Source organism: Pseudomonas sp. GW456-12-10-14-LB2 (genome assembly GCF_002884345.1).
Lineage (GTDB): Bacteria > Pseudomonadota > Gammaproteobacteria > Pseudomonadales > Pseudomonadaceae > Aquipseudomonas > Aquipseudomonas paraglycinae.
Window position 1 is genome coordinate 1 of the sequence record NZ_POHV01000013.1, and the last position, 57,671, is coordinate 57,671.

49 protein-coding genes (1 of these 49 running past the window's edge) are annotated in these 57,671 nt (G+C 61.6%); 24 read left to right on the forward strand and 25 right to left on the reverse strand.

Translation table 11 applies throughout. The features are described 5' to 3' along the window. The first annotated feature begins 45 nt into the window (after window positions 1–45). Window positions 46–939, forward strand: coding sequence for a LysR family transcriptional regulator (locus C1X29_RS10895; RefSeq protein ID WP_039772530.1), 894 nt, complete (start codon window positions 46–48; stop codon window positions 937–939). A gap of 4 nt (window positions 940–943) precedes the next feature. Continuing rightward, entirely contained in the window at window positions 944–1,537 is a 594-nt protein-coding gene (locus tag C1X29_RS10900; RefSeq protein WP_102717442.1) for a tRNA-uridine aminocarboxypropyltransferase, read from the forward strand. Between the two features lie 72 nt (window positions 1,538–1,609). On the opposite strand, the gene C1X29_RS10905 is transcribed toward C1X29_RS10900, so the two are convergent. The 3 genes from C1X29_RS10905 to C1X29_RS10915 form a co-directional block, all read right to left on the reverse strand. Further along, window positions 1,610–2,971: an HlyD family type I secretion periplasmic adaptor subunit gene (locus C1X29_RS10905; protein WP_102717443.1), complete on the reverse strand. Its 1,362-nt coding sequence runs from the start codon at window positions 2,969–2,971 to the stop codon at window positions 1,610–1,612. Between the two features lie 10 nt (window positions 2,972–2,981). After that, on the reverse strand, window positions 2,982–5,141 hold the full coding sequence (locus C1X29_RS10910) for a type I secretion system permease/ATPase (protein ID WP_102717444.1): 2,160 nt from the start codon (window positions 5,139–5,141) through the stop codon (window positions 2,982–2,984). Between the two features lie 165 nt (window positions 5,142–5,306). After that, the gene (locus C1X29_RS10915; RefSeq protein WP_064383226.1) at window positions 5,307–6,665 is read right to left on the reverse strand and encodes a TolC family outer membrane protein; all 1,359 of its coding nucleotides are present in this window, start codon (window positions 6,663–6,665) and stop codon (window positions 5,307–5,309) included. A 531-nt stretch (window positions 6,666–7,196) separates the two neighbouring features. Here C1X29_RS10915 and C1X29_RS10920 point away from each other — a divergent pair. Beyond that, window positions 7,197–15,851 carry a retention module-containing protein gene (locus C1X29_RS10920; protein ID WP_102717445.1) on the forward strand — a complete coding sequence of 2,885 codons (8,655 nt, stop codon included), beginning with the start codon at window positions 7,197–7,199 and terminating at the stop codon, window positions 15,849–15,851. A 107-nt stretch (window positions 15,852–15,958) separates the two neighbouring features. Here the strand turns inward: C1X29_RS10920 and C1X29_RS10925 are convergent, their stop codons facing one another. The 4 genes from C1X29_RS10925 to C1X29_RS10940 form a co-directional block, all read right to left on the reverse strand. After that, window positions 15,959–16,336 carry a DUF6124 family protein gene (locus C1X29_RS10925; RefSeq protein WP_102717446.1) on the reverse strand — a complete coding sequence of 126 codons (378 nt, stop codon included), beginning with the start codon at window positions 16,334–16,336 and terminating at the stop codon, window positions 15,959–15,961. A 446-nt stretch (window positions 16,337–16,782) separates the two neighbouring features. Continuing rightward, a complete protein-coding gene (locus C1X29_RS10930; protein ID WP_102717447.1) occupies window positions 16,783–19,776 on the reverse strand; it encodes a hypothetical protein in 2,994 nt (997 codons plus the stop codon). Between the two features lie 148 nt (window positions 19,777–19,924). After that, window positions 19,925–20,320 (reverse strand): YbaN family protein, encoded by a 396-nt coding sequence (locus C1X29_RS10935; protein WP_085747160.1) that lies wholly within the window; start codon window positions 20,318–20,320, stop codon window positions 19,925–19,927. Window positions 20,321–20,330: 10 nt separating this feature from the next. Then, the gene (locus C1X29_RS10940) at window positions 20,331–20,918 is read right to left on the reverse strand and encodes a YecA family protein (protein WP_007958400.1); all 588 of its coding nucleotides are present in this window, start codon (window positions 20,916–20,918) and stop codon (window positions 20,331–20,333) included. A gap of 276 nt (window positions 20,919–21,194) precedes the next feature. On the opposite strand from C1X29_RS10940, the gene recQ reads away from it, so the two are divergent. From recQ to C1X29_RS10955, 3 genes are all read left to right on the forward strand, one after another. After that, a complete protein-coding gene (gene recQ / locus C1X29_RS10945; RefSeq protein ID WP_007958398.1) occupies window positions 21,195–23,324 on the forward strand; it encodes a DNA helicase RecQ in 2,130 nt (709 codons plus the stop codon). 302 nt (window positions 23,325–23,626) lie between these two features. Next, window positions 23,627–24,061, forward strand: coding sequence for a MarR family transcriptional regulator (locus C1X29_RS10950; RefSeq protein WP_007958397.1), 435 nt, complete (start codon window positions 23,627–23,629; stop codon window positions 24,059–24,061). Between the two features lie 127 nt (window positions 24,062–24,188). Continuing rightward, window positions 24,189–25,976 (forward strand): FimV/HubP family polar landmark protein, encoded by a 1,788-nt coding sequence (locus C1X29_RS10955; protein ID WP_102717448.1) that lies wholly within the window; start codon window positions 24,189–24,191, stop codon window positions 25,974–25,976. Between the two features lie 6 nt (window positions 25,977–25,982). Here the strand turns inward: C1X29_RS10955 and C1X29_RS10960 are convergent, their stop codons facing one another. Next, window positions 25,983–28,172: a patatin-like phospholipase family protein gene (locus tag C1X29_RS10960; RefSeq protein WP_085747157.1), complete on the reverse strand. Its 2,190-nt coding sequence runs from the start codon at window positions 28,170–28,172 to the stop codon at window positions 25,983–25,985. Between the two features lie 71 nt (window positions 28,173–28,243). Between C1X29_RS10960 and C1X29_RS10965 the strand changes: the two genes are divergently transcribed. Continuing rightward, window positions 28,244–28,531 (forward strand): SelT/SelW/SelH family protein, encoded by a 288-nt coding sequence (locus tag C1X29_RS10965; RefSeq protein ID WP_085747156.1) that lies wholly within the window; start codon window positions 28,244–28,246, stop codon window positions 28,529–28,531. Here C1X29_RS10965 and C1X29_RS10970 read toward each other — a convergent pair. Next, window positions 28,525–29,418, reverse strand: a complete 894-nt coding sequence (locus C1X29_RS10970) for a DMT family transporter (protein ID WP_085747155.1) — start codon at window positions 29,416–29,418, stop codon at window positions 28,525–28,527. The two genes, C1X29_RS10965 and C1X29_RS10970, sit on opposite strands and share 7 nt — an antisense overlap. A 72-nt stretch (window positions 29,419–29,490) precedes the next feature. After that, window positions 29,491–30,255 carry an AraC family transcriptional regulator gene (locus tag C1X29_RS10975; protein ID WP_085747154.1) on the reverse strand — a complete coding sequence of 255 codons (765 nt, stop codon included), beginning with the start codon at window positions 30,253–30,255 and terminating at the stop codon, window positions 29,491–29,493. Window positions 30,256–30,387: 132 nt separating this feature from the next. On the opposite strand from C1X29_RS10975, the gene C1X29_RS10980 reads away from it, so the two are divergent. Then, a complete protein-coding gene (locus tag C1X29_RS10980; protein WP_007958385.1) occupies window positions 30,388–31,203 on the forward strand; it encodes a UDP-2,3-diacylglucosamine diphosphatase in 816 nt (271 codons plus the stop codon). A 14-nt stretch (window positions 31,204–31,217) separates the two neighbouring features. Here the strand turns inward: C1X29_RS10980 and C1X29_RS10985 are convergent, their stop codons facing one another. Beyond that, window positions 31,218–31,808, reverse strand: coding sequence for an HD domain-containing protein (locus C1X29_RS10985; protein WP_085605701.1), 591 nt, complete (start codon window positions 31,806–31,808; stop codon window positions 31,218–31,220). A gap of 23 nt (window positions 31,809–31,831) precedes the next feature. Beyond that, complete coding sequence (locus C1X29_RS10990; RefSeq protein WP_085747153.1) at window positions 31,832–32,143, reverse strand: DUF962 domain-containing protein; 312 nt, start codon at window positions 32,141–32,143, stop codon at window positions 31,832–31,834. A gap of 167 nt (window positions 32,144–32,310) precedes the next feature. Here C1X29_RS10990 and C1X29_RS10995 point away from each other — a divergent pair, with 167 nt between their 5' ends. Continuing rightward, window positions 32,311–33,372 carry an AraC family transcriptional regulator gene (locus tag C1X29_RS10995; RefSeq protein ID WP_207252641.1) on the forward strand — a complete coding sequence of 354 codons (1,062 nt, stop codon included), beginning with the start codon at window positions 32,311–32,313 and terminating at the stop codon, window positions 33,370–33,372. Here C1X29_RS10995 and C1X29_RS11000 read toward each other — a convergent pair. Continuing rightward, a complete protein-coding gene (locus C1X29_RS11000; protein ID WP_085699555.1) occupies window positions 33,329–34,783 on the reverse strand; it encodes a TrkH family potassium uptake protein in 1,455 nt (484 codons plus the stop codon). The genes C1X29_RS10995 and C1X29_RS11000 overlap by 44 nt on opposite strands. 121 nt (window positions 34,784–34,904) lie before the next feature. Here C1X29_RS11000 and C1X29_RS11005 point away from each other — a divergent pair, with 121 nt between their 5' ends. After that, window positions 34,905–35,471, forward strand: coding sequence for a nitroreductase family protein (locus C1X29_RS11005; protein WP_102717449.1), 567 nt, complete (start codon window positions 34,905–34,907; stop codon window positions 35,469–35,471). Between the two features lie 298 nt (window positions 35,472–35,769). Here the strand turns inward: C1X29_RS11005 and C1X29_RS11010 are convergent, their stop codons facing one another. The 6 genes from C1X29_RS11010 to C1X29_RS11035 form a co-directional block, all read right to left on the reverse strand. Further along, window positions 35,770–37,110, reverse strand: a complete 1,341-nt coding sequence (locus C1X29_RS11010; protein WP_102717450.1) for a HAMP domain-containing sensor histidine kinase — start codon at window positions 37,108–37,110, stop codon at window positions 35,770–35,772. Between the two features lie 67 nt (window positions 37,111–37,177). Further along, window positions 37,178–37,627, reverse strand: coding sequence for a Spy/CpxP family protein refolding chaperone (locus C1X29_RS11015; RefSeq protein ID WP_007958371.1), 450 nt, complete (start codon window positions 37,625–37,627; stop codon window positions 37,178–37,180). Between the two features lie 136 nt (window positions 37,628–37,763). Beyond that, window positions 37,764–38,441 (reverse strand): response regulator transcription factor, encoded by a 678-nt coding sequence (locus C1X29_RS11020; protein ID WP_007958370.1) that lies wholly within the window; start codon window positions 38,439–38,441, stop codon window positions 37,764–37,766. A 7-nt stretch (window positions 38,442–38,448) separates the two neighbouring features. Beyond that, window positions 38,449–38,859 carry a translation initiation factor 2 gene (locus tag C1X29_RS11025; RefSeq protein ID WP_085747147.1) on the reverse strand — a complete coding sequence of 137 codons (411 nt, stop codon included), beginning with the start codon at window positions 38,857–38,859 and terminating at the stop codon, window positions 38,449–38,451. A gap of 120 nt (window positions 38,860–38,979) precedes the next feature. Beyond that, window positions 38,980–39,279 carry a YciI family protein gene (locus tag C1X29_RS11030; RefSeq protein ID WP_011333002.1) on the reverse strand — a complete coding sequence of 100 codons (300 nt, stop codon included), beginning with the start codon at window positions 39,277–39,279 and terminating at the stop codon, window positions 38,980–38,982. A gap of 1 nt (window position 39,280) precedes the next feature. Next, window positions 39,281–39,877 carry a septation protein A gene (locus tag C1X29_RS11035; protein ID WP_007958367.1) on the reverse strand — a complete coding sequence of 199 codons (597 nt, stop codon included), beginning with the start codon at window positions 39,875–39,877 and terminating at the stop codon, window positions 39,281–39,283. 87 nt (window positions 39,878–39,964) lie between these two features. Here C1X29_RS11035 and C1X29_RS11040 point away from each other — a divergent pair, with 87 nt between their 5' ends. From C1X29_RS11040 to arfB, 9 genes are all read left to right on the forward strand, one after another. Beyond that, window positions 39,965–40,828, forward strand: coding sequence for a PHP domain-containing protein (locus tag C1X29_RS11040; protein WP_085747145.1), 864 nt, complete (start codon window positions 39,965–39,967; stop codon window positions 40,826–40,828). Window positions 40,829–40,841: 13 nt separating this feature from the next. Continuing rightward, window positions 40,842–41,471, forward strand: coding sequence for an L-threonylcarbamoyladenylate synthase (locus C1X29_RS11045; protein ID WP_102686021.1), 630 nt, complete (start codon window positions 40,842–40,844; stop codon window positions 41,469–41,471). A gap of 120 nt (window positions 41,472–41,591) precedes the next feature. Continuing rightward, window positions 41,592–42,290, forward strand: coding sequence for a ScpA family protein (locus tag C1X29_RS11050; RefSeq protein ID WP_170844946.1), 699 nt, complete (start codon window positions 41,592–41,594; stop codon window positions 42,288–42,290). 11 nt (window positions 42,291–42,301) lie between these two features. Continuing rightward, window positions 42,302–43,309 carry an SMC-Scp complex subunit ScpB gene (scpB, locus tag C1X29_RS11055; RefSeq protein ID WP_102717451.1) on the forward strand — a complete coding sequence of 336 codons (1,008 nt, stop codon included), beginning with the start codon at window positions 42,302–42,304 and terminating at the stop codon, window positions 43,307–43,309. Between the two features lie 2 nt (window positions 43,310–43,311). After that, a complete protein-coding gene (locus tag C1X29_RS11060; protein WP_007958358.1) occupies window positions 43,312–43,503 on the forward strand; it encodes a DUF1289 domain-containing protein in 192 nt (63 codons plus the stop codon). Between the two features lie 153 nt (window positions 43,504–43,656). Further along, a complete protein-coding gene (rluB, locus tag C1X29_RS11065; RefSeq protein ID WP_085747142.1) occupies window positions 43,657–44,874 on the forward strand; it encodes a 23S rRNA pseudouridine(2605) synthase RluB in 1,218 nt (405 codons plus the stop codon). A gap of 848 nt (window positions 44,875–45,722) precedes the next feature. Next, window positions 45,723–47,138, forward strand: coding sequence for an amino acid permease (locus C1X29_RS11070; RefSeq protein WP_085747141.1), 1,416 nt, complete (start codon window positions 45,723–45,725; stop codon window positions 47,136–47,138). A 108-nt stretch (window positions 47,139–47,246) separates the two neighbouring features. Continuing rightward, window positions 47,247–47,942: a pentapeptide repeat-containing protein gene (locus tag C1X29_RS11075; RefSeq protein WP_102717452.1), complete on the forward strand. Its 696-nt coding sequence runs from the start codon at window positions 47,247–47,249 to the stop codon at window positions 47,940–47,942. Window positions 47,943–47,963: 21 nt separating this feature from the next. Continuing rightward, window positions 47,964–48,377, forward strand: a complete 414-nt coding sequence (gene arfB, locus C1X29_RS11080) for an alternative ribosome rescue aminoacyl-tRNA hydrolase ArfB (RefSeq protein ID WP_011333010.1) — start codon at window positions 47,964–47,966, stop codon at window positions 48,375–48,377. Here arfB and C1X29_RS11085 read toward each other — a convergent pair. From C1X29_RS11085 to phhA, 6 genes are all read right to left on the reverse strand, one after another. Continuing rightward, window positions 48,374–49,561 carry an MFS transporter gene (locus tag C1X29_RS11085; RefSeq protein ID WP_173892722.1) on the reverse strand — a complete coding sequence of 396 codons (1,188 nt, stop codon included), beginning with the start codon at window positions 49,559–49,561 and terminating at the stop codon, window positions 48,374–48,376. The two genes, arfB and C1X29_RS11085, sit on opposite strands and share 4 nt — an antisense overlap. A 95-nt stretch (window positions 49,562–49,656) precedes the next feature. Next, complete coding sequence (locus tag C1X29_RS11090; RefSeq protein ID WP_007958348.1) at window positions 49,657–49,836, reverse strand: hypothetical protein; 180 nt, start codon at window positions 49,834–49,836, stop codon at window positions 49,657–49,659. 73 nt (window positions 49,837–49,909) lie between these two features. Continuing rightward, window positions 49,910–50,041 carry a hypothetical protein gene (locus tag C1X29_RS29675; protein ID WP_256584349.1) on the reverse strand — a complete coding sequence of 44 codons (132 nt, stop codon included), beginning with the start codon at window positions 50,039–50,041 and terminating at the stop codon, window positions 49,910–49,912. 240 nt (window positions 50,042–50,281) lie between these two features. Continuing rightward, on the reverse strand, window positions 50,282–51,475 hold the full coding sequence (locus tag C1X29_RS11095; protein WP_085683027.1) for an amino acid aminotransferase: 1,194 nt from the start codon (window positions 51,473–51,475) through the stop codon (window positions 50,282–50,284). Beyond that, the gene (locus C1X29_RS11100; RefSeq protein ID WP_003222798.1) at window positions 51,475–51,831 is read right to left on the reverse strand and encodes a 4a-hydroxytetrahydrobiopterin dehydratase; all 357 of its coding nucleotides are present in this window, start codon (window positions 51,829–51,831) and stop codon (window positions 51,475–51,477) included. The genes C1X29_RS11095 and C1X29_RS11100 overlap by 1 nt, the downstream gene beginning before the upstream one ends. Before the next feature lie 110 nt (window positions 51,832–51,941). Further along, window positions 51,942–52,733 (reverse strand): phenylalanine 4-monooxygenase, encoded by a 792-nt coding sequence (gene phhA, locus C1X29_RS11105; RefSeq protein WP_011333014.1) that lies wholly within the window; start codon window positions 52,731–52,733, stop codon window positions 51,942–51,944. 280 nt (window positions 52,734–53,013) lie between these two features. Between phhA and C1X29_RS11110 the strand changes: the two genes are divergently transcribed. The 5 genes from C1X29_RS11110 to C1X29_RS11130 all read left to right on the forward strand — a co-directional run. Continuing rightward, the gene (locus C1X29_RS11110; protein ID WP_011333015.1) at window positions 53,014–54,576 is read left to right on the forward strand and encodes a sigma-54-dependent phenylalanine hydroxylase transcriptional regulator PhhR; all 1,563 of its coding nucleotides are present in this window, start codon (window positions 53,014–53,016) and stop codon (window positions 54,574–54,576) included. 204 nt (window positions 54,577–54,780) lie between these two features. Next, window positions 54,781–55,521, forward strand: a complete 741-nt coding sequence (locus tag C1X29_RS11115; RefSeq protein WP_007958343.1) for a flagellar basal body rod protein FlgF — start codon at window positions 54,781–54,783, stop codon at window positions 55,519–55,521. A gap of 45 nt (window positions 55,522–55,566) precedes the next feature. Then, window positions 55,567–56,352 carry a flagellar basal-body rod protein FlgG gene (flgG, locus tag C1X29_RS11120; protein WP_007958342.1) on the forward strand — a complete coding sequence of 262 codons (786 nt, stop codon included), beginning with the start codon at window positions 55,567–55,569 and terminating at the stop codon, window positions 56,350–56,352. A 53-nt stretch (window positions 56,353–56,405) separates the two neighbouring features. Beyond that, window positions 56,406–57,101, forward strand: coding sequence for a flagellar basal body L-ring protein FlgH (flgH, locus tag C1X29_RS11125; RefSeq protein ID WP_085605729.1), 696 nt, complete (start codon window positions 56,406–56,408; stop codon window positions 57,099–57,101). Between the two features lie 27 nt (window positions 57,102–57,128). Further along, window positions 57,129–57,671, forward strand: partial view of a flagellar basal body P-ring protein FlgI gene (locus C1X29_RS11130; RefSeq protein WP_039765528.1) — the beginning only. 546 nt of this gene lie beyond the right edge of the window; 543 of the gene's 1,089 nt are visible here — the first part of the coding sequence; the start codon lies at window positions 57,129–57,131; its stop codon lies off the right edge, out of view.

Sequence of the window (57,671 nt, forward strand, 5' to 3'; positions counted from 1 at the left end):
GGGGTGGATTTACCAGACAACACAGTTCCAAAGCCCGGAGTAGACATGGCCAACGCTTTACCCGACCTGAAACTGTTGCGCATCTTCGTCAGCGTCGTGCGTCATCAGGGGTTTGCCAACGCGCAGCAGGAACTCAACCTGTCGACCTCGGCGATCAGCACCTACATGAGTCAGCTCGAAGCCGCGCTCGGTCTGGTGCTATGCCATCGCGGGCGCGGTGGTTTCAGCCTGACCAGCAAGGGCGAACTGTTCCACCAGGAAACCCTGCGTCTGCTGGCCGAACTCGAAGGTTTCGAGCAATACGCAGCAGCGCTCAAGGGCGAATTGCGCGGCACGCTCAACCTCGGGGTGATCGACTCGACGGTCAGCGACAAGGCCCTGCCGTTCGCCGAAGCCATCGGTGCCTACAGCCAGGAACACCCGGCGGTGCATTTGCACTTGTCGGTGATGAGCCCGTATGAACTGCAACTCGGCGTGCAGGACAACCGCCTCGATCTGGCCATCGGTGCATTCTCCACGCGCATGAGCGGTCTGGTGTACATGCCGCTGTACCGCGAGCAGCACTGGTTGTACTGCAGCAACCGTCACCCGCTGTTCAACGAACGGCGGATTCCCGAGCAGGTCATTACCCAGCAACGCATGGTCGGGCGTGGTTACTGGAGCCAGGCCGAACTGGCGCGCCACGGCTTCAAACACAGCGCCGCGACCGTGGAAAGTATGGAAGCGCAGCTGATTCTGGTGCTGTCCGGCGCCTACATCGGTTACCTGCCGGAGCACTACGCCCAGGCCTGGGCCGACAAGGGCGACCTGCGGGTTTTGCTGCCGGCGACCTTCGGTTATCAGGCACCGTTTTCCATGATCATGCGCCGTGGCCGCAGCCGCGAGCCGCTGATCCAGACTTTCCGCGACCTGCTCAAAGCGCAGCTCAATCAGGCCTGAGAACATGTCCAGACCCCAATGCCCGCGCTGCCTGCGCCCACAAACCCATTGCCTTTGCCCGCTGATCCCCAGCCTCGACAGCCGCACCCGGGTGTTGCTGTTGCAGCACCCGAGCGAGGTCAATCACGCGCTCAACACGGCTCGGCTGGCGGCGCTCGGTTTGAACAATGCCGAGCTGATTGTTGGCGAAGTGTTCGAGGATCTGCCCGCGCTGCTGAACCGGCCGGGGTATCGGGCGCGGTTGTTGTTTCCGGCGGACGATGCGCAACCGATGCAGGCTTACGCCGCGTCCGATGAACCGCTGTTGCTGGTGGTGCCGGATGGCACGTGGCGCAAGGCGCGCAAGATGCTGCACCTCAATCCGCTGCTGGCGGCGTTGCCACGGGTGACTTTGGCGGAGGGTGGGGTGTCGCGGTATCGGCTGCGCAAGGCACCGGGGCCGGGGGCGTTGTCGACGATCGAAGCGATTGTTCAGGCGTTGCAGACGCTGGAAGCGCCGGTCTCTTTCGATCCGTTGCTCAAGCCGTTCGAGGCGTTGATCGAGGGGCAGATTGCGGCGATGGGGGAGGAGACTTTCCAGAAGAATCACGGAGGCTGATCGGACGGGTACTGATCGCCTGATCGTTCCTACGCAGAGCGTGGGAACGATCAATGTGAGAGCGATCAATCACTAGCGTTCGCGCATCGCCTCGGTCCGGGCCTTCAGCACCGGTTTGAGCAGGTAATCCAGCACGCTTTTTTCTCCGGTGATGATGTCCACCGTCGCCACCATCCCCGGAATGATCAGCAGCGGTTTCACATCCCCGCCCAAATGGTTTTTGTCGGTTCGCACCTGGATCAGGTAGAAGCTGTTGCCCTTGTCGTCAGTGATGGTGTCGGCGCCGATCAGCTCAAGTTTGGCGCTGAGCCCGCCGTAGATCGTGTAGTCGTAGGCGCTGAACTTGACCATGGCTTTCTGGCCCGGATGCAGAAACGCCACGTCCTGCGGCCGGACCTTGGCTTCGATCAACAGGTTGTCTTCCAGCGGCACGATTTCCACCATGTCGCTGCCCGGCTGCACCACGCCGCCGATGGTGTTGACCTTCATCTGCTTGATAACCCCGCGTACCGGCGAAGTCACGGTGGTGCGGCTGACGCGGTCGTCGATGGCGATGCTCGACGCGGTGATTTTCGACAGGTCGGTGCGTTTCTCGTTGAGCTCCTTGGCCGCCTCGGAGCGGAAGGTCTGTTCCGATTCGTCGATCTTGCTCTTGATCTCGTTGATCGCCGATTCGGCCCGGGGAATGGCGAGCGTCGTGGCATTCAACGAACCGCGAATTTCCACTGCGCTACGACGCAGGCGGAGAATCTCCACGGGCGAAACCGCGCCGGTTTTCACCAGCGGTTCCGACATGTTCATTTCCTGTTGCAGCAGCGCCAGGCTCGAACTGTATTGCCCCTGTTTCGACCGAAATTCCGCCAGCTCCTGCGCCTTCTGCCGCAGTTGTTCGCTGAGGGTGCGTTGCTCACTGGCCAGCCGCCGTTGCCGTTGCTCGTAAAGCGAGCGCTCGTCCTCGGCGACTTGCGGGGCCTTGGAAATCACCTCGTCCGAGAGCTTGAACGGCCGGCCCTCGGCCTCGGCGGACAAGCGTTCGACCTGCGCGGTCAGGGCATAACGATCGGCCTCGCTCTCACCCTTGTTCGACAGAAACCGCGTGTCATCCAGACGCAGCAAGGTGTCGCCCTTGCTGACCATTTGCCCTTCACGGACGAAGATCTCGGTGACGATCCCGCCCTCGAGGTTCTGGATCACCTGGACCTTGCTCGACGGAATCGCCTTGCCTTCGCCCATGGTCACTTCCTGGAGCACGGCGAACTTGGCCCAGACCAGCGCACTGATCAGCAGTGCCGCCGCCAGCCACACGGTGATCCGCGACCAGCGCGGCGAATCCTGCAACGAGGCGCCGGCGGTTTCCGGCATGAATTCGGCTTCGGCGCTTTTACCGAAACTGTCGAAGTAGCCGCGCGGTTTTGAAGAGGAAGAAGCAGACATGGGGCAACTCCTAGACCGCTGCCGAGCCGACCCGGCCCTTGCGCAGTGCATCGATGACCGCTTCTTTCGGACCGTCGGCGACGATCCGGCCGTTGTCCAGCACCAGCAACCGGTCCACCAGGCTCAGCATCGAGGTGCGGTGGGTGACCAGCAACAAGGTTTTGCCCTGCACCCAGCCGTGCAGCTTCTGGCGCAGGACGTCTTCGCTGCTGTTGTCCATGGCGCTGGTGGGTTCGTCGAGCAGCATGATCGGCGGGTCTAGCAGCAGCGCCCGCGCCAGTAACACCGCCTGGCGCTGGCCGCCGGAGAGCAATTGCCCGCGCTCGCCAACCGGCCGGTCGAAGCCTTGCGGGTGCTGCCGTGCAAGCTCGGTAACGCCGGTCAGTTCGGCCACTTCAAGCATCCGCGAATCGCTGATGTAGCGCGCGCCGAGGGTCAGGTTGTCGCGCAGACTGCCGGCCAGCAGCGGCAGGTCATGGGCGACGTAACCGATCTGCTGGCGCAGGTCGGCGACATCCAGCTGCCGCAGGTCGAGGCCGTCGAGCAGCAGCTGGCCTTCTTCCGGTTCGTAGAAGCCCATCACCAGCCGCGCCAGGGTGCTTTTGCCCGAGCCGCTGCGGCCGATGATACCGATCCGCTCGCCGGGTTTGACGCTGAAGCTGACGTTGCTCAGGGCCGGCGCGTTCTGGCCGTTGTAGTGGAAGGTCACCGCGTTGGCGTCCAGCGCGCCTTGCAGTTGCGTGCGCTCCAGTGGCCGTTGTTTGCCGTCGCGCTCCTGAGGCAGGGACATCAGCGCGTCGGTGCTTTTCATGGTCAGTTGCGCTTGCTGGTAGCGGGTGATCAGCCCGGCGATCTGGCCCAGCGGCGCGAGCACGCGGCTGCCGAGCATGTAAGTGGCCACCAGTGCGCCGACGCTGAGGTTGCCGGCGATGATGCTGTAGACCCCGGCCACAATCGTCGCCATCCCCGAAAACTGCTGGATGAACAGTGTGCCATTGGTGGCCAGCGCCGAGAGATTACGGGCGTGGCTGTCGAGGCGGGTGAGGGCGCCGTGGGTGCTTTCCCATTTGTGCTGGCGCTCGCTTTCGGCGCTGCACGCCTTGAGGGTTTCCAGGCCGCCGAGGGTTTCGATCAGCAACGCCTGACGCTCGGCGCCGAGGCTCAGGCTTTTCTGCACGGTGTCGCGCAGGCGGGCCTGAATGATCATCGCGAACACGATCGTGATTGGAAACGCCAGCAGCGGAATCACCACCAGCCAGCCACCGAGCAGGCCGATCACCACCAGCATCAACACCACGAAAGGCAGGTCGATCAGGCTGGTCAGGGTCACGGCGGTGAGAAATTCCCGCAGGCCCTGAAAATCATGAATGCTCTGGGCGAATCCGCCGATGGTCGCCGGCCGGGCCTTCATCGACATGCCGGTGATGCGCTCGAATAAAGTCGCGGAAAGGATCACGTCGGTCTTCTTGCCGGCGGTGTCCAGCAGATGCGCACGTACCACCCGCAGCACCAGTTCGAAACCGGTGCCGATCAACAGCCCGATGGCCAGCACCCACAGGGTCGACGTGGCCTGGTTCGGCACCACGCGGTCGTAGGTCTGCATGACGAACAGCGGCACCATCAGGCCCAGCAGGTTGATCAGGAAACTGGCGAGGATCGCGTCGCTGTACAGCCATTTCGACAGCTTCAGGGTGTCGCGAAACCACGCCTGCACCCGTGGCACCAACGGTGAGCGCAAGTCCTCCAGTTCATGCCGGGGCCGGGCGAACAGAGCCTGGCCGCTGTAGTGTTCGGTGAGTTCTTCACGGCTGACCCATTGCTCGCCGCCGTCGGCTTCGCTGGGCAGGATCAGCGCCTTGCCGTCTTCGGCAAAACGTCGCAACACCGCCGTACGCCCGTTGCCCAACAGCAACAGCACCGGCAGGTTCAGCGGTGAAATGTCCTTGAGTTCCCGACGCAACAAGCGCGCCTGCAACCCGGCCCGGGCGGCGGCGCGGGGCAGCAGGTCCAGGCTCAGGCGTTGTTTGTCCAGGGGCAGCCCGGCGCTCAGGCTGGCGCGACTGACCGTCGCGCCATGGAGTTTGCAGAGGATCAACAGACCGTCGAGCAACGGGTCATCGAAGCTCAGCCGCGGATCGATCCCGGCGTTACCGGGTTGCATGCTGGTCATATTGATCGCTCCCCTGGCATTACTTCAGTTGATCGTTCCCACGCTCTGCGTGGGAATGCCTCTAGGGACGCTCCGCGTCCAGTGACGCGGAGCGTCACGGGCTGCATTCCCACGCGGAGCGTGGGAACGATCAGATCACAGCTTTCGGCAGCTCCGGCAGAGTGGTTATTTCAGCTCGGGCAAGCGCGCTTCGTTTTTCACCTCGGTCGCGGCAATCGCATCGGCCGGCAGCACCACGCGCTGCTTGCTCAACAACTGGCCCATGTTCGCCAGCACGCGGTACATCGAGTATTCCTCGGTGTAGCGGATTTCGGTGTAGCGACGGTTGGCGTTGTACAGCTCGTTTTCACTGTCGAGCACGTCCAGCAGGGTGCGCTGACCGAGGCCGAACTGATCCTGATACGCGGCGCGTACACGCTTGGTGGTTTCGGCGTATTCGCGGGCGGTCGGGGTTTGTTTCTTGGCGTTGAGCATGGCGTTCCAGGCCAGGTGAATGTTCTCGTTGAGCTGACGCAGGGCGTTGTTGCGGATGTCCATCGCCTGGTTGATCTGGTGCGCGTCGGAGGCCAGTCGCGCCTTGTCGCTGCCGCCACGGAACAGGTTGTAGTTCATCACCACGCCGACCCGCCATTCGTTGTCGTGACCTTCGTCGCCCTGCACGTTGTTGTTGGCGCCGACCGCCGCTTCTGCGTCGAAGCGTGGGTAGAACGGCGACTTGGCAACTTCATACTGACTCTCGGCCGATTGCACGTCGGCCTGGGCAGATTTCAGGTACGGGTTGTTCTCGACCATGCTCTGCTGGGCTTCAGGCAAGGTGGCGGGCAATTCGCCGCGGGTAGAGGCCGGGGTTTCCAGCTCATCGGGCATGCGCCCGACCACGCTGTAGAAGTTCGACTCGGCGTCGGCCAGATCGACTTCGGCGGTGTCGAGGTTGTTCTGGGCCAGCGCCTTACGGGCGACCGATTGATCGGAGTCGGCGGTGCTGCCCACGCCACGCTCGGTGCGCAGGCCGATCTGATCGTTGACGCGCAAGTGCGCCTGCAGGTTGTTCTTGGCCAGGGTCACCAGTTCACGGCGCTTGAGCACTTCGAGGTAGACCTCGATGGTGCGCAGGGCCAAATCCTGGGCGGTGCCTTGCGCGTAATAGGCGCGCGAGTTGGAAACGCCCTTGGTGCGTTCGACTTCGTTGGCGGTGTTGAAACCGTCGAACAGCATCTGCCGCAGCCGCAGCTCGGACTGGGTGTAGTTGAGGATTTCGGTGTGGTGGTTACCGAAGGCCCGGGTGTTGGTGTTGTCGCTGTAGCCGCGCCCGTAAGCAGCGTTCAGATCCACCGACGGATAGAAGCCGCCCTTGGCGACCTTCACCTGTTCATCAGCGGACAGGCGCGCGTCCACGCGCGAGGCCAGTTCCGGGTGGGTGGCGATGGTGCTCTGGATCGCTTCGGTGAGGTTCATGGCCTGGGCTTGAGAAGTGCAAGCCATGGCCAGCAAAACCGCGCTGCAGAGGGGGGTTAGTACGCGCATGGGTGCATCTCCCTGAGTCCTGATGGTGTTTCGCTGTCGCCAATTTATTGACGATATTTTTAGTAAAAAGCGTTTCATGCCTGTAACAACAGAGCTAAGAACATCCTGAAGCGTAGCTAAGAAAAAATTTTCATAAGGGTTATGCCAAAAAAAACTTATGCGCTTCGCCAAATCCAGCACATTGTTCCACTCGAAAGCCTTTGTTTTATGCGCTTTAGGGAGCACAGAAAGGCTTGAGGAAAGTTCCACTCACTTTGCGACATACGGCGAAGTACTGCTAAAGGGGAGGGACGCGTAGCGGCTGATGAGCGACAGTTTTTTGTCACTCGGATGATTCACCACCGTTACGTAGCGCTAGTGGGCGTGCTGCATCGAACAGAGATTCCAAGTGCCTGATGGCGCTGGCGTTTCTGGATTTGCGCAACCTGCGAAACGAACTGTCGAGGTGCGAGCGTCGCCCCGACAACCCGCTTGAGCCATGGGCTGCTTCGCGAACCAGCGCCGACGGTGGTCGGCAGCGGAGGAATGCACATGGCAACGCTCATCGGGATCGTCACTAAAGTCATTGGTCAGGTTTTCGCTCAGTCGGCGGACGGCACTCGTCGCGCACTGGTCGAAGGCGATCGGCTGTTTGCAGGGGATCAATTGATCACCGGGGCGGAGGGGGCGGTTGCCGTTCATCTGCAAAACGGCCAGGAACTGACCCTCGGCCGCGACAGCAGCCTGACCATGACCGGCCAGTTGCTCGCCGATCAGGCGGCTCACGTCAATGCACCGGAAGCGGTGACCCCGAGCGAGTCGCAACTGACCGACGTCGAACAGATCCAGAAAGCCATTGCCGCCGGCGATGACCCGACCCAATCCGCCGAAGCGACCGCGGCCGGCCCCGGAGCCACCGGTGGCGCGCCGGGCGCACTGGGTGGCGGTCACAGTTTCGTGTTGTTGACTGAAGTGGCGGGCCGGGTCGATCCGGTCATCGGTTTCCCCACCGCCGGTTTCAATGGCATTCCCGAGTTTCCCGAAGAACGCCACAACGCGGTGATCGACAACGGTGACGACACCGCGCCGATCGCTCCACCACCACCGCCAGTCAACAATCCGGTAACACTCACCGGGCTGTCTGTTGCCGGTGGTGAATTGAATCTCAACGAAGCCAATCTGCCCGACGGTTCCGCCGCCAACCCTGGCGCGCTGACCCAGACCGGCAGCTTCACGGTGTCGGCGCCGGATGGTCTGAGCAGCCTGAGCATCGGCGGTATCAACGTGATCGTCGGTGGTGTGCCGATCGGTTTCCCGCAATCGATCACCACGCAACTGGGCAACACCCTGACCATCACCGGCTACAACCCGGCCACCGGCACGGTCAGCTACAGCTACACCCTCAACGGCAACGAAACCCACGCGGCGGGCGACGGTGCCAATAACCTCAGCGAACAATTCACCGTGATCGCCGGCGACAGCAATGGCGACACCGCCACCGGCACGCTGGACGTCAACATCACCGACGACGTGCCGAAAGCGTTCGATGACAACAACGGTACGGCGACAGAGACTCAACTGACGCTGACCGGCAACGTGCTGACCAACGACGTGCAGGGCGCCGACCGCGTACCCGTCGGCGAAAACGCCGGCCCGATCACCCCCGGTACATTCGTCGGGACTTACGGCACCTTGGTGCTCAACGCCAACGGCACCTACACCTACACGCTGAATACCAGTGATGCGGACTTCAAGAATCTGCATGGCGGTGGCAATGGCACCGAGACTTTCACTTACACCCTGACCGATGCCGACGGCGACACCAGCACCGCGAACCTCGTGCTGCAGATTCATAACAACGACGACCCTGTGATCATCAACGGGTTGAACGTCGAGGGTGGTGAACTCACCGTTTACGAGAAAAACCTCGGTGACGGCAGCGCCCAGGACTCGGGAGCCCTGACCCAAAGCGGTACTTTCACCATTACCGCGCTGGATGGCGTCACCACGCTGACCATCGGCGGCATCGCCGTGGTCACCAATGGCGTGGCCGCAGGCTTCCCGCAATCGGTGACCACGCCACTGGGCAGCACGCTGACCATCACTGGTTTCAACGCGGCGACTGGCGTTGTCAGCTACAGCTACACCCTGGTCGACAACGAAGCGCATCCGAACGCCAACGGCGCCAACGTGCTCAATGAGCAGTTCGCCGTGACCGTGGTCGACGACAACGGCACCACCGCCAACGCGACACTGGATGTGAACATCGTCGACGACCTGCCAAAAGGCGTGGACGACAGCAATGCCGGCACCGCCTCGGAATCCAACCTCACCTTGAGTGGCAACGTCCTGACCAACGACGTGCAAGGCGCCGACCGCGTACCGACCGGCCCCAACGCCGGCCCGATCACCGCAGGCACCTTCACCGGGACTTACGGCACCCTGGCATTGAACGCCAACGGCACTTACACCTACACCCTCAACACCAGCGACGCCGACTTCAAAGCGCTGCACGGCGGCGGCAACGGCACCGAGACCTTCACCTACACCATCACCGATGCCGACGGCGACACCAGCACCGCGAACCTCGTGCTGCAGATTCACAACAACGACGATCCGGTGATCATCAACGGCCTCGACGTGAATGGCGGCGAACTCACCGTCTACGAGAAAAACCTCGGCGACGGCAGCAGCCCCGATGCGCCAGCCCTGACCCAAAGCGGCACCTTCACCATCACCGCGCTGGATGGAGTCACCACGCTGACCATCGGCGGAATTGCCGTGGTCACCAATGGCGTGGCAGCAGGCTTCCCACAATCGGTGACCACGCCACTGGGCAGCACGCTGACCATCACCGGCTTCAACGCCGCCACCGGCGTCGTCAGCTACAACTACACCCTGGTCGACAACGAAGCGCACCCGACTGCCAACGGCGCGAATGTGCTCAACGAGCAATTCGCCGTGACCGTGGTCGATGACAACGGCACCACCGCCAACGGCACGCTGGACGTGAACATCGTCGATGACCTGCCAAAAGGCGTGGACGACAGCAACGCTGGCACCGCTTCGGAAACCAACCTCACCTTGAGTGGCAACGTCCTGACCAACGACGTGCAAGGCGCCGACCGCGTACCGACCGGCCCCAACGCCGGCCCGATCACGGCGGGCACGTTCACCGGGACTTACGGGACTCTGGTGCTGAACGCCAACGGCACGTACACCTACACGCTGAACACCAGCGACGCCGATTTCAAAGCGCTGCACGGCGGCGGCAACGGCACCGAGACCTTCACCTACACCATCACCGATGCCGACGGCGATACCAGCACCGCGAACCTCGTGCTGCAGATCCACAACAACGACGACCCGGTAATCATCAACGGCCTCGACGTGAATGGCGGAGAACTCACCGTCTACGAGAAAAACCTCGGCGACGGCAGCAGCCCCGATGCGCCAGCGCTGACCCAAAGCGGCACCTTCACCATCACCGCGCTGGACGGCGTCACCACGCTGACCATCGGCGGCATCGCCGTGGTCACCAACGGTGTGGCGGCAGGCTTCCCGCAATCGGTGACCACGCCACTGGGCAGCACGCTGACCATCACTGGTTTCAACGCGGCGACTGGCGTTGTCAGCTACAGCTACACCCTGGTCGACAACGAAGCGCATCCGAACGCCAACGGCGCCAACGTGCTCAATGAGCAGTTCGCCGTGACCGTGGTCGACGACAACGGCACCACCGCCAACGCCACGCTGGACGTGAACATCGTCGACGACCTGCCAAAAGGTGTGGATGACAGCAACGCCGGCACTGCCTCGGAAACCAATCTCACGTTGACTGGCAACGTCCTGACCAACGACGTGCAGGGTGCCGACCGCGTGCCTGTCGGCGAAAACGCTGGCCCGATCACGGCGGGCACTTTCACCGGGACTTACGGCACCCTGGTACTGAACGCCAACGGTACTTACACCTACACCCTCAACACCAGCGACGCCGATTTCAAAGCCCTGCACGGCGGCGGCAACGGCACTGAAACCTTCACCTACACCATCACCGATGCCGACGGCGATACCAGCACCGCCAACCTCGTGTTGAACATCCACAACAACGACGATCAGGTGTACCTCAACGGCCTCGACGTCAACGGTGGCGAACTCACCGTCTACGAGAAAAACCTCAGCGACGGCACCAGCCCCAACACCCCGGCACTGACCCAGAGCGGCACCTTCACCGTCACCGCCCTCGACGGTCTGCAAACCCTGACCGTGGGCGGCATTGCCGTGATCACCAACGGCGTCGCGGCAGGCTTCCCGCAATCGACCGTCACCCCGCTGGGCAGCACGCTGACCATCACCGGTTACGACCCGGCCACGGGCGTGGTCAGCTACAGCTACACCCTGGTGGATAACGAAACCCATCCGACCGCCAACGGCGCCAACAGCATCACCGAGAACTTCAACGTGGTGGCGACCGACACCGATGGCAGCTCCGCCACCGGGCAGATCAACGTCAACATCATCGACGACCTGCCGACCGCCAAACCCGACGCGACGTCGGTGCAGGAGGGCGGCACCGTCAGCGGCAACGTGCTGGACAACGACATCGGCGGCGCCGACGGCCCGGCAGCCAGTGGCGCGGTGGTGGGCGTGCGTGCCGGCTCCGACACCTCGACCTCGGCCATCGGCGGGCTCAACAGCAACATCAACGGCACCTACGGCTACCTGACCCTCGACGCCAACGGCAACGCGGTCTATCACAGCAACCCGAATGCCGTGAGCGGCCCGGGTGCGGTGGACGTGTTCGTGTACACCGTGCGCGATTCCGACGGTGATGAAAGCACCACCACCATCACCATCGACGTATCCAACAGCAAACTGTGCGCGGTCAGCGACACCGACGTCACCGTCTACGAAAAAGCCCTCGACCTGACCAAGGACGGGCAAGACCTGGCCCCTGGCACGGTCACCGGCAGCGATCCGACCAGCACCGGGGAAACCGCGTCCGGCACGCTGGTCGGCTCGGTCACCGGCGCGGTCGGTGCGATCAGCTATGCGCTGGTCGGCAGCGCCACCGGCAACTACGGGCAGATCGTGCTCAACCCCGACGGCACGTACACCTACACCCTGACCTCACCGGCCAGCACCACCCCGCACGCCGATGACGGCGCCAACACCCTGACCGAAACCTTCACCTACCAGGCCACCGATTCGCTGGGCAACGTCGTCACCAGCACCCTCGTGGTCAGCATCGTCGATGACGTGCCGAAGGCGATCAACGACAGCAACGCTGGCACCGCGTCGGAAACCCAGTTGACCCTCAACGGCAACGTGCTGACCAACGACGTGCAAGGCGCCGATGTGGTGGCGACCGGCCCTAATGCCGGCCCGATCACCCCCGGCACCTTCACCGGCACTTACGGCACCCTGGTGCTGAACGCCAACGGCACGTACACCTACACGCTGAACACCAACGATGCAGACTTCAAAAACCTGCACGGCGGTGGCAACGGCACCGAGACCTTCACCTACACCCTGACCGATGCCGACGGCGACACCAGCACCGCCAACCTGGTGCTGAACATCCACAACAACGACGATCCGGTGATTCTCAACGGCCTCGACGTGAATGGCGGCGAACTCACCGTCTACGAGAAAAACCTCAGCGATGGCACCAGTCCCAACACCCCGGCACTGACCCAAAGCGGCACCTTCACCGTCACCGCGCTCGACGGTCTGCAAACCCTGACCGTGGGCGGCATCGCCGTGATGACCAACGGCGTCGCGGCCGGCTTCCCGCAATCGACCGTCACCCCGCTGGGCAGCACGCTGACCATCACGGGTTACAACCCGGCAACCGGCGTGGTGAGTTACAGCTACACCCTGGTCGATAACGAAACCCACCCGAACGCCAACGGCGCCAACAGCATCACCGAGAACTTCAACGTGGTGGCGACGGACACCGATGGCAGCACTGCGACCGGGCAGATCAACGTCAACATCATCGATGACCTGCCGACCGCCAAGGCCGACACCGGCTCGGTGGCGGAGGGCGGCACAGTCAACATCAGCGTGCTGGGCAATGACGTCAGTGGCGCGGATGGCGCGGCAATCGTGGTCGGCGTGCGCGCCGGCAGCAACACCGCGACCTCGGCCATCGGCGGCCTCAACAGCAACATCAACGGCAACTACGGTTACCTGACCCTCGATGCGGCCGGCAACGCGGTCTATCACAGCAACCCGAACTCGGTGAGCCCGCCGGGCGCTACCGATACTTTCACCTACACCATCCGCGACAGTGACGGCGACGAAAGCACCACCACCATCACCGTCAACGTCGCCGACAGCAAACTCGTGGCCTCGACCGATCAGGACGTGACCGTCTACGAAAAAGCCCTCGACCTGACCAAGGACGGACAAGACCTGGCCCCCGGCACAGTCATCGGCAGCGACCCGGGCAGCACCGGCGAAACCTCGACCGGCACGCTGGTCGGTTCGGTCAGCGGCGGCAGCGGGGCGATCACCTACACCCTGGTCGGCAGCGCCACCGGGACTTACGGGCAGATCCAGCTCAACGCCGACGGCACCTACACCTACACCCTGACCTCGGCGCCGAAAACCACGCCGAATGCCAACGACGGGCCGAACACCCTGAGCGAAAGCTTCACCTACAAAGCCACCGATGCGCTGGGCAACAGCACCACCAGCACCATCGTGGTGAACATCGTCGACGACGTGCCCAAAGCGGTGGCGTCAGATCGTTCGGTGGCGGCGGTGGAGATCGACTCCAACATCCTCATCGTCCTCGATATCTCCGGCAGCATGGCCGACGCCTCCGGCGTACCGGGCCTGTCGCGGTTGGAACTGGCCAAGCAGGCGATCAGCGCCTTGCTCGACAAGTACGACGATCTGGGCGATGTGAAAGTGCAGCTCGTCACCTTCAGCAGCAACGCCACCGACCGCACTTCGGTGTGGGTCGATGTCGCGACGGCCAAGACCCTTCTGGCCGGCCTCAGCGCGGGCGGCGGCACCAACTACGACGCTGCCGTGGCAACCATGTACAACGCGTTCAACACCTCGGGCAAACTCACCGGGGCACAGAACGTCGGCTACTTCTTCTCCGACGGCAAACCCAACGAGGGTGACATCGGCACCGCCGACGAAGCGACGCTCAAGGCGTTTCTCGATGCCAACAACATCAAGAACTACGCGATCGGCCTGGGCAGCGGCGTGAGCAACGCCAACCTCGATCCGCTGGCGTACGACGGCATCACGCACACCAACACCAACGCGGTGGTGGTCACCGACCTCAACCAGCTCAACTCGGTGCTGTCCGGCACCGTCGAAGGAGCGCCGGTCACCGGTTCGTTGATCGGCGAGGGCGGCACGTTCGGCGCCGATGGCGGGTTCATCAAATCCATCGTGGTCGACGGCACCACCTACACCTATGACCCGAAAGCCAACGGCGGTCAGGGTTCACTGGTCGCCAGCGGCGGCGCCAACCACGGCACGTTCAACACGGTGAACAACACCCTGAGCATTGCCACCAACAACAGCGGCACCCTGGTGGTCAACCTCGACACCGGCGACTACAGCTACACCTCGCAGAAAACCACCGCCGTAGTGATCACCGAGAACATCGGCTTCACCCTCAGCGACAACGACGGCGATCTCGCCAGCTCGACGCTGACCGTGAAAGTGATCCCCAACGCGCCTCCGGTGGCGGCGGACGACCACATCATCACCAACGTGCTGTCGGGCAACATCGTGGTGCCGGGCGAACTGCTGCTGGCCAACGATACCGACCCGAATGGCGATACGCTCAACGCCACGCCAACCTCGTTCAACACCGGCTGGATCTCCAAATCGGCAGACTTCACCGGCACCGGCGCGATCAGCTTCACCGGCACCAACGCCAACACCGCCGCCAACCAGAACTTGGCCAACGTGCGTAACTCGTTCAGCGCCAACGCTGCGACCATGACCGCCGTGCTGGTGGTCAGCGGTTACCTCGGCGCGGTGACCAACACCAACGCCAACGATGAAGACCGCATCACCGTCAACCTGCGCCAGGGTGAAACCCTCAACCTGGACCACAACCTGGCGGCCGGTCACATCACCATGGAGTACTCGATCAACGGCGGCGCCTACATCGCCCTCGCGGACGGCCAAACCCTGACCGCATCGTCCGACGGCGTCTACCAGATCCATATCACCAACATCAGCAACACCACGGGCAACAACGTCAACGCGGCGGAAAACTACCAGCTGACCATGACCCTCAACTACGCCGGGGCCCACGACATCACCCCGGACTATCACGGCACCTACACTGCCAACGACAACCACGGCGGCAGCGACACGGCGAACGTGACCATCAGCTATCAAGATGGCCACACCCTCACTGGCACCTCGGGCGATGACGTACTGGTGGCCGGCACCGGCGACAACATTATCAACGCCGGCGACGGCAACGATGTGTTGACCGCAGGCTCCGGCAACAACGAACTGCACGGCGGCGCCGGCAACGACTTGCTCTACAGCGGCCCGGGCAACGACCTGCTCGACGGTGGCACTGGCATCGACACCGCCAGCTATGCCCACGCGACTGCCGGGGTGACGGTCAACCTCGGCCTGCTCGGTGCGCAAAACACCATTGGCGCCGGGACAGACACCCTGACCGGTATCGAAAACCTCGTCGGCTCGAACTTCAACGACACCCTCACCGGCGACAACAATAACAACGTGATCAACGGCGGCCTGGGCAACGACATCCTCAACGGCGGCGGGGGCGATGACCTGCTGATCGGCGGGATGGGCAACAACACCCTGACCGGTGGGCCGGGTGCCGACACCTTTCAGTGGCTCAAGGGCAACAGCGGTCACGACCTCGTCACCGACTTCACCCCCGGCACCGACAAGCTCGATCTGTCGCAACTGCTGCAAGGTGAAAACGGCACGTCGGCCTCACTGGATGACTACCTGCACTTCACCGTCACCGGCAGCGGCGCCTCGGTCATGACCAGCATCGACGTCAGCGCCATGGCCGGCGCCACGCCGAACCAGACCATCGACCTGGCCGGCGTCAACCTGGCCAGCCACTACGGTGTGACGCCGGGGGCGGGTGGTTTGATTGCCAGTGGGCATGACACGGCGACGATCATCAACGGGATGTTGAATGATCATTCGTTGAAGGTGGATACGGTGTAAGCCGGAGCTGGAACGACAAAACCCGCCGCCCCGAGTAATCGGGACGGCGGGTTTTTCTTTGCGCGTAGATCGTTCCCACGCAGAGCGCGGGAACGATCAGGCGGCGGTCAAGCTACAGCGGGCGCCTCAGCCTTCAACTCCAGATTATCCAGTACCCGATTCACCGCCAGCTCACCCAGCATGATCAACTGCGCAATCCCCAACAACACATGCCGATGCGACCCATCCGCCAACCCGGCAAAGTCATTGGCCATGACCTTAGCCGAAGTCAGGGTTTCGCAGGCGTCGGCCAGCAGCTCTTCGCTGTCGATGCCGGGGGCGATGAGGTAGCGGGTATTGGGTTTGAGTAGCGGTTTTCGGGAGAGGAGGGGATTGAGATAGTGATCGAGGGCGCGCTCGGCGGCTTCGTGGAATTTCTTGGAATCGAGGGTTTCGTAGGGGGAAGTCGGGTCGGCTTCAGGAGGGTTTGGCGTTGGTTTGATCATGGCGAATCTCCGTGATTGGATTTAGCCGCCACGACTCATCGCTAAACAAGTAAAGGTGGCGGCTGTACGCAGGTTAGCGATCCGGGTCACAGAAACCCCGGGTAGACCCGAAGGTCTCCCACGCACAGCCACCATTACGCCAAGTGCAGAGAAGAGACTGCAATCGGGATTGGGTGTTGTTGCGTCTGTCTGGAGCCGGATCGCTAAACCCGATCGCTGTTTTTCAGCGACCGCCAAACAATAGAACCCACCCCCAAGGCGCACAAGCCGGCGGATTCTGGCGGATGCGTAGGCAAAGGCGCAAGGTGGCGTGGCTTTGCGGACATAACCTTAAACACTCTTCAACAAGGTTTTGCTAAGGCGCGAAGACGACAAACCCTCGCTCCCGGATTACCGGAGGCGCGGGCTTGGAGGGAACTATGCACTCCCTTTTCTCTTTTCCTCGCTCAATACCGTCTCAGACACCATGGCCAATAACGAGCATTCACGTCAGTGGTACATACATGTCCGCCACCTCCATGTACATAATATCCGACGGTGCCTGCGGGGCACGCCGTGGTATCGCACATCCACGTAACCCATCCTGCTGACAGTGGCCAGTTATACCCATAAACCACGTAGAAGGAGGGCCAGGTAAGTGTCAAGGGAATCGAACCTGGAACACTATTCATCCAGTTCACGGCTTCATAATGCGTCATAGGTGCAGCATAAATATCCAATCTGTAAATATTGATTGAGTCCACATAGATCGCATGGGTGGTGAATTTGTCCTGAACATAAATGTAGGCAGCCCCGCAGCGAAGGCCGATTACAACGCCATTGGCGTCAACGGAAACAACAGAGGGATTGCTTGAACTGAAGGTACGCTGGCCCACACCATATTGCGGGATTAGTTGTAGCCAGTTACGCGGCCATCTGGCACCAGTTTCCGGCCAACCGGTATAGACCCGATATCCGTCTAGAAGTCGGCGCGTCGTATCGATTTGCAGAGGTCGGCGAAGGATAACATTGCGTGTCGGGGAGGAAAGGTTGTTGCCATATTTCGCTCGGGCAACAATCGGGTTGTAGGCGTCATAGTTGCTCACCGTCACTGAAGCACCGGGAGCGTTGCCAGCGCTATCGGTAGTGACGACTTTCTGCGGTGAACCGTTGACCAGGATTTCAATTTGCTCATTGACGCTACCACGACAGTGAATGGTCAGGGCCGTGGATATCGTTTCGGTGTTCTGAGGAACTTCCCCTTGAGGGGCTTGTACTGCTGTGATGACCGGTTGCAGTTCGACCAGCGATTCGACCTTGTACCTTTGCATCGGAAACAGCAGGGGCTTTTGACCCAGACCGAGAATGACCGAGAAAAAAATGTCCAGGTCGGTTTCGTCTTTCAGATCACAAAACCAGACGAGTATCAATGCCGTTATCGAGCCCTGTTCGGTTCCGGTCACCTCTCCGTTGAGCGCTTGATAGCTCATTTTCGTGCCGTTTTTATGGGTGCCTTCAAACCTTAGAAACCTGGCTTGTCCCGGTGCCTGTCCCGGCCAAGGTGCCACTCGCAGCAAGTTGGCTGCCGTCAGTTTCTTCACCTCTACAATCCCTTGTACTCCGTCGATCGTCGGAGTGGGAAAGTCTTTGCTGTAGTCCGGGATGGGGGCCACCGAGATTTCCGTGGTTTGCGATGAAGCGACCCGTTCCCCTTTGAACCGTAGGTTCCAGTGCATCTCGAATGTCGTGCCGTGGTTTCTGATCAGGAAGTTACGATCCAGTTTCCAGGTGGCACGTTTGTCTTTGTCGAAGGGCTTGATTCCGAGATCTGGCGAGTTTGCTGGTGCATCTGTTTGTACCAGTCTCGCCCGATGTTCTGCCGTTGCGCCGGGGAATTCGGCTTCCACAGTAGCCTCGGCTCCGAGTGGATTCAGCGGCTGGGATTCCAACAGTTTTGGCGGCGTGAGAGCGGCGTCTTTGTAAAGACCAATTTTCAATTCACTCAGATCGGAAACAACCGTCGGCTTGCCCGGGTTGGTAATTGAGCATTGCAGTAACAGTTTGGAGTCGGGGAACTGGGCAAAGTATTTTGGCGCTACGTCAAAGACGATCTCACGTGTCGGATATTTGATCGTTTGCCGGAATACAAACAGTGTCGGGACACCTTCCTTATCCTCGGTCTGCCAGCTGAGCTCGGCTCTTGCGCCTTCTACAAGAGGCCAATAATCGGCACAGCGTACTTTCACCAAAGCAGCGTCCACGGGAATGACGTCTTCTTTCTGCGGTGTCGCGGTCGGTTCACCCAAAGGCTGGGCGACGCCAGAAACAGTGGCAAAGGCTGGCTTCGAATGTTGGGTGACGCCCCCCTTTATCAATTCGTAGCCGGCCTCGAAGTTGCCACCGATCAAGTTCTTAACTCGGTAGTTTTCCATCTCGAAAACTTCGGTCCTGCTGGTACGTTCGACTTTCCGACTATAGGTATGGCTGACGGCTTCGCCTGTCTTTGTAAAACCCTTGATTGATAAATTGATGATGTTACCGATTGCAAATATCCCGGTGACAAGAATCGTCAGGAAACTACCGTTCAGTTGATCGTGATGGACTACGTCTTTTTCATCGGCCAATTCAATGATTGGAGCCGGCACCAGTTTCTCTAAAGGCTTGAAGATAATGCTGAGCGCACCCGACCACCCGCTGAAGTTGTGAACCCGGTCGCGCACCATCCAGCGTGCGTGTAGCTTGTCGGTCGCAGGGATGGTTGCGAGTTCTTCAGGGGGTACGTCAATGTCGGTAGTGCCACCGGGTGTGGTGATGACAATCTCCCAGCGCAAGGGACCGAGCGTGACGGTCACAAGGTCACCTTTGTTTGAGTTGTAATACTTGGGCGCGGTCAGCGTCAGCCCTTCTTCAACCACCGTCTTGTCGATTATTGTTTCTGAACATTCAACCAGCCCCAGGCCCTGATTGTGTGGTTCGGCGTGGTCCGTGTCCTGTTCGCCCGGTTCGGGGTTCAGAAAACAGAGATCGGCTTTGGGCGACTCCTCTTCATTGCCACTCAGTCTGAAAATGTGAAACCAGCATTTTTCGTTCTTGGGTTCGAGAGGGGGGAAGTTGGAATACATATTATCAATCGGGATGTAGAACGCGATGGGTTTCGCGTTTCCTTTGTCATCGAAATGCTCGTCTTTGACATCGATAGTTGTGACAATTTCATTCCCAATATGAAACTTACCGCTGTCGCCACTGGCCATGTTCAGATAGGGCAGCATGTAAGCCAACAGGCCTCTGTAATCACTTTTCACCATGCTTATATTGATACCTTGTGCGCCATCATTCTGAAGCTTGTGGCCGATGACCAAGGGGGGATCTATTGCATTAACACGTATGCCGCCGGTATCAGGTGGAAATACAACCTCCTGCACGGGGGAATCAGGATCGGGCGTATTGACGGGACTGTTCATGAGTGCGCACCTTCGCAAGGGGGGGCCCGAATGTTTGAATGCCGGCACCGTTGACGAAGGATTAGAGCGCTGACACGTTTAACTGCCTACTGTCAGATCTGACAGGGGAATGAGGGTTTTCGACGAGCGGTTGTTCGGGTATGGCGCCTCAGAACTTGCGCAACGTCTTCTGCCGCAAGATATAAACCGTCACCAACACCGCACTCGTCAACATGAACCCCCGCGCCCACGGCAGCGGCACCAGGTAGCACGAGAACAGAATGCTCGCCCACATCAGCCCGATCGCGTAGACCTTGCCCTTGAGCGGAATGCCGTTGCCGTCGAGGTAGTCGCGGATCCATGGCCCGAGCCGGGGATGCTCGACCAGCCATTGATAGAAACGCGGAGAGCTGCGGGCGAAGCAGGCGGCTGCCAGCAGCAGGAAGGGGGTAGTGGGGAGAACTGGCAGGAAAATCCCGATCACCCCCAATGCCACGCTCAGCCAGCCGATGGCCAGCAGGATGTAGCGCAACATCAGAGGGCGGTTGCCTATGGGGTTGTCCATAGGCCGGCTCTTAGTGGTGACGTGGCTTGAGGATCGCCGGCTTTTCGTCGGGCGCCTGGCACAGCAGGTACAGCGCGGTCAGGGCTTCCGGGATCTGCACGATCATGTCGTCCATCAGGTTGGCATCCTTGGCGATGTCTTCGAACTCAGGCTGTTCGTCGAACAGGCCCGAACCGACCATGATCGGCAGGAGCATTTCGCTGACTTCTTCTTCGGCGGTTTCGAACCAGGCCGCTTCGCGCAGGAACACGCCTTCCATGAAGCCGATGCACCAGCCGCGCAGTTCGGAATCGTCCGGGTCGTCGCCCAGGTCCAGTTCGCATGGCAGCTCGAATTCTTCATCGGAGGCCAGTTGGCGGGCGATGTGGGCTTTCAGGCCGATCAGCGTGGCTTCGATCTCTTCGCGCTGGGCTTCGCTGCTGTAATGCGGCTCTTCGGCGAACAGGGCGTCGATCCATTCACGATCCGGAACCACGTCGGCGCAGATCGACAGCGCCGTCAGGTAACCGTGAGCGGCCACGTAGTCCAGCGCCTCTTCATGCAGCTCGTCGGCGTCGAGGAAGACTTGCAGGCGGGTTAGTTGCTCGGCGAAGGACATTAAAGGGCTACCTTGGGGGAATAAACAATGCGGGAATTCTAGGCCTTCTTGAGCCCTCAAGCCAGCCGCACGGCAGATTTGCCTGCACAAGCTTCTTATCGGCGGTGCCCTTTGCCGGGGAGGGCTCGGGTATACTGCCGCGCTTTGCGATCCCTGCCGGTGTCGCGGCTGATTTTGTGGGCGCGATGCAATGCGCGCTTACGTTTTGTTTAAAGCAGCCTCGGCTGTCTTGAACCAGCCTGTGCAGGGATGTTTCGGTGGATTTTTGGAGTTTCTATGCTCGAACAGGCTCAACGCGTCCTCAAGGACATCTTCGGCTACGACAGTTTCCGTGGCCGTCAGGGTGCAATCATTGAGCGCGTGGCCAGTGGCGGTGATGCCCTTGTCCTGATGCCGACCGGCGGCGGCAAGTCCCTGTGCTTCCAGGTGCCGGCGCTGCTGCGCGATGGCCTGGCGGTGGTGGTGTCGCCGCTGATCGCGCTGATGGACGATCAGGTCGCCACCCTCGAAGAGCTGGGCGTGGCAGCCGCCGCGTTGAACTCCACATTAAGCGCTGAACAACAGCGCGACCTCGCCAACCGGATCAAGCGCGGCGAAGTGAAAATGCTCTATCTGGCGCCGGAGCGTCTGGTGCAGCCGCGCATGCTGTCGTTCCTGCAAGGCTTGAACATCGCGCTGTTCGCCATCGACGAAGCGCACTGCGTATCGCAATGGGGCCATGACTTCCGCCCGGAATACCTGCAACTGGGGCAGTTGGCGGAAATGTTCCCCGACGTGCCGCGCATCGCCCTGACCGCCACCGCCGACAAGCGCACCCGCGAAGAAATCGTCACTCGCCTGCATTTGCAGAATGCCGAGCGTTTCCTGTCGAGCTTCGACCGGCCGAACATCTTCTACCGCATCGTGCCCAAGGAGCAGCCGCGCAAGCAGTTGCTGGCGTTCCTCGCCGAGCGGCGCAGCGATGCCGGCATCGTTTACTGCCTGTCGCGCAAGAAGGTGGAAGAGGTGGCCGCGTTTCTCACCGAGCAGGGCTTCCCGGCGCTGCCGTATCACGCCGGTCTGCCCAACGATCTGCGCGCCTATCACCAGAAGCGCTTCCTCAACGAGGAAGGCCTGATCATGGTCGCCACCGTGGCGTTCGGCATGGGCATCGACAAACCCAACGTGCGCTTCGTCGCTCACCTCGACCTGCCGAAATCCCTTGAGGCGTATTACCAGGAAACCGGACGCGGCGGTCGTGACGGTCTGCCGGCGGACGCGTGGATGGCCTACGGTCTGCAAGACGTGGTGATGCTCAAGCAGATGCTGCAGAACTCCGAAGGCGACGAGCGCCACAAGCGTCTGGAGCAGCACAAGCTCGACGCGATGCTCTCGCTCTGCGAAGAAACCCGCTGCCGCCGTCAGGCGCTGCTGGCGTACTTCGACGAAGACATGCCCGAGCCTTGCGGGCACTGCGACAACTGCACCGACGGCGTGCAGACCTGGGACGCCACCGAGCCTGCGCGCCAGGCGCTGTCGGCGATCTATCGCACCGGCCAGCGTTATGGCGTCGGCCATCTGGTGGACGTGCTGCTGGGCAAGGACAATGAAAAGGTTCGCAGCTTCGGCCATCAGCACCTGTCGGTGTACGGCGTCGGCAAGGCGCTGAGCGAGAGCGAATGGCGCTCGCTGTTCCGTCAGTTGGTTGCCCGCGGTCTGGCCGATGTCGATCACGAAGGTTATGGCGGGCTGCGCCTGAGCGACACTTGCCGGCCGCTGCTCAAGGGCGAAGTGAGCCTGGAGCTGCGCCGCGACCTCAAGCCGCAAGTCAGCGCCAAGAGCGGCAGCAAGAGCCCGGCCAGTCAACTGGTGCGCGGCGAAGAGCGCGAACAGTGGGAAGCATTGCGTGCCCTGCGGCGCAAACTGGCGGAAGAACACGGCGTGCCGCCGTATGTCATCTTCCCCGACTCGACCCTGCTGGAAATGCTCCGCAGCCAGCCGACCTCGCTGGCGGACATGGCCCGGGTCAGCGGCGTCGGCGCGCGCAAGCTGGAGCGTTACGGCGAGGCCTTCCTCGAAGTGCTCGGCGGCGAGGCCGAGGCGCCGAAAGTGGTGGCCGACGTGCGTCACGAACTGATCACCCTGGCCCGCGCCGGTATGACGCCGTTGCAGATATCCGGCCAATTGCAGTGCTCGGAAAAGAACGTCTACACCATGCTCGCCGAAGCCATCGGCAAGCAGCAGCTGTCGCTGGAACAGGCGCTGGATTTGCCGGAAGACCTGATGGGGGAAGTCCAGGATGCGTTCCTCGACGGCGAAGGCGAGTTGCCGTCGGTCGCCGAAGTGGCCGAGCTGTTTGCCGGTCGCGTACCGGAAGGCGTGCTTTATTGCGTGCGGGCTGCGCTGCAATCTGAATTCGAGATGTAACTCGACCCTTTCCCCTCACCCCAGCCCTCTCCCCCAGGAGAGGGGGCCGACCGAGTTGTCTTGCGCTATACGTCGACCTGAAATACCGGGTCGATTGTGGATTCAACATAGAGCATTCAGGTCGGCGTATTTCCTGAATATTCCCCAATCGGTTCCCTCTCCCTCCGGGAGAGGGTTAGGGTGAGGGGCTTTTCAGATGTAACGATTCAGTACAAGTCCCCTCTTGCCTATAGGCAAATGTCATGCTTAGCTGACTAATAATTAGTTTTTCTCTATTTGTTCAGTCTAATCATGAGTGTTTTATGCCGTTAACCGATCAACACCGTTTTGGCATGCAATTGGCCCAGATGTCTCGTGGCTGGCGTGCCGAACTGGATCGCCGGCTGGCCGGTCTGGGCTTGTCCCAGGCACGATGGCTGGTGCTGCTGCATCTGGCGCGTTTCGAAGAGGCGCCGACCCAGCGGGAGCTGGCGCAAAGCGTCGGCGTCGAAGGGCCGACCCTGGCCCGTCTGCTCGACAGCCTGGAAAGCCAGGGCCTGGTGCAACGCCAGTCCGTGATGGAAGACCGCCGGGCGAAAAAAATCGTGCTGTGCTCACCGGCGCTGCCGCTGATCGAACAGATCGAAACCATCGCTACACAACTGCGCAAGGAATTGTTTGAAGGCGTCGACGAGGCGGATCTGAAGGTCTGCATGCGGGTTCACGGGCACATTCTGGCCAATCTGGAAAAGTCTTGAGGCATAACCGCGTGCCGTTTTTTTGAGAGATCGCGCTGGGCGGACTATAAGAACTACTGGGCAATATCGTGTTCGTACCGGATGTGCGAACGCATAGAAGTCGGTTTTGCTTATTTAAGGGATGCTCATGCTCGGAAGTCGGCACGTGGTATTGCGTTGCGCCAACTCGCTGTTGGTGGCCGGTGTTCTCACCTGGTCCACCGCGTCATTGGCGCTGGGGCTCGGTGACATCACCGTGCATTCAGCCCTCAATCAGCCGCTCAAGGCTGACATCGCCCTGGTAGATGTCGGGGGCGTCAGCGAAAGCGAACTGGCGGTTCGTCTGGCCTCGGCGGACGAGTTTGGCCGCGCCGGCATCGAGCGCGTGTTCTTTCTCAATGACCTCAAGTTCACCCCGATCCTGCGTGGCAATCGCAACATGATCCGGGTGACGTCCAGCAAACCGGTCAACGAACCCTTTCTGAATTTCCTGGTGCAGCTCGATCAGCCCAATGGCCACCTGCTGCGCGAATACACCGTGCTGATCGACCCGCCGGGCTCGCCGGGGATTGTCCCGGCCACCGATGAGCCAACTGCGCGTGCGCAATCGTCGGAATTCCCGACCCCCGAGACTCCGTCTGCAACCACGCCGGCCAAACCTGCTGCGCCTGTTCAGCCACCGACACCGGTCGCCGACGCGCAGGCCGAGCAACTGGCGGCGAGCCTTGTGCAGAATCAGCAACTGCAAAAAACCATCGATGAATTGAACGTGAAGCTTCAGGCCCAGGAAGTGCTGATCGCTGACGGCAAGAAACAGCTCGGTGATTTGCAGGCCCGACTGATTGAAGTGCAACAAGCGCCGCCGGCACCTGTCGCACCCGTGGCACCTGCGCCTGCGCCGGTCATTGCCTCGGTCGAGTCTCAGGAGGATTCACTCAACTGGCCGCTGCTCGGCGGACTGCTGCTGGTACTGGGATTGCTGGTGGCAGGGCTGTATGTGCGTCGGCACCGCCAGCAAGCGCAAGTGGCTGAGGCGCCGACACCGTTCCTGCCGGTACGAAACGACCCCCCGGTCGACGACGCCGAACCGATGCAGCCGAGTTCCGTTCACAGTGCGGTCGAACATCGTGAGGAACACGCCAATGGCGATGTGCTGGAAGCGGTCGGCATTTATCTGGCCTACGGACGCATGGGCGAGGCTGCCGGTTTGTTGCGTGATGCGTTGCAGCGGGAACCGGAGCGCATCGACCTTGGCGTGCAGTTGCTTGAAGTGCTGGGGCGGCAGGGTGACACGCCGGCCTATGACGAGCAGGAAAGCCGTCTGCGCCAGCTCGGGGTCGAGGATCAGCGCTTGCAGGAGATTCGCGCCCGCTACCCGAAACTGGTCAGCGCGGCACCTCTGGTTGCGGCGGCCCCGGTGATCGCCGCGCTGCCGATCGAACCCACCACGCCTGAGGAGCCGTTAGCCGAAGACAATTTCGAACTGAACCTGGATCAGCTCTCGATGGCTTCCAGTTGGGATCTTGAGGAAACTCGCCCGACTGCTGCCGCACCTGAACAGGCGCCATCAACGCTGGGTTCCGATCTGCAGGTACTGCCACAGGATTTCGAGTTGCCGGAAACCCTGCCCGACGACGCCGAAACCGCCGAGCTCGAATGGATCGTCGAACCGGAAACGCAGCCGCTGGACGAGGACTTTCTCAACGAGTTTGGCGATCCCGGCACGACGCTCTCACTGGAGCCACTGGAGCTGCATGCCCCGGAGCTGGACCCCGAACCCTCGGACACCGCCAACGCCGGCAAACTCGAACAGGCCCAGACCTGCATCGACGACGGCGATATCGACAGCGCCATTGCCTTGCTCAACGAACTGCTCAAGGAAGCCGACGAACCCCTCAGGCAAACGGCGCGCACGTTGTTGGCGGGGATTCGCTGACCGTTGTCAGAAGGTCTGGCCGAGGTTCAGGTACACCGCCTGTTCATCCGCATCGTTCAGTCCATAGCTGAAGTTCAGCGGCCCCAGCGGCGTATCGAAGCCGATGAACACACTGGCGGCGTTGATATAGCCGCTGTCAAATACATTGTCGTTGTTCCAGGCCCGGCCGCGTTCCAGCGAGGCGCCGGCGTACAGCGGGAAGTCCAGCGGCAGGTACGAACGCGGGGTGAGGCGGCGGTAATACACCGCACGCATCAGACTGACGTTCTGCCCGGAGATCGCGTCTTCGCGGAAACCGGACAATTGCCGGGCGCCGCCGAGCAGGAAACTGGAGGTCACCACGTTGGCATCGTCCAGCGTGCGACCATAACGACCGCCGAGAATCAGCGTATCCGGGCCACTGCTCATGGCCTTGTCCAGTTTGAACTCCCACTGCCGGTAGCGCGTGTCGGAGCCCAGGCTCGGTTCGAACTGCACCAGCGTCAGGCCGATGTCTTCGCCTTCGTGGGGGTAGTAGACGTTGTCCAGCGAGTCGAAGGAATACTTCAGTGCATAGAACCCTTCGTTGAAGTTTTCGCTTGGCAGGTCCTGATCGCCGATCCGCACATCAGCCTTGCCCCAGGCCTCGCCAACCCCGAAGCGCACTTCGCCGCTGTTGCCGATCTGCCGGCCAAAGTTGAGGCCGAAGCCGTAGCGCTCGACGCGATACTGGGCGATCGGATCGTTGTCCAGAACCGAGTCGACGTTCTGTGCGGCAAACGAAGCATAAGGCGCCAGGAAGTAGCGAGAGCCGACGTCCAGCGGCTGATAGAACTCGCTGTACAGCTCTTGTTTATCGCCGATCTGCGCCCGGGTCAGCCATTCCGCACCCAGTCGGTTGATGCCGTTCACGCGGTAACTGGCACCGAGGTTGAAGGCGCTGTCGCCACGCATGTCGTCTGACAGGCTGAGGCCGACCCGCAGATAATCGGTGCCGGTGCGTTTGCCGCGCGCGCTGATCACCAGCGTGTGATCCGCGCCTTTGTGCACCACGCGGTATTGCACCTGCTCGAAGTAATCGAGGCCGTACAGGGTGCCCATGTCGGTTTGCAGGCGACCCAGATCCAGCGGTTCGCCGATGTGCTGGCGGATGTAGTAGCGGATCACGTCATCGCCGACTTTCGAGTCGTTCTCGACCTTGATCGCGGTGATGATAGGCGTGCGCTGGCCCGGCGCGCGGGCGGCGTTGAGTTCGGCGTCTTGCGACTGCAGGGGTTTGAGGCGTGCGAGGCGCACGTTCAGGGCCTGGGTCGCGCGGTAGCCGGCGTCGATCATTTCCTGGCCGCGACCGAAGTCGGTGGCGCCGAAACTGGCCAGCGGCGGCTGGATCAGCACGTCATCGGGATGCAGGGTCGCCAGTTGCTCTTCGGAGTTGCGCCGGGTCATCAGGGTGATCGACTGGTTCAGCACATCGACCACGGTCAGCAGTTGCTTGCGGTTGCGCAGCGGGGTGCCGATGTCGACCACGATGGCCACGTCGACGCCCATTTCACGGGCCACATCGAGGGGGATGTTGTCGGTCATGCCGCCATCCACCAGCAATCGGCCGTCGAGTTCGACCGGGGCGAACACCGCCGGGATCGACATGCTGGCGCGGATCACTTGCGGTAGGTGGCCCTTGCGGAACACCACTTTTTCGCCGTTGGCGATGTCGGTGGTCACGGCGCGGAACGGGATCGGCAGCTTGTCGAAATCCCGGGTGTCGCTGGTGTGGGCCAGCAGGCTTTCCAGCAGCAGCGCGAGGTTCTGGCCCTGGATCACGCCCAAGGGCAGGCCGAGGCTGCCGTCGTCGCGAAAGCTCAGCTTCTGTTTCACCAGAAAATCGCGGTCGTCCTGCTTGCGCCGGAACGGTACGTCTTTGCGGGGCGGGGCGTCGGACAATGCCTGCTGCCAGTCGATGGTCAGGGCGAGTTTTTCCAGTTCGTCAATCTTGTAGCCCGAGGCGTACAGCCCGCCGACCACCGCGCCCATGCTGGTGCCAGCAATCGCATCGATCTTGATGCCTTGTTCTTCCAGAGCCTTGAGCACACCGATGTGCGCCAGCCCTCGAGCCGCACCACCGGACAAAACGAGGCCGACTTTGGGGCGCGTTGCCTCACTGGCATGAACGAACAGCGGTAGGAAACCAAGCAGCAGGCAGATCAGAAGGCGACGCATCGTGAGTCTCGGGGCGAGCGGTAAAGCCGGCTATTATAGCGGCGCCCTCTGGCTCAGGAGTTTCAGCAATCATGACCGTCACAAAACCGGAAATCGTCATCACCTATTGCACGCAATGCCAGTGGATGTTGCGCGCCGCATGGCTGGCGCAAGAGCTGCTCAGCACCTTCGGCGACGACCTCGGCAAAGTGTCACTGGTGCCGGGCACCGGCGGGATATTCCACATCACCTGCAACGACGTGCAGATCTGGGAACGCAAGGCCGACGGCGGTTTCCCGGAGGCCAAGGTGCTCAAGCAGCGGGTGCGCGACCAGATCGACCCTGACCGCGACCTCGGCCACAACGACCGTACTCAGTGAGAGGCTGCCTCGGCCGCGACGGTTTTCTTGTCGTTGCTGCCTGACATCCGGCTCGACACCACGATCGCAACAATGATCAGCGCGCCGCCGATCAACATGCGCAGGGTCGGATCTTCATCGAACAGCAGCCAGGCCACGGTAATCCCGTACACCGGCTCCATGGCGAACACCACCGCGGCGGTGCGCGCCTTGATTACCGCGAGGCTGGCAACGAACAAACTGTGGGCGACGCCGGTGCAGAACACCCCGAGCAGACCGATCCACAACCAGTCGATGGCGCGCACTTCGCTCAGTTGCGGCGCCGCCACCGGCAGCAGGCACAGTGCCACCACCACGTTCTGACACAACGCCGCCTGCACCGCCGGGATACGCCCGGAGCTGGCGCGGTTGGTCAGGGACAACAGGGAAAACAGCAGGCCGGACAGGATCGCCCAGAGCAGGCCGGTGGTCGCGCCGCTGGCCAGATCGAACGCCGGGGTCACCAGCACCAGCCCGACACTGACCAGCACCACCAGCACGATTTCGTTGGCGCGGATGCGTTCGCGAAAGATCAGCCCTTCGAGGATCACCGTGAAGGCCGGGAAACTGGCGAAACCCAGGGTCGCAATGGCGACACCCGCAACCTTGACCGCAATGAAGAAACTCACCCAGTGCCCGGCCAGCAGCACGCCGCTCAGGGCCAGTCGCCGCCAGTCCACGGCCTGCAGTTTCTGCCAGCCGCCCTGTTGGGCGAAGCGGGCGAAAAACGCCAGGGCCAGCACGGCAAACGCGGCGCGTCCGAACACGATGACGGCGGGCGTTGCGGCCGCGAGTTTGCCGAAAACACCGGTCAGGCCGAACATCAGTGCGCCGATATGCAAGGCGCCGAGGGCGGTACGGGGAGTCATTGCAGTCCTTTTTCCAAACACCATTACAGGCACACATTGAAACGTGTAACGGCCGAAAAGTCTGTCGGCAGGCTATCGACTTTTGTCGTCAGCCTCGCGTCGCAATTGTGTAGGAGAGGTGCCGAACTCACGCAGGACGGCGGCCGAGAACGCACTTTGCGAGTTGTAGCCGACACGGCTGGCCACTTCACCGACAGGCAGCGTGGTGTTGCGCAACAGCGCTACAGCTTTGTGCAGACGGCGACTGCGAATGTAGTCCATCGGTGTCTGCCCGCATTCGGCGACGAACCGCGCATGCAGCCGGGCGCTGGACAATCCGGCGACACGCGCCAGATCCGCGACTTGCAGCGGATAGGCCGCGTACTGCTCGATGTGCGCGTCGAGTGCCGCGTAGGGCAGGCGGCGCGCGACGATTTCGGCGGGTGGCACGTGGTTCAGGCTCGCCAGCAGCAACACCGCGCCCTGTTGCGCAATCAGCGGATCGTCAACCGGACTGTTCGCCAGCCAGCTGACCAATTGACCTTGCCCGGCATCCAGCGACAACCGCGCGGCGTTATCCAGCAGACGGCGGCTGGCATCGGCGTGATTACCCAACGAGCGCGTCAGCCATTGCTCGTCGGGCACATCCAGCACCAGACAGCGGCTGCCCTTGGGACTGCCGCACGCGTGATGCGCGCCGGCGGGGATCACCACGAAGCTCTGCTGCAATACCTGGCTGCCACGCCCTTCGACTTCGAAATCCAGCGCGCCGGACAGGCCGAACACCAGTTGCGCGTGGTCGTGGCTGTGGGCGATCAGGTCGTGGCTGTAATGGCGCAGGGTCAGGATCGGTTGCATGGCGGTCTCCGGGCGAGCCGCCAGTCTACACCGGCGCAGGGGCGACGCGTTTGTCACACGACTGACGCATACCTGTCATGGTCGATTAACCGGGCGCGCGCAGAGTGGCGAAAACATCGCAGAGGGTTGCCCATGACCAGCGCCGAGCTCGCCAGACCCAGCCGTAAACAACGGGTTCGCACCCTGTGGATCTCCGACGTGCACCTGGGCACGCGGGATTGCCAGGCCGAGCATCTGTCGCAATTTCTCAAGGGCTATCACGCCGACAAGATCTACCTGGTCGGCGACATCATCGACGGCTGGAAACTGCGCGGCGGCATGTACTGGCCGCAGGCGCACACCAACGTGATCCGCCGTTTGCTGACCATGAGCAAGCGCGGCACCGAGGTGATCTACGTCACCGGTAACCATGACGAATTCCTGCGCCGCTATTCAAAACTGATTCTGGGCAATATCCAGCTGGTCGACGAGGCGGTGCACGTCACCGCCGATGGCCGGCATCTGCTGGTGATTCACGGTGACCAGTTCGACGTGATCACCCGCTATCACCGCTGGCTCGCGTTCCTTGGCGATTCAGCCTACGAGTTCACCCTGACCCTCAACCGCTGGCTCAATCACTGGCGGGCGAAATACGGTTATGGCTACTGGTCGCTGTCGGCCTATCTCAAGCACAAGGTGAAGACGGCGGTCAGCTTCATCAGCGACTTCGAAGAAGCCATCGCCCATGAATGCGTGAAGCGCGAGTTGCACGGTGTGGTCTGCGGGCACATCCACCACGCCGAGATCCGCAAGGTCGGCGAGGTGGATTACCTCAACTGCGGCGACTGGGTGGAGTCATGCACGGCGCTGATCGAGCACTGGGACGGCACGATCGAGCTGTATCGCCTGGCCGATGCGCAGGCGCGGGAAGCGGAATTGAAAGCGGCGAAGGTGGCCGAGCTGGCCTGAGTTTTCAAGTCAACTCAGGCCGGGCTGTGCTCTTCCATCGCCGCTTTGTAGATCGAGTTCTTCGGCTGGGCGAACAGCCTTTCCATCATCGGCTCGAAGAAGCTCAGCGGCAGGGTGTCGTACTCGGGGTCGAACGCTGCCGCGTCATATTTGGCGCAGAACTCCGCGGTCGCCAGAAACTGCGGGTGGTCGCTGAATTGCTCGCGCAGGTGCCGATCCATGCCCAGGTGATGGAAGAAGTAGTAGCCCTGGAAGATCCCGTGCTTTTCCACCATCCACAGGTTCTCGGCGCTGACGAACGGCTTGAGGATGGCGGCGGCGATGTCCGGGTGATTGTAGGAACCGAGGGTGTCGCCGATGTCGTGGAGCAGGGCGCAGACCACGTATTCCTCGTCGCGGCCGTCGCGAAAGGCGCGGGTGGCGGTTTGCAGCGAGTGGGTCAGGCGATCCACCGGGAAACCGCCGAAATCGCCTTCGAGCAGTTTCAGGTGGGCCATGATCCGGCCCGGCAACTGACGGGCGTAGGCGCTGAAATCCGCCGCAATGATCGCCCAGTCGTCCTGTGTGCCGTCCTTCATGTGGGTGAAACGGGCAGTGGCATTCATCGGCAGTCCTCTTGTCGGAATTTCTAGAACGGCACGCGGCCCAGGATCATGTCGCGGTACATGACGAAGTCGCCGAGCAGGCTGTAGAACGGGTGCTGGAAGGTGGCCGGGCGGTTTTTCTCGAAAAAGAAATGACCGACCCAGGCAAAGCTGTAGCCCGCCAGCGGCAACGCAAGTAAAAGCAGCCAGGCGCCCTTGGCGATGGTCAGGGCGAGAATGAAGATCACCAGCGTCGTGCCGATGAAATGCAGGCGACGGCAGGTGCTGTTGCCGTGCTCGCTGAGGTAATACGGATAGAACTCGGCGAAGCTGTTGAAATGCTTGATGGTTTCCACGACTGCGATCTCTGTGGTTATTGTTCTGATTGCAAGTTGTTCGGCGGGTAGCTTATTTGAGTCTAGAGTGATCAATGGCGTCGGCCAGTGACAATCGGCGCCACTTTACTATCCTTGGGAAATCGGCCGTAGTATGCGGCTCACCATGTCATCCAAGAAAAAACGCCATGAGCGAACGAACGACTTCTGCAAGCTGGGCGATGGGGATTGTCAAAGCACTGGAAATGGACGGCCTGGATTGCCGGGTTTTGTTCAGACAGCTGGGGCTCGACTACGCGGCGCTGGAGGACCCGGACGCACGCTTCCCGCAGGATTCCATGACCCGACTCTGGCAACGGGCGGTCGAGCTGTCCGGCAATCCGGCGATCGGCCTGAATATGGGCAAGGTGGTGCGGCCGGCTTCGTTTCATGTAGCGGGCTATGCGCTGATGTCCAGCAATACGCTGGCGGAAGGTTTTCAGCGACTGGTGCGTTATCAGCGGATCATCGCCGAAAGTGCCGACCTGAGTTTTCGCCTGCTCGACGAAGGTTATGCGCTGATTCTGACGGTACACGGCGATCATCTGCCGCCGACCCGGCAAAGTGCCGAAGCCTCGCTGGCCTGCGCGCTCGCGTTGTGCGGCTGGCTGACCGGACGCACGCTGCACCCGCGCAAAGTGCTGGTGCAGGGCGACCAGCCGGATGATCTTGAACCCTATAAACGAGCCTTTCATGCACCGCTGGTGTTCAACGCGCCGTATGACGCGCTGATCTTCGAGCGGGCCGACATGGAAGCGCCACTGCCCACCGCCAACGAGGCGATGGCGCTGCTGCATGACCGGTTTGCCGGGGAATATCTGGCGCGGTTTTCCGAAAGCCGCGTGACCCACAAGGCGCGCCAGGTGCTGTGCCGCCTGCTGCCGCAGGGCGAACCGAAGCGCGACACGGTTGCGCAGACCCTTCACTTGTCCCAGCGCACCTTGCAACGACGCTTGCAGGAGGAGGGCACCAGTTTTCAGCAGTTGCTCGACGACACTCGCCGCGAACTCGCCGAGCAATATCTGGCCCAGCCGAGCATGACCTTGCTGGAGATTGCCTATCTGCTGGGCTTTGCCGACCCGAGCAATTTCTTCCGCGCCTTCCGCCGCTGGTTCGACACCACGCCCGGCGATTACCGGGCGCGGTTGCTGGAAGCGCCGAAGGCGATCAGTGACGCCAGAACGCCGGAATACACAGTACAAACACCGTAATGATCTCCAGTCGGCCGAGCAGCATGCCGAACGACAGAATCCATTTGGCCGCATCCGGCAGGCTGGCGAAGTTGCCGGCCGGGCCGATGGTCTCGCCCAGGCCCGGGCCGACGCCGGAGACGGTGCTGGCGGCACCGGTCAACGCCGTCATCCAGTCCACGCCCAACAGCGACAGCAGCAGGGCGATCACGCAAATGGTGATCGCGAAGAAGAACGAGAACGTCAGAATCGACCGGACGATCTCTTCGTCGAGGCGATGACCGTTGTACTTCTGCTTGATCACCGCGCGAGGGTGAATCAGCTGGTTAAGGTTGGCCTTGAGCAGGATGTAGGCGACCTGGAAACGGAAGATCTTGATCCCGCCCGCCGTCGAGCCGGAGCAGCCGCCGACGAAGCCCAGATAGAAGAACAGCATCAGCGAGAAGTTGCCCCAAAGGCTGTAGTCCCCCAGTGCAAATCCCGTCGTCGTTACTACTGATGTCACGTTCAGCGCCACATGACGCAACGCGTCCAGCCAATGCAGGTTGGTGGTCCACCAGTACCAGGTGCCGAGCACCAGCCAGGTCACCAGCAACATGCCGAGCAAACCCTGAACCTGTTGATCCTTGATCAGCGCCCGGCGGTTGCCGCGCAGTGTCGCCACGTACAGGGTGAACGGCAGGCTGCCGAGAATCATCACCACCACCGCGACCCAGTGCACCGCCGGTTGCGTCCACTTGGCCAGGGACTGGTCGGAGGTCGAGAACCCGCCGGTGGAAATCGCCGACATCGCGTGGTTGATCGCATCGAACGGGCTCATCCCGGCCCACCAGAACGCCAGGCTGCCGAGAATCGTGATGCCGACGTAGGCCGCCACGATCAGCCGCGCCACCATGTGCGAGCGGGGCATGACCTTTTCCGAGCGGTCCGAGGATTCGGTCTGGAACAGGCGCATGCCACCGATGCGCAGCAGCGGCAGGATCGCCACCGCCATGCCGATAAAGCCGATACCGCCGATCCAGTGCAGCAGCGAGCGCCACATCAGGATGCCGGGGGACATGTCGTCCAGATGGTTGAGCACGGTCGAGCCGGTGGCCGTGATGCCGGACATGCTTTCGAAGAACGAGTCGGTGTAACTGATGTGCTGGGTCAGCAAAAACGGCAGTGCGGCGAAAATGCACACCACCAGCCAGCTGCTGACGGTCAGCAGGTACATGTCCCGGGGGCGCAGGTGGATGTGCTCCGGACGACCGGGAATCACCAGCGCGAGGCCGGCGACGAAGGTGATCATGCTCGCCCAGAGGAACGACGGCAGATCGCCGGTGCGCTCGAAAATCACCAGGGTGGCCATGGGCACGACCATGGCGATGGCCAGGGTGATCAGGAAGATGCCGATGATGAAACCAATGATCCGTAAGGTCGGCAACGCCATGAAGTCCGCTCGGGCTGATGTGGGAAGGGCGCCATTCTACCTGCGGTGCAAGGCATGTAAACCGACGCGTCTGGATCACTTGCAGCTAGAATAGCCGGACATTTTTTTCAGGAGGTGGCCGATGCAGGCTCTCGACGCTTTGCTCAACCGTGTTTCCGTTCCACGACTGATCGATCCGGCCCCCACCGCCGAACAGCGCGAAGTGCTGTTCGCCGCCGCGACCCGCGCACCGGATCACGGCCATTTGCAGCCGTATCGCTTCCTGACCGTCGAAGGCACGGCGCGTGAGCAGATGGGCGAGTTGCTGGCCGAAGCTGCAAAAATGCAGGAAGGCGAAGTCACCGAAGCGATGATCGACAAGGCCCGCAACGGCCCGCTGCGGGCGCCGCTGGTGGTCGTGGTCATCGCCAAATTGCAGGATCACGTCAAATACCCGAAGGCCGAGCAGTTGCTGGCGGCGGGCTGTGCGGCGCACGGGATTCTGCTGGCCGCTTACGCGCAGGGGATTGGCGCGGTGTGGCGCACGGGTGATCTGGCTTATTCGAAACATGTCGCCAAGGGTTTGGGCCTGACGGATGACGAAGAGGTGATTGCCTTCCTTTACCTCGGCACGCCGCAGAAAGAACCGCGGGTGGCCGAGAAGGTTGATCTGGCGGAGTTTGTCAGTGCCTGGCCGGGTAAGGCTTAAAGGGCTTTAAAAGCTTTAAAAGCTTTAAAAGCGCCCTCACCCTAACCCTCTCCCGGGGGGAGAGGGGACTGATTGGGGGATGCTTCAGAGGTTCACCGACCTGAAAGAACTAGGCCGAATCCGGAATTGACGCGGTTCAGGTGCTTCGGCCGAATCCGGAATTGACGCGGTTCAGGGGCTTTGGCAGATCCATAATCGACTCGATTTTTCAGGTTGATGTATGACGCAAGACACCTCGGTCGGCTCCCTCTCCCTCCGGGAGAGGGCTGGGCGGGCGGCGTTCCGATGAGGGGGCTTTTCAGGGTTGCACCACAATCCCAGGCTCCAGCGGTAACTCAAGACTGGCCACAAACCCGCCCTGCGGGTGATTGGCCAGCACCAGTGTCCCGCCATGCCGCTCCGCCGCCCGCCGGGCAATCGCCAGCCCCAGGCCATGACCCGCAGCGGTCTGCCCCGGCGCACGGTAAAACGGTTCGCCCAACTGGCTTAGATGCTCGGCCTGCACCCCCGGCCCATGGTCACGCACGCTGACCACGATCCGTTCGCCCTGACGTGAGGCCCGCATTTCAATCGACTGCCCCACCGGGTTGAAGCGCTGGGCATTGCGCAGCAGGTTGTCCACGGCGCGCTCGATCATGGTCGGCCAGCCTGTCAGATTGAGTGCCGGCTCGGCCTCCAGACGCACGGTCTGCTCTGGCGAGCCAAGTTGCGCGTCCTTTTGCAGGGTGGCGAGCAAGGCATTCAGATCCACGTCTTCGGCGCTGGCGTTGTCGGCATCGACCCGCGCCAGCACCAGAATTTCACTGATCAGCGCTTCCAGGCGATCACATTCGCGGGTCAGGCGCGGCCAGAGTTTTTCCCGTTCTTCCGGGCTGGCCCGTTCGGCCAGTGCCAGGGCGATGCGCAGGCGTGCGAGCGGCGAGCGCAATTCGTGGGACACGTCGCGCAGCAACTGACGCTGACTGCCGATCAGACTTTGCAGGCGTGCGCCCATACGGTTGAAGTCGTTGGCCAGCACGCCGAATTCATCGCGGCGGTTGGCCAGTTGCGCCAGGCTGTTCTGTTGATAGGTGGTCTGGCCGAGGTCATGCACTGCACCGCGCAGGCGACTGAGCGGGCGAGTGATGGAAAACGTCACCAGCAGGCTGAACAGGGTCAGCACCACCAACGCAATGCCCAGCGCACTCAACGGCCAGAGCAGGCTTTCGCGGTGCCAGGCGTCGAGTTCGGGGTGCGGGATGCGGTAGATGAAGAGGTAGGTGTCGCCGCTTTTGTCGCTGGTGAATTCGTCGGTCAGACGGCGCCATGGCAGGCGACGGTCATCGTTGTTCTGCCGCGCCTCGAAGGCGGCCGCGCGCCGGGGGAAGGTGCCGCGCACCACCGGGTCGCCGGTTTCGTTCAGCACTTGCACGTCGATGTGGTACTGGCGCTTGCGCTGTTCGAGGATGTCCTGGGCGGCGTTTTCGCCCTGGGCTTCGTAAGTCTGCGTCCATTCGGCGGCCAGAGTGTTGAGGCCCGGATGGCGGCTGAGGATCCACGCGTCCTGGTTGAGCATGTGCCCCAGCAGAATGGAAAGCCCTGCAACCAGAGCGATGGCCAGCCAGAAGCTGGCGAGGATACGCCAGAACAATGAACGCACAGAAAATCCTCACACAAAGAAAACCCAACGGCGGTGAGCCGTTGGGTCGGGGCGTGACGCTAGAACATTATTGCGCCTTTTGCGGCTGTTGCGCTTTCCAGGCTTTGAACTCGGCCCATTCGGCGCGACGCTCGGCCTGTTTCTTCTGGATCTCGTCGAATTTCTTCTGTTGATCCGGTTTCAACACGGCGCGGACATCGGACTCGGCTTTCTTGTGGTTGGCCGCCATCTCGTCCTTCATGGCTTTCTGGTCGGCTGGCGAGAGTTTCTCCAGGTATTTTTCGACCGTCTGCTTACGCTCGTGCATCTGCTCGCCCATGATCTTGCGGATCTGCTCGCGCTGTTCGCGGGACAGGTCCAGCTGGCTGTACGGGCCTTTGCCGTGCATGCCGTGCATCTGACCGCCATGGCGCGGGCCGTCCAGCGGGCCACCCATCGGGCCGCCATCCTGTGGCATGGCCATGGCGACGGTCGGCAGGGCAGCGGCAAACATCAGAGCGATAAGAGTCTTGCGCATGGTGAATCTCCTTTGTCTCGTTCCCGGTACGTTCCGGATGAGTACAGATTACGGAGATCAAGGTCAGCGGCGGTCAGCGCTGTGTAAAGCTTGGGTAAACACGTTTTCGCGCCGACCTGACAAAACTTACAGACGATCAGAGGCTGTAGTAGTAGCCACGGCTGCGCAGGGCAACGATGCGCGGGCGACCGTCGGGGTGCGGGCCGATCTTTTTGCGCAGGTTGCTGACGTGCATGTCGAGGCTGCGGTCGTACAGGGTCAGCTTGCGACCGAGGGCGATCTGCGCCAGTTCCTGTTTGTCCAGCGGCTCGCCCGGTTGCTTGAGCAGGGCTTCGAGCAGGCGACTTTCGGAGACGGTGAGGGTGAATTCCTTTTCGTCGATGCTGACCACGCCGCGCACCGGGCTGAAGCTCAGGTCGCCCAGCTCGAGCTGGGTCGACACTGCGGCCGGATGACTGCGGCGCAGCACGGCGCGCAGGCGGGCGGTCAGTTCGCGCGGATCGCAGGGTTTGGCCAGGTAATCGTCGGCGCCCAGTTCCAGGCCGAGGATCCGGTCCAGCGGCTCGCCCCGGGCCGAGAGCATCAACACCGGCAGGTCGGCGTGATCGCTGCGCAATTGCTTGAGCAGTTCCAGACCGCTGCCGTCGGGCAGCATCACGTCCAGCACCACGGCCGCCGGCGCGGTTTCGGCCAGCGCCTTGCGGGCGCTCTGACCATCGTGGCAGGCCCGGACCTGAAAGCCTTCCTGGCTCAGCCAGCTACTCAGGAGTTCGCACAACTCCTGGTCATCATCAATCAGTAACAGCTCGCTCATGACTCACTCAATTTAGCCATTGCCGACGTTTTCGGCTTGCTCCACTGGCAAAGATACCGCAGAGCAGCGCCAATAGCGCTACCCCGGCCCCGGTGACGAACCATTGCTGCTGTTCGGTCAGCAGGCGCGGCAGCGGGCTGGCCTGGGCTTCCTTGAGTTGCAGCTTCAGACGCTGGTTCTCTTGGCGCAGCCGGGCGAGCTGGGCGCTTTCGCGGGTGTTGTCGGCATTTTGCAGTTGTTTGCTCAGTTCTTCCCGTTGCTGCTCGCTGGCCTTCAGGCGCTGCTGCAACTCGGTGATCTGGCTGCCGGCGCTCAACGAAAGCGGTGTGGAGCTGCCGCCTTCGGTGCTTTCTTCACCATGGGCGGGCGCCACGATCGACAACGTGACCAACATCAGACACAACGGACCCTTGCGCATCGCGACTCCTGTTTCCAAATGGATATTGGGCAGGTTGTCGGCCGGCAAACGAGAATAATGAGCGATTGAGAACGCGATGAACCGACAAGGTTCATCGCGTGGGGGGATCAGCGGGGGAGGTTACGGCAGGACTTGCTTGAACGGCTTGACGATCACGTTGGCGTAAACGCCGGCGGCGATGTACGGGTCGGCATCGGCCCAGGCTTGCGCCGCGCTCAGGGAATCGAATTCGGCAACGATCAGGCTGCCGCTGAAACCTGCTGCGCCCGGATCATTGCTGTCGACCGCCGGGTGCGGGCCGGCCAGCACGATGCGGCCTTCGCCCTTGAGCACTTGCAGGCGTTCAAGGTGTGCCGGGCGCGCAGCGAGGCGGGCTTCCAGGGAGTTGGCGACGTCGGTGGCAATGATGGCGTAGAGCATGTCAGTCCTCGGTTTTTGGCGTTGTGGTATCGGCGTCGTGCAGGTGACGGGACAGGTAGATGCCTTGAGCGACCAGGAACAGCACGGTCAAGCCCAGGCTGCCGAACACCTTGAAGTCCACCCAGTAGTCCTGGAAGGTGAAGGCGACGAACAGGTTGGCGGCACCGCAGAACAGGAAGAAACCGATCCAGGCGATGTTCAAACGGGTCCAGACCGGATCCGGCAGGGTCAACGCGTGGCCCATGATGCGCTTGATCAGCAGGCGGTCACCGATGAAATGGCTGCCGATGAAGGCCAGGGCGAACAGCCAGTTGACCACCGGGGCTTTCCATTTCAGGAAGGTTTCGCTGTGAAAGGCCAGGGTCAGGCTGCCGAACACGAGGCAGGCGACCAGCGTCAGCCACTGGCTCTTCTCCAGCTTGCGCTGCTTGATGAAGATCGCGCCGTACACCACCAGGGAGCTGATGATCAGCACGGCGGTTGCACTGTAAATGCCGCCTACCGTCAGTTCATGGCCGGCAACGTCGACGGTGCGTGGATCGAGTTTGTAGACGATGAAGAACAGCAGAAGCGGGATGAAATCGATGAATTGTTTCACAGTGAGAGCCAGAAGCTGGATGTGGCGGCATAATAACAAACATATGGGCGCGCGATAGCGCCAGCTGATTTGAGGTTACACATCCCCGTGAATGTTGATTTGCACTGCCACAGCACGGCCTCCGACGGCGCCCTGGCGCCTGCGGCACTGGTTGCGCGTGCGTTCGAGAACGGCGTGCGAGTCCTGGCCCTGACCGATCACGACACCCTAGAAGGCCTCGCCGAAGCGCGCACGGCCGCCGAGGCGCTGGGCATGCAACTGGTCAACGGCGTCGAGTTGTCCTGCACCTGGGGCGGGGCGACCATTCACGTACTCGGCTACGGTTTCGACGTCAACGCCGCGCCGCTGGTCGAGGCGATTGCCCAGTTGCACGACGGCCGCTGGCTGCGGTCTGAGGAAATAAGCCGCAAGCTCGCCCTCAAGGGCATGCCGAATGCGCTCGACGGCGCGCGGCAGATCCAGCAGGAACTGGGCGACAGCGGTAACGCGCCGGCCCGCCCGCATTTCGCCGACTGGATGGTGCGTGAAGGTTTTGTAAAGGATCGCGCCGAGGCGTTTCGCAAATGGCTCGGCGCCGGCAAGCTTGGGGACGTCAAGCAGCATTGGCCGACCCTCGAAGACACCGTCGGCACGCTGCGAGCCGCCGGCGCCTGGGTCAGCCTGGCGCATCCGTGGCACTACGATTTCACCCGCAGCAAGCGCCGAAAGCTGATTGCCGACTATATTCAAGCAGGCGGGCATGCGATCGAAGTGGTCAACGGTCATCAGCCTGCGGAACAGGTGGGCAGCCTGGCAATCCTTGCCCGTGAGTTCGGTCTGCTGGTCAGCGCCGGCAGTGATTTCCATGGCCCTGGTGGCTGGTCCGAGATCGGCCAGTACCGGCCGGTGCCGGAGGACCTTCCACCCCTGTGGTGTCGGTTCAAACATGACACAGTTATTGCCGCCGTCTGAACAGGTAGAGAATGTGAGTCAATTTTTCCAGATTCATCCGGAAAACCCGCAAGCGCGCCTGATCAAACAGGCGGTCGAGATCATCCGCAAGGGCGGAGTGGTGGTCTATCCCACGGACTCCTCCTACGCAATCGGCTGCCAGATCGGCGACAAGAACGGCATCGAGCGCGTTCGACGCCTGCGTCAGCTTGACGAAAAGCACAACTTCGCACTGATCTGCAGCGACCTTTCGCAACTGGGCAATTACGCCAAGATCGACACCGGGACGTTTCGAATCCTCAAAGCCCACTTGCCAGGGCCGTACACCTTCATCCTCAACGCCACCCGCGAAGTGCCGCGCCTGCTGCTGCATCCGAAGAAACGCACCATCGGTCTGCGGGTGCCGAGCCATCCGATCGCGCTGGCGCTGCTGGCCGAACTGGGAGAGCCGTTGATGAGCGTGACCCTGATCATGCCGGGCGATGAAGACCCGTTGAGCGATCCGTACGAAATGCGCCAGTTGCTCGAGCATCAGGTCGACCTGATCATCGACGGCGGTTCCGGCGGTATCAAGGCCTCCACCGTGATCGACCTCACGGGCGATGATCCGGAAGTGATCCGCGTCGGTTGCGGCGATCCTGCCCCATTCATGGTCGAGGCCTGAATGTCCGCAGTGGAAACCGTTGATCCCCAGGCCGGTGCCCAGCAGGAACTGCCGTTTGCCATGGTCTATGGCCAGGCCGTCACGGAAATGCCGCTGGACCTGTACATCCCGCCCGACGCGCTGGAAGTCTTCCTCGAAGCCTTCGAAGGCCCGCTCGATCTGCTGCTGTACCTGATCCGCAAACAGAACATCAACATCCTCGACATCCCGGTGGCGGAAATCACCCGCCAGTACATGGGTTATGTCGAGCTTATGCAGTCGGTGCGTCTGGAACTGGCCGCCGAATACCTGGTGATGGCCGCGATGCTGGCCGAGATCAAGTCGCGGATGCTGTTGCCCCGGGCCGAAACCGTCGAGGACGAAGAGGACGACCCGCGCGCCGAGCTGATTCGTCGCCTGCAGGAGTACGAACGGTTCAAGGCTGCCGCCGAAGGCATCGATGGCCTGAGCCGGGTCGGTCGCGACGTGATCGTGCCCAAGCTCGATGCCCCGGAAGCCCGCGCGCGCAAGCTATTGCCGGATGTGGCGCTGGAAGAAATCCTGATGTCCATGGCAGAAGTGCTGCGCCGGGGCGACATGTTCGAAAGCCATCAGGTCAGCCGCGAGGCGCTGTCCACCCGCGAGCGCATGAGCGATGTGCTGGAGCGGCTCAAGGGCGGCGGGTTTGTGCCGTTCGTCGAGCTGTTCACCGCCGAGGAGGGCAAGCTCGGGGTGGTGGTGACCTTCATGGCCATCCTTGAACTGGTCAAGGAATCCCTGATCGAGCTGGTGCAGAATGAGCCGTTCGCCGCGATCCACGTGCGAGCCCGAGCCGAATAACGAGTCCCGATATGAACCTGACTGAACCCCGCGAGCTGGCGTCCCTGCTTGAAGCCTTTCTGTTGGCCTCGGGAAAGCCGCAATCCCTCGAGCGCCTTTATGAACTGTTCGAAGAAGGCGAGCGCCCGGAACCGCCGGTCTTCAAGAAAGCCCTGACCCTGCTCGGCAAATCCTGCGAAGGCCGGGCGTTCGAGCTCAAGGAAGTCGCGTCGGGCTATCGCCTGCAAATCCGCGAGAAGTTCGCGCCGTGGGTCGGCCGGTTGTGGGAAGAACGTCCGCAACGTTATTCCCGAGCATTGCTGGAAACCATGGCGCTGATCGCCTATCGCCAGCCGATCACCCGGGGCGAGATCGAGGATGTGCGGGGCGTGGCGGTCAACACCAACATCGTCAAGACGCTGATGGAGCGTGAGTGGATCCGCATCGTCGGTTACCGCGACGTGCCGGGCAAACCCGCGATGTTCGCCACCACCAAGGCGTTTCTCGACCACTTCAACCTGAAGAACCTTGACGACCTGCCGCCGCTGGCCGAGTTGCGCGAAATCGAGGCGGATCCGGTGCTCGACTTCGACGACGCTCCGGTGCCGCCGGGCTTGCAGGAGCTGGCCGACGCCAGTGCCGAGCCGGAAGAGCCGAAAGAAGAAACCAGTTTCCACACCCTTCTGCTGGAACTGGACAGCATGGAGGAGGGGATCAAGACCGACTTTGACGACTTGCTGCGTGACGGGGCGGGCGGTGAATCGATGCCGACCGGGGTTGAGTTCGATCCGGTCGAGCCGCCGGTTGAGGATGAGTTCGAAACTGAATTTGAGCATGAGCCTGAATTCGAGCCCGAGCCTGAGCAGGAAGACGATGTGCTCGGCGTGGCCGAAGCCCGGGAAAAGCTGCTGGCCGCCGTCGCCCGGCTTGAACAGCCCGAACCGGAACCCGCCGCCGAGGAAGAGTTGAGCGAAGAAGAAGCCGAGGCCCGCGCCCTGGCCGAAGCCATCGAAGCCGAACGTCGCGAGTTCGAGGATTGAGCATGAGCTCGACCAAAGACCCGTGCATCAGCGTCTGCAAGTTCAGCGACGACATCTGTCTGGGCTGCGGCCGCAGCAAGCGCGAGATACGGGCCTGGAAGAAACTCGACAAGGACGACAAGCGCACTGTGCTGGCCGAAGCCGCGCTGCGTCTGATCAAGCTCGGGGCCACCGGTCGGCGGAAAAAGAAATAACCTTGCCCTGATCGACTAGTCTGTGATGCGCGCGCGGCCACATCCGCGTATGATTCGCGACCCTTCGGCGATCCCTTCGCCCGAAAACCCAGATTTCAACGCCTCAGCGGCTCATTCAGCGCCGCTGAACAGACCACACCGGGAGGTGCCCAGATGAGTGACATCAATCAGAAAGACGACCAGGAAATCGGCCCAGCAGGCGAAAAGCTGCAGAAAGTCCTCGCCCGTATCGGCGTCGGCTCGCGCCGTGATGTCGAATCCTGGATCGCTGCCGGCCGCATCAAGGTCAATGGCAAAGACGCCACCTTGGGCCTGCGTGTCGACATGCACGACGCCATCACCATTGATGGCAAAGTCATCAAGCGCGAAGAAGCCGCCGAGTCGGTGCGCCGCGTGATCATGTACAACAAGCCCGATGGCGAGATCTGCACCCGTGACGACCCGGAAGGCCGTCCGACCGTGTTCGACAAGCTGCCGCGTCCGAAAGAAGGCCGCTGGATCAACATCGGTCGTCTCGACATCAACACCACCGGTCTGCTGATGTTCACCACCGACGGTGAGCTGGCCAACCGCCTGATGCACCCGTCCTACGAGATGGACCGTGAGTACGCGGTGCGTGTGCGTGGCGAAGTCGATGACGAGATGATCGAGCGCCTGAAGGCCGGCGTTGTGCTGGAAGACGGCCCGGCGCGCTTCACCGACATTCAACAGGCACCGGGCGGCGAAGGCTTCAACCACTGGTATCACTGCGTGGTGATGGAGGGCCGTAACCGTGAAGTGCGTCGTCTGTGGGAATCCCAGGGCCTGGTGGTCAGCCGCCTGAAGCGCGTGCGTTTCGGCCCGGTTTTCCTCAACTCCGACCTGCCGATGGGCCGCTGGCGCGAAATGAGCCAGTACGAAGTCGACGTGCTGAGCGCCGAAGTCGGCCTGACCCCGGTGGCCATGCCGCAACTGAACGCCAAGAGCAAAGACAAGCTCGACCGGATGCAGCGCAAGTCGTCGCGTCCGATGGCCCGTACCGAGCGCGTGCGCACCCTGCGTCCGGCCAACGGTGCACCGATTGGCGCCGGTCCACGTCCGGTCCGCGAGCCGCAGATCGAAGGCGAGCGTCCAGGCCGCAAGCCGGCAGCGCGTCCGGATGGCGAGCGCGGTCCACGCACTCCGCGTCCGGCCAATGGCCGTACCGAGCGGGGCGAAGGTCGCGGTACGCCGGTGGCGGATCGTCCAGCCGACACCAAGCGTCCGGCCAAGCCGGCGCCGAAGCGTCCAGGCATCAAGCTGGCTGACGATGACAAGCCGTCGGGCAAGCGCCGTGGCGCACCGGCCGGTTCCGGCCAGCGTCCGGGTTTCGGTCGCAAGAAGCCGGAATAACGCGGTTGTAAGCTTCGAGCGGCAAGCTTCAAGCTGAAAAACAGAAACGCCAACCTTAGGGTTGGCGTTTTTTTTTGGACTTTTTATTTCTTTTTTCAGGCGTGTTTTTCTTGTTTTAAAACAAAAAACTTAACGCCTTTCAAATAGTTAGTCAGCTAACGTCAATCGCTGCTCCGGGCTTCGATGGGTCTGGAGTGGAAACTTTACGTTACGCACTGTCAGTGAATATTTACGAAAAGGCCGTCGCAGACCCTTAAATCGGGTGTCTTTATCAGACTGTAAGGAAAATCTGCCGGAGCCAGTCCCGCCGGGCCTTGCGCGGCGCTCTGGCGCGCTTGTTTCAGCGACGTTTGGAAGGTGAGATGCGCTGCATGCCTGTCGTGCAGGTGCATAACAAGAAGGAGGCGCAATGAACGCCGATATCCATTTTCACTTCTCCACGTGGGGCGGATTTTCCATCGTCCACGCCGATGGCCTGCAAAGGCCTGACTCAATTTTTGCAGCCGCCCGGGCCTCCCGGGGTGGACACATGCAATCCCGGCAACCGACACGCTGATCCGGCGAGGTCTGGCAGCAGGGGGTTAGCGGTGTACAATGCGCCGCGTTTTAACTGTGACCCTCTGCGTAATCGCGCAAACCTCAAGGTTTATCCGCCTTGTTCACTCCGCCGCGTCACAAGCGTGTCGGGTTCGATTTCGTCACAGATAAAAACAAACAGGTGACGCATGACCGTTGTAAAAAAGCTGAATTCCTGGTGCCTGCGCTGGGGTTTGATCAAGGTTGGCTGAAATCGCAACCTTGCAGCAACGTCTACTGAACATCATCAAACCTTGCGTGAGACCTTTTTCATGAGTGGACAAAACTCGCAATCAGGCGAGCTGAAACGCGGCCTGAAAAATCGCCATATTCAACTGATCGCCCTCGGTGGCGCGATCGGTACCGGATTGTTCCTCGGCTCGGCCGGGGTGCTGAAATCCGCCGGCCCGTCGATGATCCTCGGCTATGCCATCTGCGGCTTCATCGCCTTCATGATCATGCGCCAGCTCGGCGAAATGATCGTCGAAGAGCCGGTGGCCGGCTCCTTCAGCCACTTTGCGCACAAATACTGGGGCGGTTTTGCCGGTTTCCTGTCGGGCTGGAACTGCTGGATCCTGTACATCCTGGTGGGCATGTCGGAGCTGACTGCGGTCGGCAAGTACATCCACTACTGGGCGCCGGAGATCCCAAGCTGGGTCACTGCTGCCGCGTTCTTCGTGCTGATCAATGCGATCAACCTGGCTAACGTCAAAGTCTTCGGTGAAGCCGAATTCTGGTTCGCGATCATCAAGGTCGTGGCGATCGTCGGCATGATCGCCCTGGGCAGTTATCTGCTGGTCAGCGGCCATGGCGGCCCGCAGGCTTCGGTCAGCAATCTGTGGTCCCACGGTGGCTTCTTCCCGAACGGCGTCAGCGGTCTGGTAATGGCCATGGCGATCATCATGTTCTCCTTCGGCGGTCTGGAGATGCTCGGTTTCACCGCAGCCGAAGCCGACAAGCCGAAAACCGTGATCCCGAAAGCGATCAACCAGGTGATTTACCGGATCCTGATTTTCTACATCGGCGCACTGGTGATCCTGCTGTCGCTGACCCCGTGGGACAGCCTGCTGGAAACCCTCAACGCTTCGGGCGATTCCTACAGCGGCAGCCCGTTCGTGCAGGTGTTCTCGATGCTTGGCAGCAACACCGCTGCGCACATCCTCAACTTCGTGGTACTGACCGCGGCATTGTCGGTGTACAACAGCGGCACCTACTGCAACAGCCGCATGCTGCTGGGCATGGCCGAGCAGGGCGATGCGCCGAAAGCGCTGGCGAAGATCGACAAGCGCGGCGTGCCGGTGCGTTCGATCCTGGCGTCGGCGGCCGTGACCCTGGTGGCGGTGCTGCTCAACTACCTGATCCCGCAACACGCGCTGGAACTGCTGATGTCGCTGGTGGTTGCAACGCTGGTGATCAACTGGGCGATGATCAGCTTCTCGCACTTCAAGTTCCGCCAACACATGAACAAGACCAATCAGAAGCCGCTGTTCAAGGCGCTGTGGTACCCGTACGGCAACTACATCTGCCTGGCGTTCGTCCTGTTCATCCTCGGCGTGATGCTGCTGATCCCGGGCATTCAGATCTCGGTGTACGCGATCCCGGTGTGGGTGGTGTTCATGTGGGTCTGCTACGTGATCAAGAACAAGCGCAGCGATCAACGCGCGGTGCTTGGGGCCGCGGCCAAGTAGGCAACGGACGACAACAAAATAGCCGGCTTCCGCCGGCTTTTTTGTGCCCGGTCCTACGCGAAGTGACGATAGACTGCCGGCGCCAATTGAATCGCGAAGGAGTCGGGCATGCATCAGGTGCAAACGCACTACGAGGTCGAAGGAGACGCGCTGACGCGTGATGATGTGCAGGCGTTGATCGCGTCCCAGCGCTTGCCGCTGCGGTTTATCGGGGTGGATTTCACCGATGTCGATCTGTCGCGACTGACGCTGGATCGCGCCGATTTCCAGCGCTGCATTCTGCTGCGCACGCAATTTCTCGGTGCTCGCCTCGAAGCGACTCAATGGAAGGGCTGTCGGGGTGCCCACGCAGTGTTCGAAGCGGCCCAATTGCTGGAGGCCTCGTTCAGCAATTGCGATTTGAACAACACACGCTGGCAGCGGGCGAAACTGGCGCAGGTCGCTTTCACCGGCTGCAAGCTGACCGGTGCCAACTTCAGTCACACCTCCAGCCTGGGTCTGTCGTTCAGTGAGACCCGACTCAACAGCGCATTTCTGGGCGGCATGTCGTTCGCCCGCACGACGTTGAACGGTCTGGATTTCTCCGATGCGGACTTGAGCGATGCCGACTTTCGCAAGGCCGAGTTCGTCGAGTGCAGTCTGGCGCATGCACGCATCAATGGCGCAAGGTTCACCGATGCCGACCTGCGCGGTGCCGATTTGAGCGGCTTTCGGCTCAACGATGCCAAACTGTTCAAAGGGGCGGTGATTTCCCGGGCCCAGGCATCGATGCTGTTGTCCGAACTGGGGTTGTCTGTCGCTTAGCGACTTGAAGGTAGAGTTTCCATGCTGGTGATTTCCAACAATGTGCATCTGCCGGATGCCGAGATAGAGCTGACGTACATCCGCGCCCAGGGCGCCGGAGGGCAGAACGTCAACAAGGTCTCCAGCGCCGTGCACCTGCGCTTCGACATTCCGGCCTCGTCCTTGCCCGAATTCTACAAGGAGCGTCTGCTGGCGCTGCGTGACAGTCGCATCACCGGCGACGGTGTGCTGATCATCAAGGCCCAGCAATATCGCACGCAGGAACAGAATCGCGCCGATGCGCTGGAACGTTTGACCGAGCTGATTCTCAGCGCCACCAAGGTCGAGAAGAAGCGCCGGCCAACCAAGCCGACGCTGGGTTCAAAGAAGCGTCGGCTCGAGTCGAAAACCAAGCGCGGCAGCATCAAGGCCGGGCGCGGCAAGGTGGATTTCTAGTCTTCGCGGTACTTCGCCGTGTAGCGGTACAGATAGACGCTCAATGCCAGACCGCTCAGCGCGGCGAGGGCGGCGAACAGGAAGATCGAGGCAAAACCGAAGCCCGCTGCAATCGCACCCGCCAGCGGCCCGGTGATCCCCAGCGACAAGTCGATGAACAACGAATAGGCCCCGACTGCCGCGCCTCGGCTGGAGGCCGGCACCAGGTTCACGGCTTCCACGCCCAGCGCCGGGAACACCAGCGAGAAACCGAAACCGCTCAATGCCGCACCGGCCAATGCCCAATGCGCGTCCGGCGCCAGCCACAACAACAGCAGACCCAGGGTTTCCACCGACAGGCAGGCAATCGCCACGCGAAAGCCGCCGAGGCGGTTGATCAGGTTGCCGAACAGCAGCCGCGCACCAATGAAGCTGGCGCCGAACAGGCTCAGGCACAGCACCGCGTTATCCCAGTGCTGCGTGGCGTAATACAGGGTGATGAAGGTGGCGATGGTGCCGAAACCGATCGAGCCCAGCGCCAGTCCGCAGCCGTGCGGGAAGACGCGACCGAGAACGTGCATGAATGGCAGACGCTCGCCGGCCACGATCGGCGCGGCGGTTTTCGGCCAGGCCAGCAGCAATCCCAGGCTGGCGAGCAGCAGAATGCTTACGCCCATGCTCCACAGACCGAAACGGCTGACCAGCCATACCCCGAGCGGCGCACCGACCGCCAGCGCACCGTAACTGGCGATGCCGTTCCACGAGATGACTTTGGCGGTGTTGGCGGCACCGACGCGGCCGATGCCCCAACCGATCGAGCCTGAGCCGACCAGGCTTTCAGCGCTGCCCAGCACCAGACGGCCGACGAACAGGCTGATCAGGCTCAGCAGCGGCAGGTGGGGCGTCCACGCCGAAATCAGCATGAACACACCGCTCAAGCCACACCCGGCCAGACCAATCATCACCGCACGTTTACTGCCCTGGTTGTCGATGATCTTGCCGGCATACGGGCGACTGAGCAGCGTGGCGAGGTATTGCACGCTGATCACCAGCCCGGCGATGACCGCGCCGAAGCCCAGGTCGCTGTGCACGTAGCCCGGCAGCACCGCCAGCGGAATGCCGATATTCAGATAACCGATGAAGGTGAACAGGACGATGGAAACGACTTGCAGCGTGACCGCCAAGGGGCGCTGGGGTTCTGGCATAGAGGACGACATGAATTACGATCCACGGGAAGAGCAGAATAGATAGGCTGCTCATGATACCGATGCGGACGCGTCTGGAGCGGGGAAAAGTAAAACTATTTGGCCGGGGCGACCAATTGCGTGGTGACCAGTGCGGCCAGCGCGTTTTCCTCGCTGCCGAAACGGGCGAGCAGGGCGGCCTGTTTCTCGGGCGAGAGACGGCTCCAGATCTCGATCATCTTCTCGGTGGCACCGATCAGGATCTCGGCCTGTTGTTCATCGAATTCTTTGGACATGGCGGCTCAGGTTTCAGGCAGTGTGGAAAGCGCATGTTAGCGCTTTCCACACGGTCTGTACGGCGGGTGTTGCTTACTCTTCGCTGTCGGCCGGACGGCTGTCGGCGGCTTCTTTCGGCTCGGGCTGTTGGGCACCGGCTTGTTGCGTGGTCGTCTGCTCAGTTTCGTGCAGGCTTGGGAAGGGGAGATTCGGAATCTCGTGCATGGTTGCGCTCCTCGCTAAGTCTGTTGATAGATCTGGTAGATCCGCGCTTTCAGAAAGCCTGCGAAGGATACAGCAGGAAAAGTGACAAACAGATTTTTAAATCCATTTGTTTCGACGGGCGGGATTGTCTAGACAAGTGCGACAGGGTGACGCAGGGCAAATGTGGGAGCGAGCCTGCTCGCGATGAGTGCGCCAGATCGTTCCCACGCGGAGCGTGGGAACGATCAAGACAAGGGGGAGTTATTTGCAGACGTTGGCGATCGCTTCTGCCAGCAAGTCGAGACGCGTCGCATCAATCCCGGCAACGTTGGCCCGGCCCGAGCTGACCATGTACACGCTGTGATGCTCGCGCAGGTTTTTCACCTGTTCCGGCGACAGACCGGTGTAGGAAAACATCCCGCGTTGCACGCCAATGTGTGCAAAACGCTCGCGCAGGCCGTGCGGTTCCAGCGCTTCCACCAGACCGCTGCGCAATTGGGCGATGCGCAGGCGCATGGCTTCCACTTCGTCGGCCCAGCGGCGTTTCAGCTCCGGGTCGGCGAGGATCGTGGCGACGACAGCCGCGCCGTGATCCGGTGGCGTCGACCACAGGTTGCGGGCGATGTGCGCCAGCTGGCTGCGGATGTCGATCAGCTTGTCAGCGGTTTTCGCGCTGACGATCAGCGCACCGGTGCGATCGCGGTACAGGCCGAAGTTCTTCGAGCAGGAGCTGGTGATCAGTAGCTCGGGCAACTCGGCGGCGAACAGTCGGGTCGACCACGCATCCTGCTCCAGACCGTCGCCGAAGCCCTGGTAGGCAAAGTCGATCAGCGGCAGCAGATCGCGGCGACGGACCACCTCCAGCACCCGCTGCCAGTCGTCGTGGCTCAGGTCGAAACCGGTCGGGTTGTGGCAGCACGCGTGCAGCAGCACCACATCGCCTTTCGGCACTTCATTGAGCACGGCGAGCATCGCATCGACGTCGAGGCGGTTGTCGCTGCCGACGTACGGGTAATGGCTGATCTTGACCCCGGCGGCCGCGAAAATCGTTTCGTGGATCGGCCAGGTCGGGTTGCTCAGCCACACGCCTTTGCCCGGCAGGCATTGCGCGATGAAGTCTGCCGCCAGACGCAGGGCGCCCGTGCCACCCGGGGTCTGGGTGGCGCCGGCGCGTTGCTCGGCGATCAGTGCCGAATCGGCACCGAGCACCAGCTCGTTGATGACCTTGCCGAACAGCGGATTGCCGTGGCCACCGATGTAGGTCTTGGTGTCCTGGCTCTCGACCAGACGCGCCTCGGCGATTTTCACCGCCTCGGGGATTGGCGTCAGGCCCTGGGCATCCTTGTAGACGCCCACGCCGAGGTCGAACTTGCGCGGGTTGGAGTCCTGCGCGTAGGCCTCCATCAGGCCGAGGATCGGGTCGCCGGGCACCCGGCCGATGGCGTCGAAGTGCATTACTTGCGTCCTTCTGCGGTCTTGGCCACTTCGTCAGTGCGCGCGGCCATGATGAAGTCGTTGCGGTGCAGGCCTTTGATCGAGTGGCTCCACCAGGTCACGGTGACTTTGCCCCACTCGGTCAGCAGGCCCGGGTGGTGACCTTCGGCCTCGGAGATCTCGCCGACGGCGTTGGTGAAGGCCAGCGCGTGCTTGAAATTCTTGAACAGGAAGACTTTTTCCAGCTGCATGATGCTGTCGCGTACTTCGATGTTCCAGTCAGGGATCTGCTTGATCAGGATCGGCAGCTCTTCATCGCTGACTTGTGGGGCATCTGCACGGCAGGCTTCGCAATGGGCTTGGTTCAAAGTGGACATGGTGGACTTCCTGAAATCTGAAGGTGTTTTTTTATATTGGCGGTCAGTGTCGCCACGCTAAACCAAAGTGGCGACGACGGACAGACTCACTTGTAAGCAAAAGTCGCGGGTCACGCGGCTTTTGGTTTTGGCGGAAACTTCGGTGCGTGCAGACCCAGCTGCATGCCTTGCTTGACCATGGCCATGATGTCTTCGTGGGCCAGGTCGAACAGGCGCTTGAGGTTCGGCAGGACGAAATACAGCGGTTGCAGGATGTCGATGCGATACGGCGTGCGCATTGCTTCCAGCGGATCGAAGGCTTGATGCTCGGGCTCGTCCGACAGCGAGTAAACGGTTTCTTTCGGCGAAGACAGGATGCCGCCACCGTAGATGCGTTTGCCTTGCGGGGTGTCGACCAGGCCGAACTCGATGGTCATCCAGTACAGGCGCGCCAGATAAACGCGTTCTTCCTTGGTCGCCTGCAGGCCGAGCTTGCCGTAGGTGTGGGTGAATTCGGCGAACCACGGGTTGGTCAGCAGCGGGCAGTGGCCAAAGATCTCGTGGAAAATGTCGGGTTCTTGCAGGTAGTCCAGTTCTTCACGGGTGCGGATGAACGTAGCCACCGGAAACTGCTTGCTGGCGAGCAATTCGAAAAAGGTCTGGAAAGGGATCAGCGCGGGAACTCGGGCAACCTGCCAACCGGTGGTCTCGCCGAGCACCTTGTTGATCTCGCCCAGTTGCGGAATGCGGTCGTGGGGCAGACCGAGTTTTTCGATACCGTCCAGGTATTCCTGGCACGCGCGACCCTCGATCACTTTCAACTGGCGGGTGATCAGCGTGTTCCACACCGCGTGTTCTTCGGCGGGGTAGTCGATAAAACCTTGCGCATCGGGCTCGCGGGCCACGTATTGCGTCTGCTTCATACTGCTCTCCTGCGAGGGGAATTTCGTTCTTGTTATGTCCTGCGATGAACTGAGAAATACCCCGGAACGTTCGTTGTTGCAGCAGGTTGAAGACTGCTGGAGTAGGAAAAGTCTCTTTAATTCGTAAAATTTTCGTTACGCTTCGTGCGATAAGTCGTGTTTGCGGTGACTGTCGGGTTTGAAAAGGCCGATGGCTGTCACATAATCTTGACGACTATCTTGCGCGCTGCGCAGAAAATTCCGGCGCCAGACCGCCTCTTCACCTGTTTCGGGCCTTTATATGCGTATCAAAGTCCACTGCCAGAACCGCATCGGCATCCTGCGCGACATTCTCAATCTGCTGGTGGAGTACGGGATCAACGTCGCCCGTGGCGAGGTGGGCGGTGAGCATGGCAACGCGATCTATCTGCATTGCCCGAACCTGATCAACATTCAGTTCCAGGCGTTGCGACCGAAGTTCGAGGCGATTGCCGGGGTGTTCGGCGTCAAGCGGGTAGGGCTGATGCCTAGCGAGCGGCGGCACATGGAGTTGAATGCGCTGCTCGGTGCGCTGGAGTTTCCGGTGCTGTCGATCGACATGGGCGGCTCCATCGTGGCGGCCAACCGTGCGGCGGCGCAGTTGCTCGGGGTGCGGGTGGACGAGGTACCGGGTATTCCATTGTCGCGTTACGCCGAGGATTTCGACCTGCCGGAACTGGTGCGCGCCAACAAATCGCGAATCAACGGCATGCGGGTCAAGGTCAAGGGCGACATCTTTCTGGCCGACATCGCGCCGCTGCAATCGGAACACGACGACAGCGAGGCCATGGCCGGTGCCGTGCTGACCTTGCACCGCGCGGACCGCGTCGGCGAGCGCATCTATAACGTGCGCAAACAAGAGTTGCGTGGCTTCGACAGCATCTTCCAGAGCTCGAAAGTGATGGCGGCGGTGGTGCGTGAAGCACGGCGCATGGCACCGCTGGATGCACCGCTATTGATTGAAGGCGAAACCGGCACCGGCAAAGAATTGCTGGCACGGGCCTGCCATTTGGCGAGTCCGCGCGGACAGTCGCCGTTGATGGCGCTCAACTGCGCGGGGCTGCCGGAGTCGATGGCCGAGACCGAACTGTTCGGCTACGGCCCCGGTGCCTTTGAAGGCGCGCGCGCCGAAGGCAAGCTCGGGCTGCTGGAGTTGACGGCGGGCGGCACGCTGTTCCTCGATGGCGTCGGCGAAATGAGCCCGCGCTTGCAGGTGAAATTGCTGCGCTTCCTGCAGGACGGCTGCTTCCGGCGGGTGGGCAGCGATGAAGAGGTTTACCTGGATGTGCGGGTGATCTGCGCAACCCAGGTCGACTTGTCGGAGTTGTGCGCACGAGGCGAGTTTCGCCAGGATCTGTATCACCGCTTGAACGTGCTGTCGCTGCACATCCCGCCACTGCGCGAATGCCTCGACGGTTTGACGCCGCTGGTGGAGCACTTTCTCGATCAGGCCAGCCGGCAGATCGGCTGCCCGCTACCGAAACTGGCACCGGCGGCGATGGACCGGCTCAGTCACTACCATTGGCCGGGCAACGTGCGGCAGCTCGAGAACGTGCTGTTCCAGGCGGTTTCGCTGTGCGACGGCGGCACAGTCAAGGCCGAGCACATTCGCCTGCCGGATTACGGCGTGCGTCAGCCGCTTGGCGATTTCTCCCTCGAAGGCGGGCTGGACGAGATTGTCGGGCGCTTCGAGAAGGCGGTGCTGGAGCGCTTGTATTCCGAACATCCGAGCAGCCGACAACTGGGCAAGCGACTCGGGGTTTCGCACACCACGATTGCCAACAAGCTGCGTGAGTACGAAGTCGGCAAGGACGCGTCCGAGTGATCAAGGCCGGATCGGGTGTTTGCCGCCAAGCGGCATGACACCGCCGGTTTTTCGACTTCGATACATTTCCCTCATCCTCGCAAAATCCCTCAAGTCCTTTGTTTACCGGGCCCTCGGCCGCCAGAAAAAAGTTGGTCTGCAAATTGCTTATGGCTCAGCAGTACAGCGGTGGGCGGCAAACGTCCGGCATGCAGAGGAAAGAGTGTGGACAAGTACCTTTATGTGGCAATGACCGGCGCCAGCCAGAACGCACTGGCGCAAAAGGCTCATGCCAACAACCTGGCGAACATCTCCACCAATGGTTTTCAGCGCGACCTGGAGCAGGCGCGTTCGATGCCGGTGTTCGGTGACAGCTTTCCGGCGCGTGCGTTTGCCATGAGCGAACGGCCCGCCACCGACTTCACGCCGGGCTCGCTGGTGCAGACCGGCCGTGACCTCGACGTCGCCGTGTCGGGCAACGGCTGGATCGCCGTGCAGAACCCTAATGGCGGTGAAAGCTACGTGCGCACCGGCAGCCTCAACATCGATGCCCTCGGCGTGTTGCGTGCCGGCAACGGCATGCCGGTCATGGGCAATGGCGGGCCGATCGCCGTGCCGCCGGAGCAGCAGGTGGAAGTCGGTGAAGACGGCACCATCAGCATCCGTGCGATGGGCGAGGGGCCGCGCGTCATGGCCGAAGTCGACCGGATCAAGCTGGTCAACCCGGACATCAAGAACATGAACAAGGGCCTGGACGGTTCGATTTACACCAAGGACGGCCAGCCTGCGCCGGCCGATGCCAACGTCAAACTGGTGTCGGGTTTCCTGGAGTCGAGCAACGTCAATGCCGTTGAAGAGATGACGTCGGTGCTGGCCCTGGCCAAGCAGTTCGAACTGCACGTCAAGATGATGAATACCGCCAAAGACGACGACCAGGCCATGGCTCGGGTCTTGCAGATCAGCTAATTATCAGAACGTCGCGCCGTAAAACAGGCGCACGAGGAGAATCGAATGCTTCCGGCTCTATGGGTTGCCAAAACCGGTCTGTCCGCCCAGGACACCAACCTGACCACCATTTCCAACAACCTGGCGAACGTGTCGACCACGGGTTTCAAACGTGACCGCGCCGAGTTCCAGGACCTGCTGTACCAGATCAAGCGTCAGCCAGGCGCCCAGTCGACCCAGGACAGCGAACTGCCGTCAGGTCTGCAAGTGGGTACCGGTGTGCGCATTGTCGGCACCCAGAAAAACTTCACCGCCGGCAGCCTGCAAACCACCGAGCAGCCGCTGGACATGGCCATCGACGGTCGCGGTTTCTTCCAGATCCTGCAGCCGGACGGCACCACGTCCTACACCCGTGACGGTACTTTCCACCTCGACTCCAACGGCCAGATCGTCAACGCCAGCGGTTTCGCCCTGGAGCCGGCGATTGTCATTCCGAACAACGCCCAGACCTTCACCGTAGGTCGTGACGGCACCGTGTCGATCACCGTTGCCGGCAACGCCGCGTCGCAAGTGATCGGCAACCTGCAAACCGCCGACTTCATCAACCCGGCCGGTCTGCAAGCGGTGGGCAACAACCTGTTCCTGGAAACCGCCGCTTCCGGTGCACCGCAAGTCGGTACTCCGGGCCTGAACGGTTTCGGCACCACCCTGCAGAACACCCTGGAAACCTCCAACGTCAGCACCGTGGAAGAGATGGTCAACATGATCACCACCCAGCGCGCGTACGAGATGAACTCCAAGGTGATCTCCACCGCCGACCAGATGCTCTCGTTCGTAACGCAGAATCTGTAATCAAGTCTATGAGGCGGCCATGAGGTCGCCTGCAACACCGTGAGGTAAGGGTCATGAAGCGCTTTGTATCTGTTGTGGCATTGAGTGGGGTCGTCTCGCTCGCGGGCTGCGTCGCTCCGACGCCCAAGCCCAATGATCCTTACTACGCCCCGGTGTTGCCGCGCACACCGTTGCCGTCGGCCGCCAACAACGGCTCGATCTATCAGGCCGGTTTCGAACAGAACCTGTACAGCGACCGCAAGGCGTTCCGGGTCGGCGACATCATCACCATCACCCTGAACGAGAGGACCCAGGCCAGCAAGAACGCCAACTCGCAGGTGGCCAAGAACAGCAAGACCGGCATCGGTCTGACGTCGCTGTTCGGCAGCAGTGCGACCACCAACAACCCGATCGGCAGCAATGACCTGAGCCTGAGCGCCAGCTACGAAGGCGACCGCGCGACCAAAGGTGACAGCAAGGCCGCCCAGGGCAACACCCTGACCGGCTCGATCACCGTGACCGTTGCCGACGTGCTGCCCAACGGCATCATCGCCGTGCGTGGCGAGAAGTGGATGACCCTCAACACCGGCGACGAGCTGGTGCGGATCGCCGGTCTCGTGCGGGCCGATGACATCGCCACCGATAACACCGTGTCCTCGACCCGGGTCGCCGATGCGCGCATCACCTACTCGGGCACCGGTTCGTTCGCCGATGCGAGTCAGCCAGGCTGGTTCGACCGTTTCTTCCTCAGCCCGCTGTTCCCTTTCTAGGTGGCTACGTTGAATTTCAGAAGTCTCATGGTGGCCGCGTTCCTGTTGTCGGCGGCCTTCAATGCACAAGCCGAACGGTTGAAGGACATCGCCAGCATTTCCGGCGTGCGTTCCAACCAGTTGATCGGCTATGGCCTGGTGGTCGGTCTTAACGGCACTGGCGACCAGACCACGCAGACCCCGTTCACCCTGCAGACCTTCAACAACATGCTCTCGCAGTTCGGCATCAAGGTGCCGCCGGGATCGGGCAACGTGCAGCTGAAAAACGTTGCGGCGGTATCGGTGAGTGCCGATCTGCCGGCGTTCGCCAAGCCGGGTCAGCAGGTCGATATCACCGTGTCGTCCATCGGTAACTCCAAGAGCCTGCGCGGCGGCACTCTGTTGCTGACCCCGCTCAAGGGTATCGACGGCAACGTCTACGCCATCGCTCAGGGCAACCTGGTGGTTGGCGGTTTCGACGCTGAAGGCCGTGACGGTTCGAAGATCACCGTCAACGTTCCGTCGGCCGGTCGCATCCCTGGCGGTGCGTCGGTCGAGCGTTCGGTGCCGAGCGGTTTCAACCAGGGCAAC

Coding starts and splice junctions, on each gene's coding strand:
- C1X29_RS10970 (WP_085747155.1), bottom strand. CDS start 29,418: ATGACTCCCCGTACCGCCCTCGGCGCCTTGCATATCGGCGCACTGATG.
- rluB (WP_085747142.1), top strand. CDS start 43,657: ATGAGTGACATCAATCAGAAAGACGACCAGGAAATCGGCCCAGCAGGC.
- C1X29_RS11015 (WP_007958371.1), bottom strand. CDS start 37,627: ATGCGCAAGACTCTTATCGCTCTGATGTTTGCCGCTGCCCTGCCGACC.
- C1X29_RS10960 (WP_085747157.1), bottom strand. CDS start 28,172: ATGCGTCGCCTTCTGATCTGCCTGCTGCTTGGTTTCCTACCGCTGTTC.
- C1X29_RS11025 (WP_085747147.1), bottom strand. CDS start 38,859: ATGCGCAAGGGTCCGTTGTGTCTGATGTTGGTCACGTTGTCGATCGTG.
- C1X29_RS11060 (WP_007958358.1), top strand. CDS start 43,312: ATGAGCTCGACCAAAGACCCGTGCATCAGCGTCTGCAAGTTCAGCGAC.
- recQ (WP_007958398.1), top strand. CDS start 21,195: ATGCTCGAACAGGCTCAACGCGTCCTCAAGGACATCTTCGGCTACGAC.
- C1X29_RS11030 (WP_011333002.1), bottom strand. CDS start 39,279: ATGCTCTACGCCATCATTGCCACCGACGTCGCCAACTCCCTGGAAGCC.
- C1X29_RS10935 (WP_085747160.1), bottom strand. CDS start 20,320: ATGGACAACCCCATAGGCAACCGCCCTCTGATGTTGCGCTACATCCTG.
- C1X29_RS10955 (WP_102717448.1), top strand. CDS start 24,189: ATGCTCGGAAGTCGGCACGTGGTATTGCGTTGCGCCAACTCGCTGTTG.
- C1X29_RS10980 (WP_007958385.1), top strand. CDS start 30,388: ATGACCAGCGCCGAGCTCGCCAGACCCAGCCGTAAACAACGGGTTCGC.
- C1X29_RS10975 (WP_085747154.1), bottom strand. CDS start 30,255: ATGCAACCGATCCTGACCCTGCGCCATTACAGCCACGACCTGATCGCC.
- C1X29_RS10925 (WP_102717446.1), bottom strand. CDS start 16,336: ATGATCAAACCAACGCCAAACCCTCCTGAAGCCGACCCGACTTCCCCC.
- C1X29_RS10910 (WP_102717444.1), bottom strand. CDS start 5,141: ATGACCAGCATGCAACCCGGTAACGCCGGGATCGATCCGCGGCTGAGC.
- C1X29_RS10940 (WP_007958400.1), bottom strand. CDS start 20,918: ATGTCCTTCGCCGAGCAACTAACCCGCCTGCAAGTCTTCCTCGACGCC.
- C1X29_RS11070 (WP_085747141.1), top strand. CDS start 45,723: ATGAGTGGACAAAACTCGCAATCAGGCGAGCTGAAACGCGGCCTGAAA.
- C1X29_RS10920 (WP_102717445.1), top strand. CDS start 7,197: ATGGCAACGCTCATCGGGATCGTCACTAAAGTCATTGGTCAGGTTTTC.
- C1X29_RS11085 (WP_173892722.1), bottom strand. CDS start 49,561: ATGCCAGAACCCCAGCGCCCCTTGGCGGTCACGCTGCAAGTCGTTTCC.
- arfB (WP_011333010.1), top strand. CDS start 47,964: ATGCTGGTGATTTCCAACAATGTGCATCTGCCGGATGCCGAGATAGAG.
- flgG (WP_007958342.1), top strand. CDS start 55,567: ATGCTTCCGGCTCTATGGGTTGCCAAAACCGGTCTGTCCGCCCAGGAC.
- C1X29_RS10930 (WP_102717447.1), bottom strand. CDS start 19,776: ATGAACAGTCCCGTCAATACGCCCGATCCTGATTCCCCCGTGCAGGAG.
- C1X29_RS11005 (WP_102717449.1), top strand. CDS start 34,905: ATGCAGGCTCTCGACGCTTTGCTCAACCGTGTTTCCGTTCCACGACTG.
- C1X29_RS11100 (WP_003222798.1), bottom strand. CDS start 51,831: ATGTCCACTTTGAACCAAGCCCATTGCGAAGCCTGCCGTGCAGATGCC.
- phhA (WP_011333014.1), bottom strand. CDS start 52,733: ATGAAGCAGACGCAATACGTGGCCCGCGAGCCCGATGCGCAAGGTTTT.
- flgH (WP_085605729.1), top strand. CDS start 56,406: ATGAAGCGCTTTGTATCTGTTGTGGCATTGAGTGGGGTCGTCTCGCTC.
- C1X29_RS11020 (WP_007958370.1), bottom strand. CDS start 38,441: ATGAGCGAGCTGTTACTGATTGATGATGACCAGGAGTTGTGCGAACTC.
- C1X29_RS11110 (WP_011333015.1), top strand. CDS start 53,014: ATGCGTATCAAAGTCCACTGCCAGAACCGCATCGGCATCCTGCGCGAC.
- C1X29_RS10950 (WP_007958397.1), top strand. CDS start 23,627: ATGCCGTTAACCGATCAACACCGTTTTGGCATGCAATTGGCCCAGATG.
- C1X29_RS10895 (WP_039772530.1), top strand. CDS start 46: ATGGCCAACGCTTTACCCGACCTGAAACTGTTGCGCATCTTCGTCAGC.
- C1X29_RS10995 (WP_207252641.1), top strand. CDS start 32,311: ATGAGCGAACGAACGACTTCTGCAAGCTGGGCGATGGGGATTGTCAAA.
- C1X29_RS11000 (WP_085699555.1), bottom strand. CDS start 34,783: ATGGCGTTGCCGACCTTACGGATCATTGGTTTCATCATCGGCATCTTC.
- C1X29_RS10900 (WP_102717442.1), top strand. CDS start 944: ATGTCCAGACCCCAATGCCCGCGCTGCCTGCGCCCACAAACCCATTGC.
- C1X29_RS11095 (WP_085683027.1), bottom strand. CDS start 51,475: ATGCACTTCGACGCCATCGGCCGGGTGCCCGGCGACCCGATCCTCGGC.
- C1X29_RS11090 (WP_007958348.1), bottom strand. CDS start 49,836: ATGTCCAAAGAATTCGATGAACAACAGGCCGAGATCCTGATCGGTGCC.
- C1X29_RS11075 (WP_102717452.1), top strand. CDS start 47,247: ATGCATCAGGTGCAAACGCACTACGAGGTCGAAGGAGACGCGCTGACG.
- C1X29_RS10985 (WP_085605701.1), bottom strand. CDS start 31,808: ATGAATGCCACTGCCCGTTTCACCCACATGAAGGACGGCACACAGGAC.
- C1X29_RS10965 (WP_085747156.1), top strand. CDS start 28,244: ATGACCGTCACAAAACCGGAAATCGTCATCACCTATTGCACGCAATGC.
- C1X29_RS10915 (WP_064383226.1), bottom strand. CDS start 6,665: ATGCGCGTACTAACCCCCCTCTGCAGCGCGGTTTTGCTGGCCATGGCT.
- C1X29_RS10905 (WP_102717443.1), bottom strand. CDS start 2,971: ATGTCTGCTTCTTCCTCTTCAAAACCGCGCGGCTACTTCGACAGTTTC.
- C1X29_RS29675 (WP_256584349.1), bottom strand. CDS start 50,041: ATGCACGAGATTCCGAATCTCCCCTTCCCAAGCCTGCACGAAACTGAG.
- scpB (WP_102717451.1), top strand. CDS start 42,302: ATGAACCTGACTGAACCCCGCGAGCTGGCGTCCCTGCTTGAAGCCTTT.